Origin of the sequence: Arthrobacter sp. NPDC056493 (assembly GCF_042795115.1) — a bacterium.
In the GTDB taxonomy this organism is placed as follows: Bacteria; Actinomycetota; Actinomycetes; order Actinomycetales; family Micrococcaceae; genus Arthrobacter.
Map to the genome: position 1 here is coordinate 1 of NZ_JBHTSL010000043.1, position 47,431 is coordinate 47,431.

The 47,431-nt window shown below is 67.4% G+C and carries 41 protein-coding genes; 19 read left to right on the forward strand and 22 right to left on the reverse strand.

What is annotated here, in order from left to right; translation table 11 throughout:
• The first annotated feature begins 84 nt into the window (after positions 1-84).
• Positions 85-825 (forward strand): dienelactone hydrolase family protein, encoded by a 741-nt coding sequence (locus ACFQ50_RS16550; RefSeq protein ID WP_377996737.1) that lies wholly within the window; start codon positions 85-87, stop codon positions 823-825.
• Between the two features lie 114 nt (positions 826-939).
• Here the strand turns inward: ACFQ50_RS16550 and ACFQ50_RS16555 are convergent, their stop codons facing one another.
• Complete coding sequence (locus ACFQ50_RS16555; RefSeq protein ID WP_377996738.1) at positions 940-2,403, reverse strand: amino acid permease; 1,464 nt, start codon at positions 2,401-2,403, stop codon at positions 940-942.
• Positions 2,404-2,826: 423 nt separating this feature from the next.
• Here ACFQ50_RS16555 and ACFQ50_RS16560 point away from each other — a divergent pair, with 423 nt between their 5' ends.
• Positions 2,827-3,294, forward strand: a complete 468-nt coding sequence (locus ACFQ50_RS16560) for a hypothetical protein (protein WP_377996739.1) — start codon at positions 2,827-2,829, stop codon at positions 3,292-3,294.
• Positions 3,291-5,303 (forward strand): hypothetical protein, encoded by a 2,013-nt coding sequence (locus ACFQ50_RS16565; RefSeq protein ID WP_377996740.1) that lies wholly within the window; start codon positions 3,291-3,293, stop codon positions 5,301-5,303. The genes ACFQ50_RS16560 and ACFQ50_RS16565 overlap by 4 nt, the downstream gene beginning before the upstream one ends.
• 166 nt (positions 5,304-5,469) lie before the next feature.
• Here ACFQ50_RS16565 and ACFQ50_RS16570 read toward each other — a convergent pair whose 3' ends face one another.
• Positions 5,470-7,254, reverse strand: coding sequence for an ABC-F family ATP-binding cassette domain-containing protein (locus ACFQ50_RS16570; RefSeq protein ID WP_377996741.1), 1,785 nt, complete (start codon positions 7,252-7,254; stop codon positions 5,470-5,472).
• Positions 7,255-7,544: 290 nt separating this feature from the next.
• On the opposite strand from ACFQ50_RS16570, the gene ACFQ50_RS16575 reads away from it, so the two are divergent.
• The 5 genes from ACFQ50_RS16575 to ACFQ50_RS16595 all read left to right on the forward strand — a co-directional run bounded on the left by ACFQ50_RS16575 (position 7,545) and on the right by ACFQ50_RS16595 (position 12,052).
• Complete coding sequence (locus tag ACFQ50_RS16575; RefSeq protein WP_377996742.1) at positions 7,545-8,309, forward strand: CPBP family intramembrane glutamic endopeptidase; 765 nt, start codon at positions 7,545-7,547, stop codon at positions 8,307-8,309.
• Positions 8,310-8,440: 131 nt separating this feature from the next.
• On the forward strand, positions 8,441-8,881 hold the full coding sequence (locus ACFQ50_RS16580) for a VOC family protein (RefSeq protein WP_377996743.1): 441 nt from the start codon (positions 8,441-8,443) through the stop codon (positions 8,879-8,881).
• A gap of 21 nt (positions 8,882-8,902) precedes the next feature.
• Complete coding sequence (locus ACFQ50_RS16585) at positions 8,903-9,856, forward strand: 1,4-dihydroxy-2-naphthoyl-CoA synthase (protein ID WP_377996744.1); 954 nt, start codon at positions 8,903-8,905, stop codon at positions 9,854-9,856.
• A gap of 60 nt (positions 9,857-9,916) precedes the next feature.
• Positions 9,917-11,080 carry an AMP-binding protein gene (locus tag ACFQ50_RS16590; protein WP_377996745.1) on the forward strand — a complete coding sequence of 388 codons (1,164 nt, stop codon included), beginning with the start codon at positions 9,917-9,919 and terminating at the stop codon, positions 11,078-11,080.
• Between the two features lie 90 nt (positions 11,081-11,170).
• On the forward strand, positions 11,171-12,052 hold the full coding sequence (locus ACFQ50_RS16595; RefSeq protein WP_377996746.1) for a 1,4-dihydroxy-2-naphthoate polyprenyltransferase: 882 nt from the start codon (positions 11,171-11,173) through the stop codon (positions 12,050-12,052).
• A 16-nt stretch (positions 12,053-12,068) separates the two neighbouring features.
• Here ACFQ50_RS16595 and ACFQ50_RS16600 read toward each other — a convergent pair whose 3' ends face one another.
• Positions 12,069-12,392, reverse strand: coding sequence for a DUF4229 domain-containing protein (locus ACFQ50_RS16600; protein WP_377996747.1), 324 nt, complete (start codon positions 12,390-12,392; stop codon positions 12,069-12,071).
• 231 nt (positions 12,393-12,623) lie between these two features.
• On the opposite strand from ACFQ50_RS16600, the gene ACFQ50_RS16605 reads away from it, so the two are divergent.
• Complete coding sequence (locus ACFQ50_RS16605) at positions 12,624-13,139, forward strand: PLD nuclease N-terminal domain-containing protein (RefSeq protein ID WP_377996748.1); 516 nt, start codon at positions 12,624-12,626, stop codon at positions 13,137-13,139.
• 233 nt (positions 13,140-13,372) lie between these two features.
• Positions 13,373-14,362: a hypothetical protein gene (locus tag ACFQ50_RS16610; protein WP_377996749.1), complete on the forward strand. Its 990-nt coding sequence runs from the start codon at positions 13,373-13,375 to the stop codon at positions 14,360-14,362.
• Between the two features lie 99 nt (positions 14,363-14,461).
• Here ACFQ50_RS16610 and ccsB read toward each other — a convergent pair whose 3' ends face one another.
• The 5 genes from ccsB to ACFQ50_RS16635 are packed head-to-tail and all read right to left on the reverse strand — an operon-like array spanning position 14,462 to position 19,373.
• The gene (gene ccsB, locus ACFQ50_RS16615) at positions 14,462-15,559 is read right to left on the reverse strand and encodes a c-type cytochrome biogenesis protein CcsB (protein ID WP_377996750.1); all 1,098 of its coding nucleotides are present in this window, start codon (positions 15,557-15,559) and stop codon (positions 14,462-14,464) included.
• Positions 15,559-17,331: a cytochrome c biogenesis protein ResB gene (locus ACFQ50_RS16620; protein ID WP_377996751.1), complete on the reverse strand. Its 1,773-nt coding sequence runs from the start codon at positions 17,329-17,331 to the stop codon at positions 15,559-15,561. The genes ccsB and ACFQ50_RS16620 overlap by 1 nt, the downstream gene beginning before the upstream one ends.
• The gene (locus tag ACFQ50_RS16625; protein WP_377996752.1) at positions 17,331-18,086 is read right to left on the reverse strand and encodes a cytochrome c biogenesis CcdA family protein; all 756 of its coding nucleotides are present in this window, start codon (positions 18,084-18,086) and stop codon (positions 17,331-17,333) included. Before ACFQ50_RS16625 ends, ACFQ50_RS16620 begins: the two co-directional genes overlap by 1 nt.
• 6 nt (positions 18,087-18,092) lie before the next feature.
• The gene (locus ACFQ50_RS16630; RefSeq protein ID WP_377996753.1) at positions 18,093-18,704 is read right to left on the reverse strand and encodes a TlpA family protein disulfide reductase; all 612 of its coding nucleotides are present in this window, start codon (positions 18,702-18,704) and stop codon (positions 18,093-18,095) included.
• A 3-nt stretch (positions 18,705-18,707) separates the two neighbouring features.
• The gene (locus ACFQ50_RS16635; protein WP_377996754.1) at positions 18,708-19,373 is read right to left on the reverse strand and encodes a histidine phosphatase family protein; all 666 of its coding nucleotides are present in this window, start codon (positions 19,371-19,373) and stop codon (positions 18,708-18,710) included.
• Positions 19,374-19,570: 197 nt separating this feature from the next.
• On the opposite strand from ACFQ50_RS16635, the gene ACFQ50_RS16640 reads away from it, so the two are divergent.
• From ACFQ50_RS16640 to ACFQ50_RS16650, 3 genes are all read left to right on the forward strand, one after another.
• Complete coding sequence (locus ACFQ50_RS16640; protein WP_377996755.1) at positions 19,571-20,119, forward strand: YceI family protein; 549 nt, start codon at positions 19,571-19,573, stop codon at positions 20,117-20,119.
• A 129-nt stretch (positions 20,120-20,248) separates the two neighbouring features.
• Positions 20,249-20,896 (forward strand): hypothetical protein, encoded by a 648-nt coding sequence (locus ACFQ50_RS16645; RefSeq protein WP_377996756.1) that lies wholly within the window; start codon positions 20,249-20,251, stop codon positions 20,894-20,896.
• Positions 20,897-21,100: 204 nt separating this feature from the next.
• Positions 21,101-22,027 (forward strand): hypothetical protein, encoded by a 927-nt coding sequence (locus ACFQ50_RS16650; RefSeq protein ID WP_377996757.1) that lies wholly within the window; start codon positions 21,101-21,103, stop codon positions 22,025-22,027.
• 53 nt (positions 22,028-22,080) lie between these two features.
• Here the strand turns inward: ACFQ50_RS16650 and ACFQ50_RS16655 are convergent, their stop codons facing one another.
• Both ACFQ50_RS16655 and ACFQ50_RS16660 read right to left on the reverse strand, forming a co-directional pair.
• Positions 22,081-22,776, reverse strand: a complete 696-nt coding sequence (locus ACFQ50_RS16655) for a redox-sensing transcriptional repressor Rex (protein ID WP_377996758.1) — start codon at positions 22,774-22,776, stop codon at positions 22,081-22,083.
• Between the two features lie 86 nt (positions 22,777-22,862).
• The gene (locus ACFQ50_RS16660) at positions 22,863-23,120 is read right to left on the reverse strand and encodes a glutaredoxin family protein (protein WP_377996759.1); all 258 of its coding nucleotides are present in this window, start codon (positions 23,118-23,120) and stop codon (positions 22,863-22,865) included.
• Positions 23,121-23,202: 82 nt separating this feature from the next.
• Here ACFQ50_RS16660 and ACFQ50_RS16665 point away from each other — a divergent pair, with 82 nt between their 5' ends.
• Entirely contained in the window at positions 23,203-24,021 is an 819-nt protein-coding gene (locus ACFQ50_RS16665; RefSeq protein WP_377996760.1) for an HAD family hydrolase, read from the forward strand.
• Positions 24,022-24,214: 193 nt separating this feature from the next.
• Here the strand turns inward: ACFQ50_RS16665 and ACFQ50_RS16670 are convergent, their stop codons facing one another.
• The 8 genes from ACFQ50_RS16670 to ACFQ50_RS16705 form a co-directional block, all read right to left on the reverse strand.
• Complete coding sequence (locus ACFQ50_RS16670; protein WP_003792170.1) at positions 24,215-24,313, reverse strand: 30S ribosomal protein bS22; 99 nt, start codon at positions 24,311-24,313, stop codon at positions 24,215-24,217.
• 220 nt (positions 24,314-24,533) lie between these two features.
• Positions 24,534-24,746 carry a helix-turn-helix domain-containing protein gene (locus tag ACFQ50_RS16675; RefSeq protein WP_003797758.1) on the reverse strand — a complete coding sequence of 71 codons (213 nt, stop codon included), beginning with the start codon at positions 24,744-24,746 and terminating at the stop codon, positions 24,534-24,536.
• A gap of 95 nt (positions 24,747-24,841) precedes the next feature.
• Entirely contained in the window at positions 24,842-25,978 is a 1,137-nt protein-coding gene (locus ACFQ50_RS16680; protein WP_377996761.1) for a 3-deoxy-7-phosphoheptulonate synthase, read from the reverse strand.
• 338 nt (positions 25,979-26,316) lie between these two features.
• Entirely contained in the window at positions 26,317-27,624 is a 1,308-nt protein-coding gene (locus ACFQ50_RS16685; RefSeq protein ID WP_377996762.1) for an MFS transporter, read from the reverse strand.
• A gap of 90 nt (positions 27,625-27,714) precedes the next feature.
• Entirely contained in the window at positions 27,715-29,211 is a 1,497-nt protein-coding gene (locus ACFQ50_RS16690) for a rhamnulokinase family protein (RefSeq protein WP_377996763.1), read from the reverse strand.
• Complete coding sequence (locus tag ACFQ50_RS16695) at positions 29,208-31,247, reverse strand: bifunctional aldolase/short-chain dehydrogenase (RefSeq protein WP_377996764.1); 2,040 nt, start codon at positions 31,245-31,247, stop codon at positions 29,208-29,210. Before ACFQ50_RS16695 ends, ACFQ50_RS16690 begins: the two co-directional genes overlap by 4 nt.
• Before the next feature lie 5 nt (positions 31,248-31,252).
• Entirely contained in the window at positions 31,253-32,419 is a 1,167-nt protein-coding gene (gene rhaI / locus ACFQ50_RS16700) for an L-rhamnose isomerase (protein WP_377996765.1), read from the reverse strand.
• A 62-nt stretch (positions 32,420-32,481) separates the two neighbouring features.
• On the reverse strand, positions 32,482-32,847 hold the full coding sequence (locus ACFQ50_RS16705) for an L-rhamnose mutarotase (protein ID WP_377996766.1): 366 nt from the start codon (positions 32,845-32,847) through the stop codon (positions 32,482-32,484).
• A 180-nt stretch (positions 32,848-33,027) separates the two neighbouring features.
• Between ACFQ50_RS16705 and ACFQ50_RS16710 the strand changes: the two genes are divergently transcribed.
• Complete coding sequence (locus ACFQ50_RS16710) at positions 33,028-34,053, forward strand: LacI family DNA-binding transcriptional regulator (RefSeq protein WP_377996767.1); 1,026 nt, start codon at positions 33,028-33,030, stop codon at positions 34,051-34,053.
• Positions 34,054-34,108: 55 nt separating this feature from the next.
• Here ACFQ50_RS16710 and ACFQ50_RS16715 read toward each other — a convergent pair whose 3' ends face one another.
• Positions 34,109-34,771 (reverse strand): rhamnogalacturonan acetylesterase, encoded by a 663-nt coding sequence (locus ACFQ50_RS16715; RefSeq protein ID WP_377996768.1) that lies wholly within the window; start codon positions 34,769-34,771, stop codon positions 34,109-34,111.
• 221 nt (positions 34,772-34,992) lie between these two features.
• Between ACFQ50_RS16715 and ACFQ50_RS16720 the strand changes: the two genes are divergently transcribed.
• Both ACFQ50_RS16720 and ACFQ50_RS16725 read left to right on the forward strand, forming a co-directional pair.
• Complete coding sequence (locus ACFQ50_RS16720) at positions 34,993-37,038, forward strand: DUF6807 family protein (RefSeq protein WP_377996769.1); 2,046 nt, start codon at positions 34,993-34,995, stop codon at positions 37,036-37,038.
• A 29-nt stretch (positions 37,039-37,067) separates the two neighbouring features.
• A complete protein-coding gene (locus ACFQ50_RS16725; RefSeq protein ID WP_377996770.1) occupies positions 37,068-39,083 on the forward strand; it encodes a beta-galactosidase in 2,016 nt (671 codons plus the stop codon).
• Positions 39,084-39,251: 168 nt separating this feature from the next.
• Here ACFQ50_RS16725 and ACFQ50_RS16730 read toward each other — a convergent pair whose 3' ends face one another.
• From ACFQ50_RS16730 to ACFQ50_RS16740, 3 genes are all read right to left on the reverse strand, one after another.
• Positions 39,252-40,598, reverse strand: a complete 1,347-nt coding sequence (locus ACFQ50_RS16730) for an ABC transporter substrate-binding protein (RefSeq protein WP_377996771.1) — start codon at positions 40,596-40,598, stop codon at positions 39,252-39,254.
• A gap of 138 nt (positions 40,599-40,736) precedes the next feature.
• Entirely contained in the window at positions 40,737-41,708 is a 972-nt protein-coding gene (locus ACFQ50_RS16735; RefSeq protein ID WP_377996772.1) for a carbohydrate ABC transporter permease, read from the reverse strand.
• A complete protein-coding gene (locus tag ACFQ50_RS16740) occupies positions 41,701-42,645 on the reverse strand; it encodes a carbohydrate ABC transporter permease (protein WP_377996773.1) in 945 nt (314 codons plus the stop codon). The genes ACFQ50_RS16735 and ACFQ50_RS16740 overlap by 8 nt, the downstream gene beginning before the upstream one ends.
• 1,423 nt (positions 42,646-44,068) lie before the next feature.
• On the opposite strand from ACFQ50_RS16740, the gene ACFQ50_RS16745 reads away from it, so the two are divergent.
• Positions 44,069-46,237: a DUF6807 family protein gene (locus ACFQ50_RS16745; RefSeq protein WP_377996775.1), complete on the forward strand. Its 2,169-nt coding sequence runs from the start codon at positions 44,069-44,071 to the stop codon at positions 46,235-46,237.
• Positions 46,234-47,370: a M24 family metallopeptidase gene (locus ACFQ50_RS16750; protein WP_377996774.1), complete on the forward strand. Its 1,137-nt coding sequence runs from the start codon at positions 46,234-46,236 to the stop codon at positions 47,368-47,370. The genes ACFQ50_RS16745 and ACFQ50_RS16750 overlap by 4 nt, the downstream gene beginning before the upstream one ends.
• The last annotated feature ends 61 nt before the right edge of the window (positions 47,371-47,431 follow it).

Consider the following 47,431-nt stretch of genomic DNA (forward strand, 5'->3'; position numbering starts at 1 on the left):
CCCTTGGGGGGAGCCCGGCGTCGCCGTTTTTGCGTCAAGCTCGGGCCTGCCACCCCGCACGGCGGACCGTGCAAGACTGTGCCCATGACGTACGCAGATCTGGGCGGCCCAGGCGAGTCAGCCGGCGGCTCCAAGAACCTTCGCGGCTACCTCGCCACACCGGCCGGGCCGGGCCCCTTTCCCGGCGTCGTGATGATCCACGAGGCGTTCGGCCTTAACGACCAGATCCGCCGCCACGCCGACCGGCTGGCGGCGGCCGGTTATCTCACCCTCGCCGTCGATCTCTACAGCGACGGCGGCCCGCGCCGCTGCCTCGTTGGAACCATGAAATCCATGATCACCGGCGAAGGGCGGGTCTTCGCCGACATCGCCGCGGCGCGGTCCTGGCTGCAGGCATCGCCCGTTTGCACCGGCAGGACGGGTGTCATCGGCTTCTGCATGGGCGGCGGGTTCGCGCTGCTGGCAGCCAACGATGGCTTCGACGCCGCCTCCGTGAACTACGGCCGCCTCCCCCGCGACCTCGAGCCGGCGCTGCGCGGCGCCTGCCCGCTCGTCGCGAATTACGGCGCCAGGGACCGCACCCTGCGGGGCGCCGCCGCCAGGCTGGAAGCCGCCCTGGATGCGGTGGACGTTGAACACGACGTCAGGGAGTTCCCGACGGCGGGGCACTCCTTCCTGAACGACCAGGAGGAAGGCCCGCGGGCCCTTCGCCCGCTGACGCGCGTGATGGGGATCGGCCCGGATCCGGCCGCCGCCCCGGAGGCGTGGCGCCGGATCGAGGAGCACTTCGCGAAACACCTGAGATCCCCATCGATTGCTCCATAATCGCCCTTTTGGGCGCTCAAAAGGGCGTCTGCGGAGCAATCGATGGAAAGAACGACGGCGGCGGGCCGCCTTTCGCAAAAGGTGACCCGCCGCCGTCGTGATCAAAACTGGAACCTAGTTGAAGAGATGGCTCTTCGGCTCGTTGTTCTTGACCTTCTGCCAGCCCAGCCACAGCACCACGGCGAAGAACGGGATGCTGGCCAGGGTCCAGAGGCCCAGCAGGAAGACGTCGCCCGTGGCCTTGTCCGTCATGGTGTCGAAGCCGATCAGCACGGTGATGGCCAGCAGCGCCACGAGTCCGGCCCAGCTGGTCCACGGCGAACCCGGCATGGGCAGGCTGGAGACGGTGCCCTTCTTCTTGCGCAGCGCGATCTGGCTGGCAAAGATGGAGCCCCAGGTGAAGATGACGCCGATCGAGGCGGTGTTCAGCGCGAGATCGAAGGCGTGCGAACCGCCCAGCCAGATGTTGAGCAGGATGCCCACGAGGTAGACGGCGGCGATGGCCAGGATGGCGGCGTACGGCACGTGGCGGCTGGACATCCTGGTCAGCCACTGCGGGGCGTGGCCGTTGTTGGCCATGGTGCGGAAGATCCGGCCAATCGAGTACAAGCCGGAGTTGCAGGAGGACAGCGCGGCGGTGATGACGATCATGTTCATGACGTCGCCCATCCACGGCAGCCCCATCTGGCCGAACACGGTGACGAACGGCGAGATGCCGGCCTTGTACTGGTCCGAGGGCAGCAGCATGGCCAGCAGGGTCACGGAACCCACGTAGAACACCACGATGCGGATCACGACGGCGCGGATCGCCTTGGGCACTTCACGTTCCGGGTTTTCCATCTCGCCGGCGGTGATGCCCACGAGTTCGATGGCGTTGTAGGCGAAGATGACGGCGTTGAGCACCAGGATCATCACCAGGGCGCCCTTGGGGAACATGCCGCCGTCGCCGGCGAAGAGGTTGACCGGCGACGCATGGCCGGCGCCCACCTTGGCGTTGGTGACCACCATGAAGGTGCCCACGGCCAGGAAGATCAGGATGGCGGCTACCTTGAGGCAGGACGCCCAGAATTCGAATTCGCCGAACGCCTTGACGCTGAGCAGGTTAACGGCCACCAGCAGCACCAGCGCTGCGATGGCGGAGAGCTCCACGGGGACATTGGGGAAGAAGAACTGGAAGTAGAGGCCGATCGCGATCAGCTCGGCGATGCCGGTCATGGCCCAGTTGATGAAGTACATCCAGCCGGACAGGTAGGCGCCCTTCTTGCCGAACAGCTCGCCGGCGTAGCTCACGAAGGAGCCGGAGGTCTGGCGGTACATGATGAGCTCGCCGAGCGCGCGCATCAGCAGGTAGGCGACGACGCCGGCGATGGCGTAGGAGAAGATCAGGGCGGGGCCCGTGGAAGCCAGCCGGCCGCCGGCTCCCATGAAGAGGCCCACGCCGATGGCGCCGCCCATCGCGATCATGGTGACGTGGCGCCGGCTCAGGGTCTTCTTGTAGCCCTCGGCGCTGAGGGTCGAGTCGACGGCGGCGGATGGAGCCGTCGGGCTCATAAGTTCTGTGGGGGTACTTTGAGGCACAACTGTTCCTTGCAGGTCGGGGGTTGCCTTTGGGTAGGGCACTGCCGGTTCCGGAACCTGGAGTTTTTGTACAGATAATTCGGCTTTTAGCCCCTTTTGAGGACGGTATCTGTACAAAAACTCGTAGAGCATCGAAGGTTCGCACGGCCCATCCATCGTACAAGATTTCCGGGCTGCCCCGTGACGCGGGCAACATTCCGCCGCGTCCGGCCCTGTCTTTCCCGGCGTCCGGCAGCGTCCGGAGACCGGCCTGATACGGCCCTCACCTGCGGCAACGAAACAGTAATCGAATGGAGAAAAGGCTCCCTCAAGAGCCCGGATTGCGGCTACTCTGAGCACCATGGCCGGGGATCCGTTTCCGGCCATGGTGTCCGCAACGTCTCATGCGGAGGCCGGCACTCGCGCCATTCTTCAGGGGGGACTATGAGAAAGAGAGTTCTACTGCTGCCCGCGGCTTTGCTGCTGGCAGCCTCGGGGTGTTCCGGCGGGGGCACAGCCCCTCCCGGACCCGGCGCGTCACCATCGGCAACCAGTACGACGGCGGTGTCCCAGCCGCCGTCGGATTCCCCACCACCCACGACGGCCCCATCCCTGCCCACCGATGTGTCCACATCGCTGAACGCGATCGACGCCCTGCAGGAGCACACCTGCGCGGCCGGTCCGGACGGCCAGTGGACGTTCAAGGGAACCCTGGTCAACTCCTCGGATAAAGCCAAGACCTACACAGTGGCCATTGCAGTCACCGTCGGCGCGGCTGTCCAGGGGCACACCCTGATCACCCAAACGGTCCAGGCAGGGAAATCGGCTGAAGTTTCTGCAAAGAACTTCGCCAAAACCACGGGCCAGGCCGGCACGTGCGAACCGGTTGTGTCGGTGGAGGATGCTTCGTGAAAAAACCAATACTTGCGGCTGCCCTGCTCCTGAGCCTGGCGGCCGGACCACTCGCGTCTTCTCCTGCCCTCGCCGTCGGCTCCGGGACGCCGCCCAGCCAGGCAACTGACTCTTCCTCCCCCGCAGCCGAAACCACAGGCGCCACTGCGGACACCACCGGCCCGGCCACTACCCCCGCTGCTGACCCGGTACCCGATCCCGTTACTGACCCAGGCACCGATCCGGCAGCCGGCCCGGCAACGGGAGCGGTGACTGACCCGGCCACCGCTCCGGTGACGGACCCCGCGGCCCCGGAGCCGCCGTCGGACCCGTCTGTAACTGGTCCCGCTGTCACAGACCCGTCTGTAACTGGTCCCGCTGTCACAGATCCTGCCCTCACGGATCCGGCGCCTGGCCCCGACCCCGAATTTGTCACCGCCGGCGGCATCGGCGCCAAATGGCGGAGCCTTGGCGGGGCGAGCGGCGTGCTCGGCGAGCCGACGGCAAACGAGCAGTGCTCGGCCGGCCTCTGCGTGCAGACCTTCACCGGCGGCTCGATCTACTGGACGTCCAAGTCGGGCGCCCATCCGGTCCTGCTGTCCTCCGGGCGCACCGGTCCGCAGTGGACAGCGGGCGGCGGCCTCGCGGCCTTCGGCTACCCCATCGGCGACGAAATCGCCCTGGGGGTACGGTCCCTGCAGAAGTTCTCCACCGGCAAGGTGATCATCTGGACCGGCACCCGGTTCCTCAACTTCTCCACCGGGACGGGCATCGGCAGCCGCTGGGCAGCGTCGGGCGCCGAGTCCGTGCTGGGCCTGCCGTCGGCCGGTGAAACCTGCGGCCTGAAAAACGGGGGCTGCTCGCAGGCATTCGACAACGGCACCATCTACTGGTCGCCGCAGACCGGAGGCCAGGTGATCCGGGGCGGCGTGGGCTCCCGCTGGCGCGCCGCCGGTGCGCAGAACGGCGTCTTGGGCTACCCCACCACCACAGAAGCCTGCGGCCAGGTTGCAGGCGGCTGCCTCCAGCGGTTCCAGGGCGGCAGCATCTACTGGTCGCCCGCCACAGGCGCCTGGATCACGCGCGGCGGCATCGGCACCAGGTACATCCTGACCGGCGGCAACCGGAGTTCCCTGGGCTATCCCGTGGCCAACGAGGCCTGCGGGCAGGCGGCCGGCGGGTGCATCCAGCGGTTCCAGGGCGGCGCCATCTACTGGTCTCCGCTGACCCCGGCCTGGATTGTCCGGGCAGGCATCGCCCAGCGGTACGCCACCAACGGCGGCGCCGGCGGCTGGCTGGGCTACCCGACGGCGAACGAACGGTGCGCCGGCGACCAGTGCATCCAGTCATTCCAGCGCGGCTTCATCGGCTACACCAAAGCTGGTGGCACCCGGCCATACGGAATCACCGAGTGCCAGAAGCTGAACAACGGGCGGTCCCGGTACTCCACCTACGGCGCCAACCGGGTGCTGCTCACATTCACCCAGGGCTACGGCCAGTCGTATGCCACAAACGTCTACTGCGTCCGGATGGCCGGAACGTACGTCCAGGACTGGCGGACGGACGGTTATGTGGGCGCCTCCGGTTTCAAGGCGCCGGGTGTCCCGTCGGGGCCCACCCGCTACCTGTACTCACCCACGGGCTCGTACTCGGTGACGGAGGCCTTCGGCCTGGGCAACCCCGGAACGGTGCTCCCCTACCGCACCCTCAACCCCCGCTCCCGCTGGGGCGGCAACCCCTGGACCGCGACGTACAACAAGTACTTCGAGTCCTCCTCGTGGGTGGGCTGGGACGAGAACATGTGGTACTTCGCCACCCGCGCCACGCATGACTACCGCCAGGGCGTGGTGGTCAACTACAACCGTCCCAACATCGTGCAGGACGCCGGCTTCGCCATCTTCCTGCACATGAACAAGGTCCCGACGGCGGGCTGCATCTCGCTGGACGACTGGGCCGTGGTGGATTACATCAGGAAGTCCAGGCCCGGCGACCGGATCATCATGGGAACGTACAGCGCCCTGTTCCGGTAGGTCCTGGGTTCCCCGTTCCGCCTGCGGCGCACACGGCGGACGCGAAAACCCAGGCCCGGCAACCCGCCGGGCCTGGGTTTTCTCTTTGCTTGCACAGGCCTGGGGACGGCGCATGCTTGTCCGCCGCGGGGGCTCAGCCGGGCCCGCTGGGGCTGCTTCGCGAGGCTCAGGCGGGCAGCGCCACCTCCTCCAGCGTGCCGTCCGCCATCGTGTACCTGAGCCATGTCCCCGAAGCGCCTTCGTGGGCCCGGACCCGTGACCGGCCCGCGCAGCCGTCGAACCACTCGCCCAGGGCCCGGTCGTGGCTGACCATCACGACTGTTCCGCCGAACTCCGCGAGCGCCGATTCCAGCTCCTCCACCAACGCGGGAGCCAGATGGTTGCTGGGTTCGTCGAGGAGCATGATGTCCTTGTGGCCGAGCAGCAGCCGCGCGAGTGCCAGCCTGCGCTGCTGGCCTGCCGACAGGGCACCCACGGGAACATGGAATTCGCTGGTGCGGAAGAGGCCCAGCCGCAGCAGCGCCTCGGCGTGGTCGTCGATGTTCCCGCCAAGCCCTGCGGCGAAGGCCGGCAGCAGCCCCATGGACGGGTGCTCGGGCAGCTCCAGCTCCTGCTGCAGGTAGCCTGTCCGGCCGTGGCGCACCACCTGTCCCGCGGCCGGCTCGAGAGTTCCCGCCAGAACAGAGAGCAGCGTGGACTTCCCGGCACCGTTGGGCCCGGTGATGAGGATTTTCTGCCCTCGGTCCACGCGGAACTCGGGAACGTCCAGCCGGCCGGGCACCCGGGTGTTGCGGGCGAGCAGGACCCCATCGGCGGCCTCCTCGCGTCCGCTCCCGGTACCCCCGCCAGCGCTCCCGCCGGATCCTAGGGCGGCCCCTCGCCCGGCGTCGAACCCGCCGTCGAGCTTGCCGTTCGCGCCGCCGTCGAACCCGCCGTCGAGCTTCAGCCGTTCTGGCGGGCGCTCCACGGGGTTGTCCTCCAGGCGGCGCAGCCGCTCCTGTGCATTCCGAATCTTGCTGGCAGCGGCGCGCTCCCAGGTTCCGGTCTTGAAGTCGAAGGCCGCCTTGTCGTTGTCCCGCCGGCGGGCATAGCCCATCCGGCCGGCCACGGTGTCCGCCTGCCGCCGCTCGGCCGCCATGGCGTCGATCCAGCCGTGGTACTGCTGCACCCAGCGCTGGCGTTCTGCCCGCTTCTCCTTCAGGTAGCCGTCATAGCCATTGCCGTAGCGGTTCACCGTGCGGCGCTCGGCGTCGACCTCGATGACGGCGGCTGCGACCTTCCGCAGCAGCACGCGATCGTGCGAGACCACCACCACGGCTCCCCGGTGCGCTGCGAGGCGGCCTTCCAGCCATGCTGTGCCGCTGGCGTCCAGGTGGTTCGTGGGCTCATCCAGGAGCAGGATGTCCGCGGGATCGGCCAGCAGACAGGCCAGCGCGACGCGCTCCTGCTCCCCGCCGGACAGCGACCCCAGCGTCCGGCCGCGGTCCACGCCACCCAGGCCGAGCCGGTCCAGCGCCGCCTCCACGCGGGACTCCGCGGCGTAGCCCTCCCGCAGCTGGTACTGGGTCTGCAGGTTCCCGTAGGCCTCCAGCTCGGCCGGCCCGGCCGATGCCAGGCCGGCCTCAAGCCGTTCCAGCTCAGCTTCCATTTCCCGCAGTGCCCGGAGCGCATCATCGATGGCGTCGGCCACGGTCAGCCGGGCGGAAAGTCCGGACGTCTGCGCCAGGTAGCCCACCCGGCCATGCCGCTGGGCCGTGCCTTCGGCGGGCGGCTCGATACCCGCGAGGATCCGCAGCAGGGTGGATTTGCCCGCACCGTTCTCACCCACGACGGCGGCGTGTTCCCCCGCGGCGATCACCAGTTCGACGCCGGTAAAGAGTTCGCGGTCCCCGTAGCCGTGGGATACACCGGACAGATACAGCTGTTCGGTACGGAAATGTGGGTCAGTCATGGGAAGTCCTCGCAGTCCAATGGGCGGCCCCGGAGACCGGTGCACACGTCCCGGTGCATTCCTCTACAGGGCCTTGTCTGTGGCCAGGTCAACACCGAATGCCTTGGCGCGAAGCTGCGGGCGGGCAAAAGGCGGGTCGACAGATCCAGGTAACGGATACAGGCCGGAACATGGTCGACGCCGGACAATGCCGGCATCGTGGTTAGGACTTCATGGGTCAAGCCTGCCCGCGGGCGGCCGGCCCCGTCAAGCTTCGCACCGCCGTTGGGCAAGCGCACTACGCTGGAGGCATGGTGAATACCAGACGCATGCTCCCTGCTCCGCGGCCGGATCTCTACCGGTTTTCGCCGCTGGACCTCACCGCCGTGGGGCTTTATGTGGCCGTGGCCGCGTTCTTCGCGCTGGCCGGGGAACTGATCCCGCCGCTACTCCGGGCACTGGCCCCGACGCCGGCCGTCGCCTCCTACGGCGTGAACCTCCTGTTCTACGGCTGCGTCGGCGTCTTGGCACTGTTTGCCGCCCGCGCGGTGGTGTCCCGGGACCTCAAGGTGCTTGCCACCCGGCCCTGGTTTACGCTCGCGATGGTGCCGCTGGCCGTTGTCGCCATGATGATTGTCACCGCCGTCCTGGTGGCCGCGGGTGGCACCACGCAGACATCCGTAAACCAGGCCGAGCTGCAGGCGCTCATGCGGCAGGTGCCGGCCTGGCTGATGGTGCCGCTGATTGTCGTGGTGGGCCCGTTCGTCGAGGAGTATGTGTTCCGGCACCTGCTGATCGGCAAACTGAGCCGGCGGGTCAACATCTGGGTCTGTTGCGGGCTGTCCGTGGTCCTCTTCGCCGCCCTGCATATCGTGGGCCAGGAAGCGCTCACGCTCCCCGCGCTCATGCCGTACCTGGCGATGGGCGGCACGCTGGTGTTTGTCTACATGTGGACGGGGCGGAACCTGATGTTCTCCTACTTCGTCCATGCCGCCAAGAACCTGCTGGCCGCGGTCTTCCTGTACACCATCCCGCCGGAGCTCCTGGACCAGCTGCAGCGGGCGGCGCAAGGCTAGCCCGGCCCGCCGTCCGGCCCATCGAGATGACAGATCGCGGCAGTGTTGGCCAGTGGCACTGCCGCGAACTGCCACCTCGTCGCCAGTCCGGCCCCTATCCTGAGGCGGCGCCGCCGTCGTAGCTTGGTGCCATGGGACTCAACATTCAGATCGCCATCGACTGCACGCACCCGCACGACCTCGCCGATTGGTGGGCCGAAACACTGGACTGGTCCGTGGAGCCGCAGGACGAGGGCTTCATCCGGTCCATGATCAGCCAGGGCTTCGCCACGGAAGACCAAACCATGACGCACAACGGCAAGCTCGTGTGGAAGGACGGCGCGGCGATCCGGCCCACCGAGGAAATCGACGCCAAGGCACCGGAACGGCGGCTGCTGTTCCAGACCGTGCCGGAGCAGAAGACCATCAAGAACCGGGTGCACTGGGACGTCCGCCTCGATGACCGGGACAAGGACGATGTCCGGGCCGAACTGGAAGCCCGCGGCGCCACCTTCCTCTGGACGGCCAGCCAGGGGCCCCACGAATGGCACACCATGGCGGACCCCGAAGGCAACGAGTTCTGCATCAGCTGAGCCGATTACTAGACTTGGACGGTGAGCAACGAATTCCCCGCCAAGGTGTCCGACGTCTTTGACCCGTCCCGCTGGCGCACTGTGTCCGGCTTCGACGACTTTCAGGACCTGACCTACCACCGGCAGGTGGAGCGGGCCGACGACGGCACTGTGACACGGGACCTGCCCACCGTCCGCATCGCGTTCAACCGCCCGGAGGTCCGCAACGCCTTCCGCCCGGGAACCGTGGACGAGCTGTACCGCGCCATGGACCACGCCCGGATGACGCCGGACGTGGCCACCGTGCTGCTCACCGGAAACGGCCCTTCCCCCAAGGACGGCGGCCACTCGTTCTGCTCCGGCGGGGACCAGCGGATCCGCGGGCGGGACGGCTACCGCTATGCCGACGGCGAGACTCAGGAGACCATCGATCCCGCCCGTGCTGGGCGGCTGCACATCCTGGAAGTCCAGCGGCTCATGCGGACCATGCCCAAGGTGGTCATCGCCGTCGTCAACGGCTGGGCGGCCGGCGGCGGGCACTCCCTGCACGTAGTCTCGGACCTCACCATCGCCTCGCGCCAGTTTGGGAAGTTCAAGCAGACGGATGCCACCGTGGGCAGTTTCGACGCCGGCTACGGTTCGGCGCTGCTGGCCCGGCAGATCGGCCAGAAGGCCGCCCGGGAAATCTTCTTCCTCGCGCGTGAATATTCCGCTGAGGACATGGTTCGGATGGGGGCCGTGAACGAAGCCGTTGACCACGAGCGCCTCGAGGAGGTGGCCCTGGAGTACGCCGCGGACATCGCCCGGCAGTCCCCGCAGGCCATCCGGATGCTCAAGTTCGCCTTCAACCTCGCCGACGACGGCCTGGCCGGCCAGCAGGTGTTCGCCGGCGAAGCCACCCGGCTGGCATATATGACGGACGAGGCCGTGGAGGGCAAGGAAGCCTTCCTGCAAAAGCGCGACCCCGACTGGTCCCGGTTCCCTTACTACTTCTAAGCCCGCACTCGTCGGAAGGCACCCCATGCTCCCCAGACCCGCGCAACCCAGGCGCACTCAGTGAACATCGAGCCCGCCCTCAAGGCGCTGGCGGCCGCCCTCCACGGTGAGGGTCCCGCCGTCGAACTCTCCGCCGGCCCCGACGGCGATCCGGTGGTGACGCCCGTCCGGACCCCCGGGTTCGAGGACGCCGTCGTGGTGGTCCGCACGTCCGGGTCCACCGGGGCGCCCAAGGCGACCGTCCTGACGGTGGACGCGCTGGCGGCGTCGTCGATGGCCACCGCATTCGCGCTCAAGGGCGAGGGGCAGTGGCTCCTGGCGCTGCCGCTGCAGTACGTGGCCGGTGTCCAGGTGCTGGTCCGGTCGCTGTTTGCGGGCACCCGGCCCTGGGCGATGGACCTGTCCGCGGGATTCACCGCCGACGCCTTCACCGCGGCCGCGCTGGAGCTGACCGACAAGATCCGTTTCACGTCGCTGGTGCCCACGCAGCTGCAGCGGCTGCTCGCTGAACCGTCGGCGGACACGCTGGCCGTGCTGCGCCGCTTCAACGGCATCCTGCTCGGCGGCGCCCCGGCCTCGGCCGAGCTCCTCGAGTCCGCGCGCGACGCCGGCCTCCGGGTGGTCACCACGTACGGCGCGGCGGAAACCTGTGGCGGCTGCGTGTATGACGGCTATCCGCTCGAGGGCGTGGCCCTGCGGCTCGCCGAAGACGGCAGGATCCACCTGGGCGGTTCCACCCTCGCGGCGGGATACCTGGACGCGCCGGGGCCGACGGCCGAGGCCTTCGTCGAGGAGGACGGCGGCCGCTGGTACCGGACCAACGACCTCGGCACCCTGGACGCCGACGGCCGGCTCACCGTGCTGGGCCGCGCCGACGACGTCATCATCACCGGCGGCGTCAAGGTCTCCGCCGCGCATGTGCAGGCGGAGCTGGAAAAGTCCGACGGCGTGACGGCGGCTTTCGTGGCCGGCGTCGAGTCCGCGAAATGGGGCCAGGCCGTGGCGGCCTATGTGGCAGTGTCCGGGACCTCGTCCGGAACGTCCGGCGGCGCCGGTGGTGCTGCACGGGACGGGGCGGCGTGGGCCGAGGAATGGCACCGCACGCTGGGGCTGCTGGCCCCCAAAACCGTCCTTCCGGCCGGCGAGCTGATCATGCTGCCCAACGGCAAGCCGGACAGGCTGGCCATGATTGAACGCCTCAACGCGCTCCATCAGGGAAAATAGAGTGTCCTGCCGCGCCGCTGCGGCTTCCGCGTGCCCAGCGCACGCCACGCATTTTTGAACGTATCACCGACCCAACACGAGGTACTCACCGTGGCAACAGCCGCACAATGGATCCAAGGCGCCCGGCTCCGCACCCTGCCGGCCGCGATCGCCCCTGTCCTGATCGGCTCGGCGGCGGCCTATGAGATGGGCTCCTTCCGCCCGCTCAATGCAGTCCTGGCGGCCCTCGTGGCGCTGCTGCTGCAGGTCGGCGTCAACTACGCGAACGACTACTCCGACGGGATCCGCGGGACGGACGAGAACCGCGTCGGGCCGCTGCGGCTGGTCGGCTCCGGTGCCGCCCGCCCCGAACACGTGAAGTATGCCGCGTTCGGCGCCTTCGGCCTGGCCATGCTCGTGGGACTGGGGCTGGTCCTCATCACCCAGACGTGGTGGCTGCTGCTGGTGGGCGTGGGCTGCGTGATGGCGGCCTGGGGCTACACCGGCGGAAAGAACCCATATGGCTACATGGGCCTTGGCGACGTCTTCGTGTTCGTGTTCTTCGGGCTCGTGGCCACGCTCGGCACCACCTACACGCAGGCGGGGCAGATCGGCCTGCCTGCCGTGATTGGCGCGATCGGCACGGGCCTCATCGCGTGCGCCCTGCTCATGGCCAACAACGTCCGGGACATCCCGTCGGACATCCAGGCCGGGAAGAAGACCCTGGCGGTGCGGCTGGGCGACAAGCACGCCCGCGAGAGCTACGTCCTGATGCTGGCCGTTGCCATCCTGCTCGTGGTGATTTTGGCTCCCACACGGCCGTGGATGCTGATTGTGCTGCTGCTGATCCCGGCCTGCCTCATGCCGGCCTGGCTCATGATCAACGGGCGGAAGCGCAAGAGCCTCATCCCGGTTCTGAAGCAGACAGGCCTCATCAACCTCGGCTATGCCGTGCTGTTCTCCCTGGGACTCGTTCTGAGCGCCGGATTGTAGGCAGCGGGCCGTAAGCCTAGGCGTCCCCGGCGCGGGGTTCGCGCTTCTTGACGTCGTTGCGGATGGTGACGTCCGGATGCGTGTCGACCAGGTGGTCCTCGGCCCGGGCATCATCGATCTCCCCGGCGCTGCGGATCGGCTTGGCACGGCCGGAGAAACGGGCGTGCAGTGACGCGGTCGCGGCATCGCGCTGCCTCTGGAAGAAGAGGTAGCTGATGGCGAAGGAAATCAGCCCCGCACAGACGACGGCCAGAAACCACCCCAGCTGCAGGAGGACGAACAGCACAAACAGGGGCAGGAAGATCGCGAACCGGATCAGGGAGTATTTCAGAAAAGCCACTATCCAAGTTTAGCCGTCCTGCCTGAACGTATCCTGCCGGTGCCATGGACCCTCCGCGCCCTTGGCCTTCCGGCCGTTTCGGGGCACCTTGCCTGGCGCGTTAACCGGGGCAGCGCCTGTTGCCTGGGGCAGCTCCGGCGACATCTGCGGCTCGGGTTCGGCGTTTTGCTGGCGCCTGACTGTGGGCATACTGTAATCTCCGCCGGGGCGCACGGCGGCTAGACTGATTGCATGCCTCGTGTTGCCATCGCAGTCGCCATTCTCGCCATCTACGTCTACGGACTGGTGGACGTGATCCGGACTGACAGGCATCTCACCCGTGGGTTTTCCAAGACAACCTGGATCATCATGGTTGCCCTCCTCCCGCTCATTGGCGCCGCGCTGTGGTTCCTGATCGGCCGCCCCCGCGCATCGGCAGTGGCCCAGCCTGTCTACCAGCACCACCCCACCGCCCCCGACGACGACCCCGACTTCCTGCGCAACCTCGAGCAGCGCCGCCGCCAGGCCGAGGCGGAACGCCTCCGCAAGCTGAGGGACGACGCCGCCCGGAAGAACCAGTCCGACGGCGGTCCCCACCGCACGGGCGCTGCGGGCACGAGTAGCACTGGCACGGGCGGCACGGGCGCAGCTCCCGGCACCGGCAGCGGCAGTTCAAGCGCCAGCGGCCCGGCCGCGGGTGAGCCGGGTCCACGCAAGCCGGGCACCGCAGGCGAGGCCAACGCCGAAGGCAATCCCGAGGCGAAGTAGCCCCCAAGCCACTCACCCGTCGACTTACCAAAAACGGCCGCTTCGGGTCCCCGTTCGGCGTCGAGTTGCCAAAAACGGCCGCTTCGAACCACCACTGAGCGGCCCTTTTTGACCAAACGCCCGAGCAACACGATGCCAACACGGCGAAGCGGACACCGCCCACTATTCCTCCACATCGGACCTAAATTGTGGACAACGGAATGCATGCCCGCTCCGGGCAGCAGAATGCTCCTATGCCGCGTCCACGCCCTCTTCCTCCCGCCCTGCAGGCACAGCCGTTCACCATCCGCCAGGCCACTGCTGCCGGCCTGACCCGGAGGCGTGCCCGCGCCCTCGACCTGGCAAGTCCGTGCCACGGCGTACGCGCGCCAGCGGCCGTGGAGATCACGCTCCTTGTTCGCGCACGGGGTCTTGCACTCGCGACCGGAGCCGTCGTCAGCCACCTCTCCGCCGCTGCGCTCTGGGGTTTCCCTCTGCCTCTGCGTTTCGAGGATCATGCCGTGATCCATCTGACCAGCCGAGACGGCGCCAGGGCCGTGCGGCGGAAGAACGTCTGCGGCCACCGGCTTCCGCTCCCGGACGAGGAAATCTTCGATGGCCGTTACGTGGCCTGCACGTCACCGCCCCGGACGTGGTTCGATCTGGCCGGAATCCTCTCTCTGCAGGACCTCATCATTGCCGGCGATTTCCTTTTGCAACGCAGGGCTCCCGTCGCCACGCCGGGGGCATTGGATGCTTTCCTCGCTGGTAAGCAGGGCAGGGCTGGGTACGCCAAGGCAATGAAGGCCCGGGCTCTCATCCGTGCGAACACCGATTCACCGAAGGAGAGCGAGCTGCGGCTTCTGCTGACCGGTGCAGGGCTACCCGAGCCAGCCATCAACGTACCCATGTTCGACGAGACAGGCGGCTGGGTGCAGGACCCCGACATGTCCTACGAAGAGTTCAAGATTGCCATCCAGTACGACGGCGGCCACCACGCCACCCCGGCCCAGCGGAGGAGCGACATCTACCGGGACGAAAACGCCAGGGGACTCGGCTGGCTCGTCCTGGTTCTGACGCAGTTGGACTTGAACCCCTTGGTACCGGGCATGGAGCCCAGCGCCATCACCACGGTGCGCAGGGCCTTAACGAGCCGTGGCTGGAAGCCTGCACGCCAGTCCACGTTCCGTCCCACCGCGCCACGTCACGCGAGACCCGACGACGGCCGCGCGTTCACCGTTTAACCAGAAAGGGCCGCCCAGCAAGCGTGCCAGGCGGCCCTTTTTGGTCAATCAACGAACCCGCAGGTAAGCGACTGCGCCTCCGAGGAACGCCCCAGAACCCTACAGCCCCGAGTAGGAGTGCAATCCGTTGAAGAACTGGTTCACGATGGTGAAGTTGAAGACCACGCAGAGGTAGCCCACGATCGACAGCCAGGCCGCCCGGGTTCCCGTCCAGCCGCGGGTGGCCCGGGCGTGCAGGTAGCCGGCGTACACCACCCAGATCACGAAGGTCCAGACTTCTTTGGTGTCCCAGCCCCAGAACCGCCCCCAGGCTTTCTCAGCCCAGATGGCGCCGAACATGAGGGTGAAGGTCCAGCCGATGAAAGCGATCGCATTGATGCGGTAGGACAGGTTCTCGAGGCTCAGCGCGGACGGCACCAGGCGCATGAAGCCCAGCTTGTCGGCACCTCCGGCGGCGATGGTCCTCTGCCGGTGCGACTGCACCAGCTGCAGCGCGGACATGGCAAACGTCAGGGTGAACAGAGCCGAGGACAGCACCGCGATGGAGACATGGATGACCAGCCAGTAGCTCTGCAGCGCGGGCACCAGGTGGCCGACGGGCGTCCAGAACGCAACGGAGGCGGCCACCAGCATGATGATCACCAGGCCCACCACAAACGTGCCGAGGAAGCGCAGATCGCGGCGGACCAGCACCAGCAGGAACACCGCCGCGACCAGGAATGCTCCGGTGGTGAGGAACTCGTACATGTTGCCCCACGGCACGCGCCCTGCGCCCACCGCGCGGGTCAGCACGGCGGCGGCGTGGATCGAGGCGCCCAGGACGGTCAGTGCCACAGCCACACGTGCCGGTGCGCGGCGCTCACCGTAGCGCATGCTGTCGTCGGCGGTCTGCCCGGCGGCACCGGCGCCGGAAGAGTACGACGACGGCCGCTCGGCACGGTCTGCCGGTCCGGACAGGCGGTCCCCGCCGCTGCCCGCGGTCCGCGACGGGGCTGCCGACGCTCCCGCCGCCACCGGCACCTTGGCCGGCGCGGCCGGCGTAACGGAGGCAGCCGCCTTGAGGTCGATCGCCTTAAGGGCCTTGCTGCTCTTGGCCAGATCCCACGCGAACGCGATGAAGGCGACGGTGTAGGTGCCGGCCGCAAGCAGCATGAAGAGCTCGCTGTACTGGCCCATGGTCTCGTTGATGGGAAACATTACTGGTCCTTCTTCGGCTCAGGTGAGCCTGCTGGTGAGGAGTTGGAAGGTGCTGTTTCGGGATCGTCGGCGTCCAGGTTCCACGTGCGCGACAGGAGGCTGCGCAGCGTTGCCGCCTCGCCGGCCAGCCGGTGGTCCTCGCCGCGGGCCAGGAGGCCGTACTCCACCATGGTCCTGCCGTCCTCGTGGGTGCCTGTGCGGACCCAGGCGCGGCGCCGATTCACGTACAGCGAGACGATGAGTCCGGCCACCGCAAGCAGCGCGAAGATCAGCGCGGAGAGCTGCCCGGGGTTGTGGTGGATGTCCACACCCACGTACTTCTTCACGCCGTCGAACGTGATGGAACCCTTGCTCTCAGGCAGCGTGTAGGTGTTGCCCGGCGCGAGGGTGATGCCGCCGGCCTTGAGGTTCCGGCTGTTGAGTTCCTTGAGGTTCTTGACGTCGAGCTCAAAGACGTTCTGCGGGGCGCCCTTGTCCAGGCCAAGGTCGCCGTAGAAGGAGTTCAGGCTCAGCTGCGGGTTGATGAGGTCGGGGTCGCCGCTGAAGGAGATGCCCTTATCGGTCACCAGCGCCGTGGGCAGGAAGAAGCCGACGAACCCCAGCTGGTCGGGCTTCGCGTCGGGCACCTTGATCACCACGGACGAGTAGTAGTTCTGCCCCTGCAGCTTGGCCACCACAGGACCCTGGAAGGCCACGTTGCCCTTGCCATCGCGTACCGTGACCACCGGGGCGTAGCCGTTGCCCGTCAGGTAGATGCTGGTGCCGCCGAGGTTGACCGGGTCATTGACCTTGAGGACTTCTTTCTTGGCCGGAGCCGAGGGGTTTTCCTTGGTGGTGACGTCCGCCGTGAAGTCGATGGGCTGGCCGTACTTGCCCTGCGATTCGCGGTCGAACGTGGCCTGGAACTTATCCAGCTGGATCGAGTAGGGCTGGAGCTGGCTGCTCTGGAAGTTGGTGCCGGGGTTGAACTGGTCGTAGCCCACCAGGGTGTTCACGAAGGTGTCACCCTCCACCAGGATGCGCTGGCCGCTGTACCCGAACAGCCCGCCGATGGCCACGGACACCAGCACGCCGATCAGCGAGGTGTGGAAGACAAGGTTTCCCACTTCCTTCAGGAAGCCGCGCTCGGCCCCCAAAGAAGGCCGCGCGCCGTCGTCGTGCCTTACCTCAACGCGGTATCCGCGTTTCTTCAGCAGCGCCGCTGCGTCCTCAATGGCGTCCGACGCCGGGATGCCGGCGTCCGCGGGCAGCACCAGGGTGCCGTACTCGGGCAGGCGGGACAGGCGCTTCGGGGTGCGCGGCGGCTGCGACCGCATGGCCTTGTAGTGGGCGATGGCGCGGGGCACCACGCAGCCGATCAGCGAGATGAACAGCAGGATGTAGATGGCCGAGAACCAGGCCGAGGAGTAGACGTCGTACAGCTGAAGCGAGTCCAGCAGCTTTCCGTAGTCCGGGTGGTCCTTGATGTACTGCGTGACCACTGAAGGGTTCGCGGGCCGTTGCGGGAACAGCGACCCGGGGACTGCGGCCACCGCGAGGAGCAGCAACAGAAACAGTGCCGTTCGCATGCTGGTCAGCTGGGTCCAGGCCCAGCGGAACATGCCGACGAAACCCAGGGACGGGAGGGCGGCCCCGGCCTTGGCGGCCTTCACGGCGTCCTTGGCCTTCTGCCCCTCAGGCGCCGCGGCGTCCTTGGCGTCGGTCTGGGCAGGCCCGGGCTGCGGGACGTCCTCTGCCGGGGAATTCTCGGTTGACTTCACACGCTCGCTCATCAGATCGGCAACTTCACATCGGTTTGGAACCAGTACTGCAATTCGGTGACCCAGGTTCCCCACAGACCCGTGGCCATCAGGATGCCGAGGGCAATCAGGACACCCCCGCCGGTGCGCTGGATGGCCAGCCGGTGCTTCCGGAAGAAGGACATCACGCCCGCGCCGCGGCGCACCGCGAGGGCGATCAGCAGGAACGGGATGCCCAGCCCAAGGCTATAGACGAAGGCCAGGAACGCGCCCTTCGCGGCGGACGACCCGCCGGAGAGGCTCAGCAGCTGGACGGCGGAATAGGTGGGGCCGATGCAGGGCGCCCAGCCGAGGCCGAACGTGATGCCCAGCAGCGGCGCGCCCCAGAGGCCCGCCGGCGGTTTCGCGTGGATCTTCGCGTCGCGCTGGAACCAGGATAATCCGCCCATGAACACCACGCCCATCAGGATCACCAGGACGCCCAGGACCTGCGTGATCCAGGCGTTCTGACCGCCCGAAATCAGAGAGCCCAGCTGCCCGAACGCACCGCCGAGCAGCACGAAGATCACGGAGAAACCGAGAACGAACAGGCCAATGCCCGCCAGCATCCGGCCGCGTTTCTGCTTCTGCAGGTCCACGCCGGTGAGTCCTGTGACGTAGCCCAGGTAGCCAGGAACCAGGGGCAGCACGCAGGGCGAAAGGAAGGACACGAGACCTGCCAGCAGCGCCACGGGAATGGCGAGCAGCAGCGAACCGTTCAGGATGGCTTCGGCGAAGGGGCTGTTCACGGGAAGTTACTCTGCCACGGCAGACTGGATGAGAGCTTTGAGCGTGCCCTTCTCGATCTCCCCCAGCACACGCGACGCCACCCGGCCCTGTTTGTCCACCACGAGCGTCGTAGGGACGGCGCCCGGGGGCACCAGGCCGGACACGGCCAGCAGCACGCTGCCGTCCTTGTCGTCGAAGCTCGGGTACGTCAGGCCGAAAGTCTTGTCGAAGGCACCAGCCGTGGCCTTCTCATCCCGCAGGTTCACTCCGAAGAACTGCACGCCCTTGCCCTTGAACTCCTGGTGCAGGGCTTCCAGGGACGGCGCCTCCACCCGGCAGGGTGCGCAGGCGGCGAACCAGAAGTTCAGCACGGTGACCTTGCCCAGGAAGTCCTTGGGGGTCACGGCGGTGCCGTCAAAAAGCTTGCCCTGGATTTGGATGGCGGACTTGCGGTCCGCTGCGGTGAATTCGGTCACCGAGCCGTCGCCGGCCACGTAGTTCTTGTTGTCCCCGGCCTTGGCCTGCTTGGCCAGGGCGTCCTCCTGGGCGCAGGCGGACAGGCCCAGCGTGATCGCCGTGAGGGCCAGGCCGCCGGCGGCGAGGACGCTGCGGCGGGAACTCTTGGGTGTTTCAGTCATGACTTAGGCTCCGGGGGTACTCGAGGCACCGGGAAGAAGGGCGGCGGCGGGTTCGCTGTACTCCACGCGCAGCAGGGCGCCGTCGTCGCCGAAAACCAGCGAGGTGAGGGAGGTCAGGGTGCATTCGCGTTTCCGCGGATCGTGCCACAGGGGCTTGCCTTCGGCGCTGAGCCGGGTGGCCCAGATGGGCAGCTGGTGGCAGACCAGGATGGCCTCGGCTCCGTCGCCGCCCAGTTCGATGGCCTTGGCACGGGCCTCCCGGACGGCCTCGGTCACGCGGGCTGCCTGCTGTTTGTAGGGTTCACCCCAGGACGGCCGGAACGGGTTGACCAGGTGCGGCCAATGTTTAGGCTTCCGCAGTTCCGCCTTGGTGACCTTAAGGCCCTCAAAGTAGTTCTCGGCCTCGATGATGCGGGCATCCGTGTGGATGTCCAGCCCCAGCGCTTCCGAGGTGGGCTGCGCGGTTTCCTGGGCACGGGTGAGCGGCGACGCCACCAGATACACGATGTTGGCGCCCTGGGAGACGCGTTCGCGGAAGTGCTCGGCGAGCGTCTGAGCCATCTGCCGGCCAAGTTCGGAGAGGTGGAATTCAGGCAGCCTGCCGTACAGGACACCTTCGGGGTTGTGGACCTCGCCGTGGCGGAGCAAATGGACAGTGGCTTGGGGCATGTCTACCAGTTTCTCAAAGGGCAGGGGTAATGACGAAATCTTCTACATCAAGTAGAACTCAAAAATTTTTCAGAAAGTTCCCGACCGGTGGAATAAAAGATGCAAATGCATGTTTATACTGGATGCAGCAGTTAGTTGAGACTTCAACAAAAGCTTCAACGATCACCCGGTACACCACTGATACAAGGAGAAGCACCATGGCACTTTCCACCGAGCTCACCCGCGGCACCTGGACCCTCGACAACTCCCACAGCGAAATCGCGTTCACCGTCCGCCACGCCGGCATCAGCAAGGTCCGCGGCCAGTTCAAGGACGCCGCCGCCACCCTGAACCTCGCCGACGACGTCACGGCCAGCAAGATCCAGGCCACCATCCAGACCGCCAGCTTCGACTCCGGAGACGCCAACCGCGACGGCCACGTCCGCGGCGAAGACTTCTTCGACGTCGAGAAGTTCCCGGAGATCTCCTTCGTCTCCAACGGCCTCGTTGCCAGCGGCGACGGCTACGAACTCCAGGGCGACCTGACCATCAAGGGAGTCACCCGGCCTGTCTCCCTCGAGACCGAGTTCAACGGCGTCGCCGTGGACCCGTTCGGCAACACCCGCGCCGGTGTTTCCGCCGAGACCACCATCAGCCGCAAGGACTTCGGCCTGACCTGGAACGCCGTGCTGGAAGCCGGCGGCGTCCTGGTCAGCGACAAGGTTGCCATCAACCTCGAACTGGCGTTCATCGCACCTTCAGCCTAGGTTTCAGCGCAGTTCCCGCAGCCACAGTGAGTGGCAGCGAAACGCCCCGTCCGCGGACTTTCCGCAGGCGGGGCGTTCGGCGTTCCGGGCCTCTGGAATTGGCAGAATCCCGGGCTTAAAGTGAGTGCCATGAGCACCCCCAGCGATGAACCGGACCCCCGTGATCCCGGGGCCGAGCGGCCGTCCGGCCAGTTCCCGGCCCAACCGGGCAGTCCGACGCCGGGACCGCAGTTCCCGGGGCAGGAACCGGCCCAGCAGTACCCCGGTCAGCAGCCGCCCGCCGGTGGCGGCCGGTTCGCTTTCGAGATGCCGGCGGACCGTCCCCGGACCTTTGGCGAGGTGTTGCCTCGGGGCGGCTTGTCCGGCCTCTTCGACGTGACGGGCCTGCCCACGGAGCTCAAGGTGTCCTACTGGATCTGGGTGATCGGCGGCCTGCTGGGGCTGCTTGGCGGCGTGATCGGTCTTTTCGGTGTGCTGGTGCTCTTTGCGATCCTTCCCGGCGTGGCCATCCTGGTGTTCCTGCTCGTGCTGGTGGCTCTGGCGGTGGCGGCCGCGGAGATCGTGCTGGCCCTGAAGCTAAAGGAAGGCAAGGAGTGGGCGCGACTGGCCCTGACCATTGTGGCAGGGGTGTCGCTGCTGCTGGCCATCGTCAGCTCGAGTTTTCCCGCGGGCCAGGACGGGAACTGGCTGGGCTTCCTGGTCAGTCTCGTGGCCACCGCGCTGATGTGGGTGCCCAATTCGCAGAACTGGTTCGCTGCGGCACGGGGCCGCCCCTGATCGGCGTCCGGCAGGGCCGCTGGTTACTGGCCGGACCATCCCCTGCCGGGCAACGTTTCCGCAGGTTGGCGCGGCTTTGGAATACCTCTCCGGAATGATCCACGGCACACGGGCTGAGGGGTACGGTGGGAAGTGAACCATGCTGGGGAGGGCAGGCGTCTGAACCGGTAGCCGATTCAGACGTCACTACGCAAAGGACCGCTCATGAGCAATCCTCCAGTCCCGCACTCCAATGACCCCGGCTCCAACGAGCCGGGCTCTAACGAACCGGGCAACGGTTCCCAGCCGAGCAACGGGCAGCCCCGCTACGGCCAGGAAGCGCCCCAGTACGGGCAGAACACTCCCCAATTCGGCCAGAACGCACCGCAGTACGGCCAGAACGCACCCCAGTACGGCCAGGGCGAACAGGGGGCACCGCAGTACGGCCAGAACGCACCCCGGGGCGGCCAGGGCGGCGCACCGCAGTACGGGCAGGCCCCGTACGGCCAGAACCCGCCCCAGTATGGACAGGGAACATCGTCCGCACCCCAGTACGGCCAGAACCCGCCCCAGTACGGACAGGGCGGACAGGGCGGCGCGCCTCAGTACGGACAGGCCCCGTATGGCCAGTCCCCCTATGGCCAGTCCCCCTACGGGCAGTACCCGTCCGAACAGGCTCAGGCATCAACGGGCGCGGGCGTTCCGAAGCTCGTGAACTATTCCTTCTGGCTGATCATCGCCGCAGGCGTCCTGTCCATCCTGAACCTCCTGGTCACGATTCCCACCCTGGATGACCCGGCCATGCGGAGCACGTTCGAGGAACAACTGCGCGGCAGCGGCCAGAACATCGCGTTCGAGGACGTCAAGGGCTTCATCATCGGAACCATGGTGGTCATTGCCCTGATCGGTGCCGGCCTCTACGCCCTGGTGGCCTTCAACGTCCGGAAGGGCAAGAACTGGGCCCGCATCCTGGGCACGGTCTTTGCGGCGCTTTCCGTATTCAGCCTCTTCCCGCTTGGCCTGAATACCCTTGTGGGAATCCTCGGCATCGCCGCGATCGTGATGCTGTACGTGCCGGGGGCGGCACAGTACTTCCAGAAGCCGCAGCCGTTCGCCAACCCGTACTCCCAGCCGGGCCCCTACGGCCGCTAGCCACAGGCCGAGCACCAAACCGCCAACGGGCGCGGATTCCTGGAACGCCGGAGTTACTCCGGCTGACCGGGGGTCTGCGCCCGTTGCGCGTGGTACGCCAGGATCTGCAGCTCGGTGGCCATGTCCACCTTTCTCAGCGTCACGCCGTCGGGCACCTGGAGCATCACCGGAGCAAAGCTGAGGATGCTCCGCACGCCGACGTTCACCACCCGGTCGCACACGCTTTGGGCCACGGCGGCCGGCAGGGCCAGCACCACCATGTTGGTCCCGGTCCGCTCCAGGACGGTTTCCAGGTCGGCAACGTCGCTGACCCGCAGCCAGCCCACCTCGTTGCCCACCACCATCTGGTCGGCGTCGAAGATGGCAACCACGTCAAAGCCCCTGGATTCGAAACCGCCGTAGCGGGCCAACGCCTTGCCCAGGTTACCGGCGCCCACAATCGCGACTTTCCAGTCATGCGTCAGCCCGAGTGCGGCGGCGATGTGGCGGCTCAGGTACTGCACCTCGTAGCCCACCCCGCGGGTGCCGTACGAACCCACATGGGACAGGTCCTTGCGGAGAGTCGAGGAGCTGACCCCGGAAAGCTCAGCCAGTGACTCGGAGGACACCCGTTCGGTGCCTTCGGACAGCAACGAGTTCAGGGCGCGCAGATAGATCGTCAGCCGGGCCACGGCTGCCGGCGGAATCTGCTTTCCGGCGGCCCCGGTAGGCCCGGGCAGGGACTGGGGTGGTGAATCGAGCGAAGTCACTATCTGCTCCGTTGCGTCGCGTTGTGAGTCCACTCTAGATCCCCATCAGTTATGTCAACAAAGCCACTGCCATTGTTCGAAATTGGCTAATCCCCCGCGATGGCACGGCGCAGGACACGCTCCAGGCGCGCCTCGTCGATCTTCCAGAAGTCGCGCTGGATCCCGTCCACCAGCACCACGGGGATCTCCTCGGCGTAGCGGTCGCGCAGCTCGTCGTCGGCGTCCAGCTGCCGCTCCGACCACGAAAGCCCCAGCCCGGCAGTCACCCGCCCGACGGCGTCGCGCGCCGCGGCGCACAGGTGACAGTCAGCTTTGGTGAGGAGAACGACGTCGGGGTTTGCCATGCTTCAACCGTATCGCCGTTCCCGGCGCCGGGCGACGGGCGGCCGTCAGGCGTGGGGTACGGCATTGACTAGACTCAGTGGCATGCCCGAGGAGAAGTACGTCGCTGTGGCCCACCGTCCGGTTGCGAAGCAGCAACACGGCGAGGCAGCATTCTTCGACGTCGACAACACCCTCATGCGCGGCGCCAGCCTGTTCCACGTGGCCAGGAAAATGCACCAGCGCGGAGCCTTCACAATTGCCCAGGCGGCGGGCATGGCGTGGAAGCAGCTCAAGTTCGTGCTCCGGGGTGAGAACCTCAATGACGTCCACGCCGTCCGGGACTCCGCGCTGAGGCTCGCCGCCGGCATCACGGAAGAGGACATCAAGGCGCTGGGCGAAGAGGTCTACGACGAGATGATCGCCTCGCGGATCTGGCCCGGCGCAAAGGCCCTGGCCGAGCAGCACCTGCGGGTGGGCCGGAAGGTCTGGCTCGTCACGGCGACGCCGATCGAGGTGGCCACGGTGATTTCCACGCGGCTGGGACTCACCGGCGCCCTGGGAACCGTCGGCGAGACCAAGGACGGCTTCTACACGGGCAGGCTCGTCGGGGACATCCTGCACGGCGCCGCCAAGGCCGTGGCGGTCCAGGGCATCGCGGACGGGCACGGGCTGGATCTGAAGCGGTGCTGGGCGTACAGCGACTCCTACAACGACATCCCGCTGCTGACGATGGTGGGCCATCCCGTGGCGATCAACCCGGACGCCCGCCTGCGCAAGCACGCGAGGGAACACAACTGGCCGGTCTACGACTTCCGCTCAGGCCGCCGGGCAGCCACGCTGGGCCTCAAGGCAGCCACAGCCGGAGGAGCGGTCTACGGTCTCTGGCGGGGCTACACCCGCTTCCGGGGCCCCCGCGCCTGACGCGCTTCTTGCCGCGCGACGCGCAGATTGCCCCACGATCCGGTAATTCCCGGTGCGCCAGGCCTTTTGCGCGTCGTCAGTCAGCTTGCGCGTCGCGGGGCAGCTTGCGCGTCGTGGGTCAGCTTGCGCGTCGCGGGACGCAAAAATGCCCGCACCCTCGAAAGGGAACGGGCATTGACGCGTAGAGCGGACTCTACTTCTTATTGCGGCGCTGGTGGCGGGTCTTACGAAGCAACTTGCGGTGCTTCTTCTTGGCCATACGCTTGCGACGCTTCTTAATAACTGAACCCACGAAAGTTCCTTACAAACTAGATGCAGTACCTGTCTGATGGAAAAGGTCCGTGGACTGAGCAACAGACTGAACAACTGACAGATTCTTACAATGACGTAAAACGTTCCTTAACAGCGTACCGCTTATCCGGAGCATCCCCTGACCAGCACAGCCCCGTGGCGTGCAGCGGCCCCCAAGGCGGCTGCAGCAACCACGGATCGGTGCGGTCAGTCGGGTCCCGTCAGGCGGTGCCCGTGTGACCGTCAACGACAGCACCCTTGAGGTACTGTTCGACGGCGGTCTCCGGGACGCGGTAGGAGCGGCCGAACCTGACGGCGGGCATCTCCCCCGAATGGACAAGGCGGTACACGGTCATTTTGGAGACACGCATTACCTCAGCCACCTCGGCCACGGTCAAGAACTTGGCGTTCGAGAAGTTCGACTCTGCGGACATACCCATATTCCTTTGCTCTCAGCAACGACGCCGGTCTATCAGCGGTGCGCCGACGCTGAGCCATCGAACAACCGTGTTCTAGTTACTCTAGATGCTCACGTGGCCATTGTGAAAGCCCGCCGTTTCCGCGACGACGCCGCCAGTTGCTCGAGGACAGACGCCGTCACATCCCACTCCATGCACGCATCCGTGACGCTCTGGCCGTAGACCAGGTCCGAGCGTCCGGCGGCGTGTTCGGCCACGTCGAGGTTCTGCGCGCCGCCCACGAGGAAGCTCTCCAGCATGACGCCGGCGATCGCTCCCGCGGCCGTTTCCGCGTCCTCGAGCTGGGCGCCGATCTCGAGGGCCACCTCGGCCTGGCGGTGGTGGCTCTTGCCGCTGTTGGCGTGGCTGGCGTCCACGATCAGCCTCGGGTTGAGGTTCTTGGCGGCGAGCTTGGCGGAGGCCGCCTCGACGTCGGCGGCGGAGTAGTTGGGGCCCTTCCGGCCGCCGCGGAGGATCACGTGGGTGTCGGGGTTGCCTGCGGTGGACACCAGCGCGGCCCGGCCGTCGCTGTCGATGCCGAGGAAAGCCTGTGCTGCGGCGGCGGCGCTGCAGGCGTCGACCGCCACCTGGAGGTCGCCGTCGGTCCCGTTCTTGAAGCCGATGGGCATGGAGAGCCCCGAGGCCAACTGGCGGTGGATCTGGCTTTCCGTGGTTCGCGCGCCGATGGCGCCCCAGGAAATCAGGTCGGCCATGTACTGCGGGCTGATGGGCTCGAGGAACTCGGTGGCGGTGGGGAGACCCAGGGCGGTGACCTGCTGCAGGAAGCTGCGGGCCGCGCGAAGGCCGCCGGCGATGTCGTGGCTGCCGTCCAGGTGCGGGTCGTTGATGAGGCCCTTCCAGCCCACGGTGGTCCGCGGCTTTTCGAAGTAGGCGCGCAGGACGATGAGCAGGTCTTCCTTGTGCTTCTCTGCCTGGCTTACCAGCCGGCGGGCGTATTCCAGGCCGGCCTTGGGGTCGTGGATGGAGCACGGGCCGACTATCACCAGCAGGCGGTCGTCCACGCCGTCCATGATGGCCCGGACTTCATCGCGGCCACGTTCGACGACGTCGGCCGCCTTCGCGTCCAGCGGCAGTTCCGCCATCATTTCCTGCGGTGTGGGCAGGGCGGTGATCTCGCTGACCCTCAGGTTCGACGTCGACGGGCGTTTCGACGTCGGCTGCTGGGTTTCGGTGGCTGTTGCGCTCATTTTCGGGGTCCTGTTCCGGGTGGGAGCGGGCCCCTGATCAGAACCCGCCGTAGAAATGGCGAAGGGCAGAGAATGATCTCTGCCCTGTTGGCTCTGAAGGAAAGTTGGATGCGTGTCAGTTAGACGCGGGCCCCTCCAGAGCCAACGAAAAATACGCATACCAACGGTTAGTCATGGAAACGACCATAAACCCGCCCTGACGGATCGCCAAATCTGCCGCGTCACATTCGGACCGCGCGTCAACCCACCCCGGCGGAAACGCGAACGTACACTTGTGTCCCTTGGGAAGCGTTTCCCATGGGCCGCAAGTGTACGTTCGCGCTTGTCTGGCGCCGGGGTTAAGCCGTGGTTTGTTCCACAGGCTGCTTGGCCGGTTCGCCGTAGCGTTCCTGCTCGATGTGCTCCAGGCTCTTGCCCCGGGTGTCCGGCGCCCAGACAATGCCGATAATCATGGCAGCCACCAAAGCCCCGATCATGATGGCACCGACAAAGGGCACGCCCTGCTCGGCGAGCAGCGTCGGGAACCAGTAGCTCAGCAGGCCGACAACGATGCGGGCAACGAAAAAGAGCACCCCCTGCGCACTGGCCCTGTAGCGGGTCGCGAACATTTCGGCTGCCCACAGGGCGTAGAAGGCCTGGGCGCCGATGCCGGCCGAGATGCCCCAGAGTGCCGCGAAAAGAATCAACACCGGCATCGTCACGTGGACAAAGACCAGCAGGACCCAGGCGGCAAGGCCCAGCACTGCGCCGATCCCGTACAGCAGGCGGCGGTCAACGCGGTCGCCGTACTTCATGAAGCCGAAGTACGTCGCCACCACCGTAAGTGTCCACAGCAGTACCTGCAGCAGGTTCTGCTCAGCGGACGATCCAACCCCGGAGGACTCGTAGACCCGCGGCATGAAGATGCCCATCTGCCCGGCAACAAGGTTCCAGAGGGCGTAGACGCCCACAAGGAAAAGGATGGCTTTCAGGTTGGTGGCGTTGGTCAGCAGCTCACGGTAGTTGCGGCGTTTGACGCCGGATGCCTCCTCCAGCAGGCGCGCTTCATTCGACTTCTTCCAGGTGTGGGACTCGGAAAGCCGGCGCCGGATCCACCAGGTGATGAGGGCAATGACGAACAGGTGCGCGAAGACCAGGCGGCTACCCAGCAGCCCCAGCGGAACGACGACGGTGGCAAGGAGGAAGACCAGGGCCGGAGCCAGCGACCACGCAAACTGCGCGGTGCCCACGTGCCGTGCCCGCTGTTCAGAGGGCGCCTCCTCCGCGATGTAGGTCCAGGCGACGGGCACGCCGGCTCCCACTGCGATCCCGGTGAGGATCACGCCCACGACGAGCATCCACGGGGCCACGGCAAAAATCACCAGCACCGTGCCGATCATGTACAGGATGAGGTCGTAGGTGTAGATGAACTTGCGGCCGTAGCGGTCACCCAAAGGGCCGCCGATCATCGCGCCGACGGCGGCGCCGAAGGCGTTGGCGCTGAGGGCCGCGATGAGCCCGACGACAAGGTTGCTGAAGCCGAAATACTCCTGCCACAGCGTCAGGCTCGTCGCCAGGGCGATAATGGATCCGGCCTCGATGTAGTTGGACATGGACACAGCAACAGTGGCTTTCCAGCCGCCGATCTGCGGGGTGTTGTTGGTCATACTGAATCTTTCTCTGGCGACGCCGTCGGCGCCGGGCAGCCGCGTTGGGGACGCCCTGTTTTGATACGTTTCAAGAACTCCGCAGCATCGTCAACTCGCCGGGGCGTGTGAGGTGAGGTCGAGGGGTTCGTAGCGGCGCAGGCTCGTTCCGGCACCGACAATCCTGCGAAGTTGCGGCAAACCACCGCCCGCCACACCGGCTGCCCGGGCCTGGACCAGCACGTTGCCGAGGGCTGTCGCCTCGACCGGGCCGGCGATGACGCGCTTGCCGGTGGCTTGCGCGGTGAGCTGGCACAGCAGCGCATTCTGCGAGCCGCCGCCGACGATGTGCACCACGTGGGCGGCAACACCGGCGAGGCGTTCGGCGTCGGCAATGGTCCGGGCGTACGCGGCGGCGAGGCTGTCCAGGATGCAGCGGACGATCGCTGCCGGATCGTCCGGGAGGACTGCTCCGGTGTTGCGGGCTGCGGCGCGGATCCGGTCCGGCATGTTGTCCGGGGCGATGAAAGCGGGATCGTCGGGATTGATCCGGGGCCCGCCAGGCGGGAGCGCCGCGGCCGCGTCGAGAAGGTCCCCGATCGCAGGCCGGAAGCCGTCTTCGGCCCAGGTGCGCTGGCATTCGCTGAGCAGCCAGAGGCCACCGACGTTGCGCAGGTACCGGGTGGTGCCGTCCACGCCGCGCTCATTGGTGAAGTTCGCCGCGCGGCTGGCTTCGGTGAGCACAGGATGCTGCAGCTCCAGCCCCACGAGGGACCAGGTGCCGGAGGAAATGTACGCGAAGTTTTCCTGCGCCGCGGGCACGGCAGCGACGGCCGAGGCGGTGTCGTGCGAGCCGACGGCCACCACCTTCGTTGCTGCGGGCAGCCCGGTCCGTTCCGCGATTCCGGGCAGCAGGGTTCCCAGCGTTTCGCCCGGCCGGATCAGCGGCGGGAACAGATCCCCGGGCAGGCCCAGGGGCCCGAACAGTTCGCTGGCCCACTCCCCCGCGACGGCGTCGAACAGCCCGGTGGTGGAGGCATTGGTGGCCTCGGTGCGGCGCTGGCCGGTGAGCAGGAACGCGATCAGGTCCGGGATCAGCAGGGCCTGCAGCCCGTTCAGGTCCGGTTCGGTGGCGAGCTGGTAAAGGGTGTTGAACTGCAGGAACTGCAGACCCGTGGTGGCGTAAAGCCGTTTCGGGTCCAGTTTCGCGTGCACCCGGGCGACGGCGGCGCGGCTGCGCTCGTCCCGGTAGCTGTACGGCTGCGCGGCCAGTTCGCCGGCACTGGTGACCAGGCCGTAGTCCACCGCCCACGTGTCGATGCCGATGCTCGTAATGCTCTCCCCCCGCTCCGCTGCCGCTTTACCGGCGGCAGCCAGGCCGGTGAGCACCTCGGCGAACAGGGCGCCGAAGTCCCAGCGGAGGCCGCCGTCGGACTCCACAACACCATTGGGGAAACGGTGCACGACGTCGAGCGTGACCCGCGCCGGTCCGCCGTCGCCGTGTATCCGTCCCAGGATCACACGCCCCGAGGAGGCGCCGATGTCGACGGCGGCGAACAGGCCGCCGTCGGCATCAGCTTGTGCACCGGGTGCAGGTGCGTTGCTCACCGGAGGAACGCTGCCGCGACGCCGGCGTCCACGGGGATGTGCAGGCCGGTGGTGTGCGAGAGTTCGTTGCTGGTGAGCACGGCCGCGGCGTTGGCGACGTGTTCGGGCAGGACCTCGCGCTTGAGCAGGGTGCGCTGGGCGTAGTACTCGCCCAGTTTTTCCTCGTCCACGCCGTAAACCGCGGCGCGCTTGGCGCCCCAGCCGCCGGCGAAGATCCCGGAGCCGCGGACCACGCCGTCGGGGTTGATGCCGTTGACCCGGATCCCGTGCTCGCCCAGCTCGGCGGCGAGCAGCCGGACCTGGTGGGCCTGGTCGGCCTTGGTGGCGGAGTAGGCGATGTTGTTCGGGCCGGCGAACACGGAGTTCTTGGAGGAGATGTAGATGATGTCCCCGCCCAGGCCCTGGCCGATCATGACCTTCGCGGCAGCCTTGGCCACCAGGAAGGAGCCCTTCGCCATGACGTTGTGCTGCAGGTCCCAGTCCTTCTCGGTGGTCTCCAGCAGCGGCTTGGAGATGGACAGGCCGGCATTGTTGACCACCAGGTCCACGCCGCCGAAGGCCAGCACGGCTTCGTCGATCGCGGCCGCGACCTGGGCCTCGTTGGTGACGTCGGCCTGGACGCCGACGGCGACATCCGGCCCGCCAAGCTCTTCGGCGACCTTCCGGGCGTTTTCCAGGTTCAGGTCCGCGATGACCACGCAGGCGCCCTCCGCGGCGAGGCGGGTGGCGATGGCCTTGCCGATGCCCGAGGCGGCGCCGGTGACCAGCGCGATGCGGGTCGCGTGGGACTTGGGCCTGGGCATCCGGGCGAGCTTGGCTTCCTCCAGGGCCCAGTACTCGATCCGGAACTTCTCGGCCTCATCGATCGGGGCGTAAGTGGAGATCGCCTCGGCGCCGCGCATCACGTTGATCGCGTTCAGGTAGAACTCCCCGGCCACACGGGCGGTCTGCTTGTTGGCGCCGTAGGAGAACATGCCCACGCCCGGGACCAGCACGATCGCCGGGTCGGCGCCCCGCAGGGCGGGTGAGTCGGCGTCCGCGTGGCGGTCGTAGTAGGCCTGGTAGTCCTCCCGGTACGCGGCGTGGAGTTCCTTGAGCCGGGCCACGGAGTCCTCGGTGGAGGCGTCCGCGGGCAGGTCCAGGATCAGCGGCTTGACCTTGGTGCGCAGGAAGTGGTCCGGGCAGGACGTGCCCAGCGCACCCAGGCGGGGGTGCTCGGCGGCTTCGAGGAATTCCAGCACGGCGGGGTCGTCGCTGAAGTGGCCCACCTGCGGCCTGTCCGCCGAGGCCAGGCCGCGGATCACCGGCGCCAGCGCGGCCGCCTTCGCCTTGCGCTCGGCCTCGGCCAGCGGTCCGTAGCCGGGGAGTTTCGCGCCGGACGGTTCGGCCCGGCCGTTCTCGGCGATGTACTTCTCCGCTTCGGCGATGATCCAGAGCGAGTTGGCTTCTGCTTCCTCGGACGTGGCGCCCCAGGCGGTGATGCCGTGCCCGCCCAGGATGGTGCCGATGGCCTGCGGGTTGGCGTCCTTGATCGCGGCGATGTCCAGGCCCAGCTGAAAACCCGGCCGGCGCCACGGCACCCAGACCACCTTGTCGCCGAAGATCTTCGTGGTGAGCGCCTCTCCGTCGGCGGCGGTGGCGATGGCGATGCCCGAATCCGGGTGCAGGTGGTCCACGTGCGCGGCGTCCACCAGGCCGTGCATGGCCGTGTCGATCGACGGGGCCGCGCCGCCCTTGCCATGCAGGCAGTAATCGAACGCCGCGACCATCTCGTCCTCGCGCTCCACGCCCGGGTACATTTTCTTCAAAGCCTGCAGCCGGTCCAGCCGCAACACCGCGAGGTTCTGCGCCTGCAGCGTGCCCAGGTCACCGCCGGAGCCCTTCACCCAGAGCAGCTGGACGTCCTCGCCCGTGACCGGGTCCTTCTCCGTGCCCTTGGCGGAGGTGTTGCCGCCGGCGAAGTTCGTGTTCCGCTTGTCCGCACCCAGGCGGTTGGAACGCGCGATCAGGTCTTCAACAGTCTTGTTCTGTGCCATTTTCCTTATGCGCCCCATCCGGATTGCTGACCGCCCACGCGGTCCTCGTTGATCTGTTTCTGGTAGCCACTGGCCTTGTACGCGGCCATCGGGTCCGCGGGCAGCCCGCGGGATTCGCGCCACTCGGCCAGGACCGGCCGGACGTCGGTGTAGAACGCGTCGTTGAACACGGCATTCGCGGCCAACACGTCACCGGCGCACTGCGCCTCGCCCAAAGCAGCCGTGTCAATCAGCAGGGCCCGCGCCGTCATCTCCTGCACGTTCAGCACCGAACGGATCTGGCCCGGAATCTTCTCCTCCAGGTTGTGGCACTGGTCCAGCATCAAGGCCACACCGGAGTCCGCGCCGAGGCCGCCGCCGCGGATCACCTCGTGCATGATCCGGAACAGCTGGAACGGGTCCGCGGCGCCCACGATCAGGTCATCGTCCGCGTAGAAGCGCGAGTTGAAGTCGAACGAGCCCAGTTTGCCCAGGCGCAGCAGCTGCATGACGATGAACTCGATGTTGGTGCCGGGCGCGTGGTGGCCGGTGTCCAGGCAGACGAACGCCTTCTCGCCCAGCGCCAGGGTCTGCGCGTACGAAGTGCCCCAGTCCGGAACGTCCGTGTGGTAGAAGGCCGGCTCGAAGAACTTGTACTCCAGCACCAGGCGCTGGTCCTCACCCAGGGCCGCGTAGATCTCCTGCAGCGACTCGGCCAGGCGGTCCTGGCGGCCGCGCATGTCATCCTGGCCCGGGTAGTTGGTGCCGTCCGCGAGCCAGATCTTCAGGTCCTTCGACCCGGTGGCGTGCATGATGTCAATGCACTCGAAGTGGTGGTCGATCGCGCGGCGCCGGACGGCGTCGTCCGAGGACGTCAGCGAGCCGAACCTGTACTCATCATCCTGGAACGTGTTCGAGTTGATCGTGCCCAGCCCCACACCCAGGCCGGCCGCGTACTCCTTCAGCGCAGCGTAGTCATCCACCTTGTCCCACGGGATGTGCAGCGCCACCGTGGGTGCCAGGCCGGTGAGCTCGTGGACCTTGGCGGCGTCCGCCAGTTTCTCCTGGACGGTGCGCGGGGTACCGGGCGTGCCGAAGACCTTGAACCGGGTGCCCGAGTTGCCGTAGGCCCACGACGGGACCTCAATCGCAAGCTCCGAAAGCCGGCCCAGTGCCGATGCTGTGTTGTTCATGATCTTTCTTTCGTCAGTGTTTGGCAGTGAAAGTTTTTGGAAAGACTCAGTGCTCGGAAGATCTAGTGCCCGACGGCGGCGGCGCCAGCGCTGCTGCCGGCGGCCGCCAGCTGCTCCTCGAGGTTGAACACCTCATCGAGGACCCGGAAGCCCTCGTCGGGCGGAACATCGCTGTCCCTGAAAAGCGTGGCCATTTCGGCCTGCCAGCGGGCGTTGACGTCGGTGAGTGCCATCCGGGCCCGCACCGCGTCAAAGTCGTCGCATTCGAGGTAACCGATCAGCAGTCCGTCGCCGTCCAGGAAGAGCGAGTAGTTGTTCCAGCCCGCGTCCTTGAGCGCGGCCAGCATCTCCGGCCAGACGGCGGCGTGACGCCGCCGGTACTCCCCCAGCAGCTCCGGCTGGACGGAGGATCGGAAGCAAACCCTCATGTTGTACTCCTGTGGACGTGTCGGGTGCGGCGGAAGCAGCGGAAACCAATTCGTTCGGCATTTAAACATTCCTACCGTTGAATCGTTTCATTGGTACGATTCAAAGTACTCTGGGAGCAAGAAGGGTGTCAAGCGTTTTCACCCGAACGGGCAAATCGATCTTTCGGAGGATCAGCAGAAATGTCGCGGGCAGCCAGCATCAAGGACGTCGCCAACCACGCGCAGGTTGCGGTGGGAACGGTCTCCAACGTCCTCAACAATCCCGACCGCGTCTCCAAGCGCACCAAGGACAGGGTGCTGCAGGCCATCGACGAGCTCGGTTTTGTCCGCAACGACGCCGCCCGGCAGCTGCGGGCAGGGCACAGCCGGACCATCGGCGTCGTGGTCCTGGATGTCGGCAACCCGTTCTTCACCTCGCTGGTCCGGGCCGCCGAGGATGCGGCGGCAGTGAACGGCAGCGCCGTGCTGCTGGGCGACAGCGGCCACGACGCGAACCGGGAATCCCACTACATCGACCTCTTCCAGGAACAGCGGGTCCAGGGCCTGCTGATCTCGCCGGTGGGGGACGTGGCCGACCGGCTGGATGCGCTGCGGCAGCGCGGCGTTCCCACGGTCCTGGTGGACCGGCTGGCCGACGAGGACCGCTTCAGTTCCGTCTCGGTGGATGACGACGCCGGCGGTTACCTTGCCGCCCGGCACCTCCTCGACCTCGGGCGGAGGAAGTTGGCCTTCGTGGGCGGGCCGCTGTCCATCCGCCAGGTGTCTGACCGCCTCCTCGGCGCCCGCCGCGCCGTGGACGGGGTGGACGGCGCAACGCTGGAGGTGCTCGACTCCGACGGCCAGTCCGTGCTCGCCGGACGCGGCGTGGGCAACGGCCTCGTCGGCCGGGGCGCCGGGGACATGCCTGACGGCGTCTTCTGTGCCAATGATCTGCTGGCGCTCGGCGTGATGCAGTCGCTGACCATGATGAACGGTGTCCACATTCCGGATGACGTGGCCCTGATCGGCTACGACGACATCGACTTCGCGGCGTCCGCCGTCGTGCCGCTCTCCTCCATCCGCCAGCCCACCGGCGCGATCGGCAGGACCGCCATTGAGCTACTGACGGAGGAACTGGACGCGCAGCACCCCCGGCACCGCGCCGTCGTCTTCACACCCGAGCTGGTGGTCCGGCAAAGCACTGCGGGCGCCGAGGCGCCCCACTGACCCGGCACTCGGCACCCGGCATCGGGCTAAACGGCCGCCCCGCTGGCGGCCCGATTTAGAAGACGGCCAGGTCCGGTTCCGGCTTGAAGCCCAGCACTTCGACGCGGGCGGCCACAAACGCGGCGATGCGCCGGGCACCCCGCTCATGGAAGTGGGTGTCGTCCAGCAACCCGCCAGCCCAGTGCGCATGCTCGCCGGGACCAAAGTGGAAGAACAGCTCCCTGGACCCCTCCTCGCCAAGCTCGGCATACAGGGCGCGGGTCCAGGAGTTGAGGTCCACCACATCGAGGCCCAGTTCGGCGCCCAGCTCACGGACCACGGCGGGGTACTCCCCCAGGGTCTCCTCGAGGCGGCCATCACTGAAGTGCCGGCGTTCCACCGAGGTGCACAGGATGGGCGTGGCCCCCTTGGCCCGGATCTCCGCCACCATCCGGCGGAGATTGTCCGCATAGCCGCTCCGGGCGGACAGGTGCCCGCGCTTCTGGTCGTTGTGGCCGAACTGGATGAGCACCACGTCGCCGCTGACCGCCTGGTGCAGCAGTTCAGACCACAGCCCCTCCTCCCGGAAGGACTCGGTGGTGGCCCCTCCCTTGGCGAAGTTGTGGACGGCAGCCCATGAGAAGACCTCCGGGGCAAGGTGGGCTCCCCAGCCGCTCATCGGATACTCATAGGTGGGGCAGTTGGCCACGGTCGAATCTCCGGCCAGCAAAATCTTCATCGCTTTCCTTCCGCATCGGTTCCTGATGATGATCATCCGACAGCAGCCCGCCGGTCAAGCAATTTTTGAAACGTTACAGGCATTCATCCATGGAGTACACTAGGCAGCAGAATAGGGCGGGAAAGCGCTTGCCGCGCTGGGTGAACAGCTCGGCGCGGACATGCTCCCGGCAACGGTTGACGATGGCGTCGCACAGCACCGCAGCGCCGGACAGGAGCACCATGGGCACCCAGCGCACGTCAGATGAGGGACCCGCGGACGCAGCAACCCGTCACCACGGGGCTCCGGCCCGGATCGCCCTGATCGGCGTCCACGGCTTCGGTGCCCACCATCTGAAGAACCTCGAACGGCTGACCAAGGCCGGCATGGTGGAACTCGTGGCCGTCGCGGACCCGAATCCGCCGTCCCCGGGGGCGTTGCCGGATACGACGGCGGTCCACCCCGACCTGCAGTCCCTCCTGGCCGGCAACCACAGTCCTGACGTGGTCATCGTGGCCACCCCCATCCAGACCCACGCGCCGCTGGCCCTGGCCACGCTGGCCGCCGGCGCCGACCTCTACCTGGAAAAACCGCCGGTGGCGTCGCTGGCCGACTTCCGGCAACTGCAGGAGGCCGCCGAGGCATCCGGCCGCAGCGTGCAGATCGGGTTCCAGAGCCTCGGATCACAGGCGCTGGCGGCCGTTGACAGGCTCCTCAAGGACGGCACCATCGGCACGCTGCAGGGCGTCGGCGCCACCGGGCGCTGGGTGCGGGACCGCGCCTACTACAAGCGCTCCCGGTGGGCGGGCAAGCGCAGCATGGACGGTGTGGACGTGGTGGACGGTGTGGCCACCAATCCCCTGGCCCATGCCATCGCCACCGCCCTGCGGATCGCGGGCGCCCGCACGGTGAACGATGTGGCCTCCGTGGAGACGGACCTCTACCGCGCGAACGACATCGAGTCCGACGATACGTCAGTCATTCGGATCCGCACCGCCGCCGGGCTGCCGATCACCTGCGCGCTGACGCTCTGCGCCGCGGAGTCGGCGGAGCCGTACATCACCCTGCAGGGCACGGAGGGTACGGCTGTTTTCCACTACACGGAGGACCGGCTGCACGTCAGCAACGCGGACGGAGAATACTCGCAGGAGTTCGGCCGCGACGACCTGACCGAAAACCTGCTGGACCACCTGGCCGCGGGCACCGAACTCACCAGCGCCCTCAACGACTCCGGCGCATTCATGCTGGTGCTGGAGGCTGTCCGCACGGCCGAGCCGCCGGCGCCGGTCAGCCCCGCCCACATCGTCTGGGAGGGCGACGGCGATGCCGCCCATGCCGTCATCCCGGGCATTGAGGATGCCCTGGAGCGGGCCATCGGCGCGCACGCCACCTTCAGCGAACTGGCCTTGCCGTGGGCGCGGCCGGCCGATCCCGCCGAGGCCCGGAACCTGTTCGACGGCGGCAGGCCGCTGGCGGTGCAGCGGACCGGCGCCCGTCTCAACGCGGCGTTGTCACCGCGCCCCTACCTGCACCCCGTCGCCACCCTCGGCGGAACCGTGGTGACGGACCATCTGCCCGCCGACCATCCGTGGCATCTCGGCGCCGGCTTCGCGCTCCAGGATGTCAACGGCACCAACTTCTGGGGCGGCAGGACGTACACGCGCGACGCTGGCGCGTACGTGTCCCGGCCGGACCACGGCCGGATCGAACTGCTCCCCGCCACGGCAGACGAACCGGACACCCGGCAGCTCCGCTGGCTGGGCACGGACGGACAGCCCCTCCTGGCCGAACGGCGGACCCTGACCGGCGAAACTGTCGGCGGGCGGGTATGGCGCCTGGACCTGGGCACGGAACTGACCGCCGTCGTCGACGTTTCACTGGGCAGCCCCGGCTCCAACGGCGCCGCGGGCAGCGGCTACGGCGGCTTCTTCTGGCGCCTCCCGGCCTGCAGCGGCGCCCGCATCTTCACGTCCGACGCCGAGGGGGAACCGGCCGTTCACGGTTGCGTTGCGCCGTGGCTGGCGTGGACTGCCTCCTTCGGCGAGGTCCCCGGCATCCGGTCCGGGCAACCCGCGACCCTCGTGTTCAGGGCGCCGGCCGAGGCGGCCGACCCGTGGTTTGTCCGCTGCTCCGGCTACCCCGCCGTCGGGTCGGCCCTGGCCTGGGACAGGCCGGTGGCGCTGGCCGCCGGGGAATCGCTCCGGCGCAGCCTGAGCGTGTGGGTGTGCGACGGCGAACTGTCGCCGGCCGCCGTCGAATCCCTGGTGGCGTCCGGCACCACCGGCTAGGCTGACCAACGTCGCGAAAAGGAGCCCCTATGCCCGAGCCAGAAGCCTCTTCTCAACAGCCCGCCTGGAACAGCGGCCCCGGCCTGGCGTTCGGCGGTGACTACAACCCCGAACAGTGGCCGGCAGAGGTCCGGCTGGAGGACATCGGCCTCATGAAGGAGGCCGGGGTGACCCTCCTCAGCGTCGCCATCTTTTCCTGGGCACTCCTGGAGCCGCGCGAAGGGGAGTACGACTTTGCCTGGCTCGACGAGGTGCTGGACAACCTGGACGGCGCAGGCATCAAGGTGGCCCTCGCCACGGCCACGGCCGCTCCCCCGGCCTGGCTGGTCCGGAAATATCCGGAAATCCTGCCGGTGACGGCGGAGGGCACCGTCCTGGAGCGCGGCTCCCGTCGGCACTATTCGCCGTCGTCCGCTGTTTACCGGCGGTATGCCACGGGCATCACGCGGAAGCTGGCCGAACGGTACAGGAACCATCCGGCGCTGGCGCTGTGGCACGTGGACAACGAGCTGGGCTGCCACGTCTCGGAGTTTTATGGCGAGGAGGACGCCGCGGCGTTCCGGCGCTGGCTGGAGCGGCAGTACGGCAGCATCGCGGCGCTGAACGAAGCGTGGGGCACGGCCTTCTGGTCGCAGCACTATGCCACGTTCGAGGAGATCATTCCGCCGCGGGCCGCCCCCACCACCCTCAACCCGGCGCAGCGGCTGGACTTCCAGCGGTTCAGTTCCTGGGCACTGATGGACTATTACCGGAGCCTGCTGGCGGTGATCCGGGAAGTGACCCCCGAGGTTCCGGCCACCACCAACCTCATGGTTTCCAGCGCTACCAAGTCGATGGACTACTTTGACTGGGCGAAGGATCTGGACGTGGTGGCCAACGACCACTACCTGGCGGCAGCGGACCCGGAGCGGGAGATCGAACTGGCGTTCAGCGCCGATCTCACCCGCGGCGTCGCGGGCAACAGGCCGTGGATCCTGATGGAACACTCGACGTCGGCCGTGAACTGGCAGCCGCGCAACCAACCCAAGATGCCCGGCGAAATGCTCCGCAACTCCCTGGCGCACGTGGCCCGCGGCGCCGACGCCGTCATGTTCTTCCAGTGGCGGCAAAGCGTTGCCGGCGCCGAGAAGTTCCATTCGGCGATGGTGCCCCACGGCGGCCGCGAAACCCGGGTGTGGCGCGAGGTGGTGGCCCTGGGCGAAGCCCTCGGCAAACTCGGGGCAGTCAAGGGGTCCACGGTGGAATCCCGGGTGGCCGTCGTGTTCGACTACGAGGCATGGTGGGCCAGCGAACTGGACTCGCACCCGAGCGAGGATGTGAAGTATCTGGACCTGATCCGGGAATTCCACCGCTCGCTGTTCCTGCGGGGCGTCGGCGTGGACTTCGTCCATCCCACCTCGGACCTCTCAGGCTATGACCTGGTCCTGGTGTGCACGCTCTACTGCGTCACCGATTCCGCCGCGGCCAACATCGCTTCTGCGGCCGAAGCCGGCGCCACCGTGCTGGTCAGCTACTTCAGCGGCATCGTCGACGAACGCGACCACATCCGGCTGGGCGGCTATCCGGGCGCCTTCCGGGAACTGCTGGGCATCCGGACCGAGGAGTTCCACCCGCTGCTCGAGGGCGGGGAGGTGACTCTGAGCGACGGCACTGCCGGCCGGGTCTGGAGCGAGCACGTGCACCTTGCCGGGGCCGAGTCTGTGGCAACCTTCACCGGGTACCCGCTCTCCGGAGTGCCTGCGCTGACCCGAAGGACCGCGGGCCGCGGCGCCGCCTGGTACCTGGCCACGCTCCCTGACCGCGACGGCATCGAGCGCCTCCTGGACCGGCTCCTGGCCGAAGCGGGAGTGGCGGCGTCCGCGGAGGCCGCTGCCGGCGTCGAACTTACCCGGCGGGTGACGGCGGACGGGCGCCGCTTCCTCTTCGCCATCAACCACGGCCGGGATGACGCGGCTGTGGAGGCCGACGGCGAGGAGCTCTTGGGCGGCGGACGTTTCGGCGGGCTTGTCCCCGGCGGCGCAGTGGCCGTAATCGCCGAGGACTAACTTCACCGTGGGATTTTCGCCCCGGAGCGTGGAGTTTTTGTCCAGATAATGGCCGCAAAAGGCCCCCTAAATCACGATACGTGGACAAAAACTCCCCGCCCCGGGCGCCAAAAACCCCGGGCCCTCTCCCTTGGGAGACGGCCCGGGGTTTTCCTTTGCGCGGTGGAGCTAGCTGCTGATCGCGGACTTCATCTCGTCCACGGCCTTCGTGCCGGCATCCTGCGTGGAGAGCCTGTTGAACAGCACCTCGGAGGTGTAGCGCTTGATGATCTCCTGGATGGCGCCGGCGCCCTTCGGCGGCGGTGCCGGGGCCTCGCCGAGTTCGCCCTTGATCTGGTCAATGAACTTGACCACCTTGACGTCGGCGGGGGTCAGCTTGGACTGGATTGCTGCACGGACCTCCGAGTTGGGGTAGACGCCGCGGTCCGCCAGGAGGGCCTGGCCGGCCTTCTTGTCGTTGGCCAGGAAGTTGATGAACTTGGCCGTCTCTTCGGGGTGCTTGGTGCGGGATGATGCGGACCAGAACTGGGAAGCCTTGTACCAGAGCTGGGTGTCGGCCGCCTTGCCCGTCTTGGAGGGGAACCTGAGCACCTGCAGCTCACCCCCGGCCGCCTTCTCCAGCGCCGGGAGCTGGTTGGACCACCAGAAGGCCAGCCCGTTCTTGCCGGTGGCCAGGCCGCTCTGGTCGAGCGGGGCCGCCTCGGCCTCGACCACTTCGGAGGCCGAAGGGACGGCCTTCTTCTCGCTCAGCTGCTTGAGGAAGTCCCACCAGCCGGCGATGTCCGACGGTTCGAAACCGAGCTTGCCGTCGGAGGTGTAGAGGGATTTGCCGTTCTGCCGCAGCCACACGCCGAGGGAGGCCTCGTCGGTGCCGTAGGCGGCGGCGCCGTAGGTTCCCTTGGGGGACTTGGCGGTCACCTCGGCCGAGATGCGCTCGAAGTCCTCCCAGGTCCAGGTCTTGTCATCCGGCAGCGCCACACCGGCCGCCTTGAACACCGCCGGGTTGGCCAGGATGGTTGCTGCGTTGATGCCTGCCGCGATGCCGGTCAGGCCTTTTTCGTTCTTGCCGGCATTCAGGGCCGCCTCGTCCAGCTTGGAGGTGTCGACGCTGTACTTGGATAGGTCCAGCAGCGCCCCTCGCGAGGAGTACTCGGTGATGTATTTCTCGTCCATCTGGATGATGTCCGGCGCGTCATTCGCGGCAACCTGGGTGGCGAGCTTGTCCCAGTAGCCGCTCCAGTCGCCATACTCGGCCTTGATCTTGATGTTGGGGTTCTCCGCCTCAAACGCTGCGATGGCGGCCTGGGTGACCTGGGCGCGCTTGTCGCCGCCCCACCAGGAGAACCGCAGTTCAACCTTGCCGTCTGCGCTGGACTGGGCAGGTCCGCCGCAGGCGCTCAGGGCGAGGACGGCTGCGGCTGCGGCAGCCACGGCCGCGGTGGCACGGAGGCGGCGTTTTGGTTTTGCGGGGGCGCCGGATGCGGCTGCCGATGCGGGCCGGGGAAAGAGTGGCACTGGGAAACTCCGATCTTCTTTGATCCTGGAAGCGGATAGCGCTCTGGGAAACAGAACTTTGGGGATAAACAGCGGGAAAGCGCATTCCTTGGTGCTTAGCTTATAAGTACAAAGCTTGTATTACAAGAGCAATGTTGACTATTTGATGCCGGTGGTGGCGATGCCCTTGATGAGGAACCGCTGGCCGAAGAGGAACACCAGGAAGACGGGCAGCAGGGACACGATGGACATCGCGAACAGTGAGCCCCAACTGGTGGCCGACTGCGAATCGACGAAGGCGCGCAGCGCCACGGGCACGGTGAACATGTCCGGGTCCGTGAGGTAGATCAGGGCCCCGAAGAAGTCGTTCCAGGTCCAGATGAAGGTGAAGATCGTGGTGGTAGCCAGAGCCGGCACCATCAGGGGCAGGATGACCCGCAGGAAGATGCGGGGGTGGCCGGCGCCGTCGATCCGGGCGGCCTCATCGAGTTCCTTGGGGATGCCGCGGATGAACTGGACCATGAGGAACACGAAGAACGCGTCCGTGGCCAGGAGCTTGGGCACAATCAGCGGCCAGAAGGTGTTAACCCAGCCGATCTGGGAGAACAGGATGTACTGCGGCACGATGATCACGTGGAACGGCAGCATGATGGTCAGGAGCATGATGCCGAAGAACAGCTTCTTGCCGCTGAACTGCAGCCGGGCGAAGGCGTAGGCGGCCATGGAGCACGAGATCAGGTTGCCCAGGATGGAGCCGATCACCACGACGGCCGAGTTGAGCATGTAGTGGCCGAACGGATGGCTCAGGGCGGACCAGCCGTCCGTGTAGTTGCTCATGTCCAGGCTGTTCAGCCACAAACCGGGCTCACGGAAGATGAGGTCGTTGGGCCGCAGCGAGGACACCACCATCCACAGCAGCGGATAGATCATGATCCCGCCGGTGATGATCAGCAGCGCGTGCTTGGCGAGCGCCTTGAGGCGCGCGCTGCGGCTGAAGGCCAGGGTGCCGCGTGATTCCCGCGGCCGGCGGACGTTCCCGCGGATCCTGATTCCACCGGTCCTCTTGCCGGGAAGTTTTCCGCTCTTGCCCGGACCCTGCTCCGGGGCCGGCAGCGTCTGAAGTTTAGTCATCGTAGAACACCCAATACTTTGAAGCGATGAAATTGACGGCGGTGAAGGCACCGATGATCACGAGGAGGAACCAGGCCATGGCCGAGGCGTACCCCATGTCGAACTGGCCGAAGCCTTTTTGGTAGAGGTACAGCGTGAAGAACATGGTGGAATCCGAGGGTCCGCCGTTGCCGCCCGAAACGATGAAGGCCTGCGTGAAGGACTGGAAGGAGCCGATGATCTGCAGCACCAGGTTGAAGAAGATGATGGGGCTGAGCATGGGGAGCGTGATCCGCCAGAACTTCTGGAGCGTAGTCGCACCGTCCACCTCCGCCGCCTCGTAGTACATGTTGGGAATCTGGCGCAGCCCGGCGAGGAAGATGATCATGGGGCTGCCGAAGGTCCAGACGTGCAGCAGGATGATGGTGCCGAGCGACGTGCTGGGATCCGAGATCCAGCCGGGTCCGGTGATGCCGAACATCGCCAGCACCTGGTTGACCAGGCCGGTGGTGCCAAAGATCTGCTTCCACAGGATGGCCACGGCGACCGACCCGCCAAGGAGGGAGGGGAGGTAGAACACCGAGCGGTAGAAGGGCAGTCCGCGCAGCCCCTTGTCGAGCACCAGCGCGATCAGCAGTGCGACTGCCAGCTGAAGCGGAACACCCACCAGTACATAGGTGAAGGTCACGCGCAGCGAGTTGTGCAGCCGGGCGTCGCCGAGCATCCGCGTGAAGTTGTCCAGCCCCGTCCATTCCGGCGGCTGCAGGAGGTTGTAGTCGGTGAATGCCAGGTAGAGCGACATGAGCATGGGGCCCGCCGTGATGACCACGAGCCCAATGAGCCACGGCAGGAGAAAGATGTACGCCGCCTTGTTGTCGCGCCGGTTGGCCCGCTTTTCCTCCGCGGTCATCGGCCCCTTGCGCCGGGACATCGACGACAGTTCGCTGATGGCGCTCACTGGCTCCTCCCGACGTCGCCGGGGGCGCCGGGCGTCCCCGCGTGCTGCTGTGCGGCCATGTGGTCTCCTTTGGTCATCGTGGCCTTCCACGGATTGGTACTTGCCTAAGGGTTTCTGGAGGCAACGGGTGCCGCCAAATCATGTTCCCCATGCGGCCTGAAGGTGACTCAGGCAACGGCGTCTCCGTACCAAAGTAAACGGTTTCTTGACCGGTGTACACCCCTTTGCTAATTTTTGAGAAAGCGTTTTCTGACTAGGTAGCGCTGGGTAGCGCCGCTGGGCGCGAACTGCGAAAGGCAGGACAAGGATGTTTGCAGATGCCCGGACCAGCGATGGCCGGACCAGCGATGGCCGGCCGAGCGATGCGCGGCCGAGCGCCATCGGTGGATATGAGGACTGGCCCGGCGTCATGGCTGCGGCGCCGCGCTTCCGCGCTGCAGACAGCCGGAGCCAGGAGCTGGCCGATGTCCTGGGCGTTCCCCAGGTCCCGGCCGGGCCCGCCGTCACCGTTGATTGGGAGGAAACGCACGACGGCGTGACCACCTCCCGTGTGAGCTGGCAGCTGGGCTTTGGCCCGCGCACCACGGCCTGGTTCATCCGCCCGGCGCACGCCGCCGGTCCACTGCCGGGCGTCCTGGCGCTGCACTGCCACGCCGGCGTCAAGTCCACCGGCGCCGCAAGGCTGGTGGACGGCCCGGCGGCGGAAAGCGGCCCGGACCCGCTCCGGAACCTGCTGTATGAGGGGCGGGCCTTCGCCACCTGGCTGGCCTCGCAGGGTTTCGCCGTGCTCGCACACGACACGTTCTCCTGGGGCAGCCGAGGCTTCGACCTGGGCACGCCTCCCGTCCGGACGGCCGCAGCGGTCGCCGGCCGGAGGGCACTGTGGCGGGAGGCCGGCGTCGAACCCTCCGCGTCGGAACTGTACGACGCCGCGGCCGCTGCGCACGAGGAGACTGTAGCCAAGGCCGCCGGACTCCTCGGCACCAGCTTCGCCGGCATGGTGGCGCACGACGACCTCGCGGCGCTGGACGTGCTCGCCCGGCTTCCCGGGGTGGACGCCGGGAGGCTCGGCTGCGCCGGTTTCTCCGGCGGGGGCGGCAGGTCCCTGATCCTGGCGGCCCTCAGCCCGCTGATCCGCAGCCATGTCGTGACCTGCATGATGACCACCTTCGGCTCCCTTTTTCCCGCGCACCTCGACGCCCATTCGTGGCTGCTCCAGACGCCCGGGCTCCCCCGGCTGGGAGACTGGCCCGATCTCTCCGCGCGCTCGATGGCCGACAGCCTGCTGGTCCAGTACGCGTCGGCCGATGAGCTGTTCCCCGACCAGGGAATGTACGACGCCGATGCCCGGCTGAGTGACCTCCATCCGGCCGGGCGGTACACCGGGAGCTTTTGGCCGGGCGGGCATGTGTTCACCCGGGGAATGCAGGAGGAGGCGGCCGCCTTCCTCGCGGCTGGCCTTCAGGCTGCGCCTGCAGTTCAGGCCGCGCCGGCACTTCAGTCCGCCCCGGCGGCCGCTGCCCTTCCCCGCATCGCGCTGGTGGGGGTGCACGGCTACGGTGCCCGTCATCTGGACAATCTCCGGCGACTGGAGGAGCGTCAGCTGGCCCGGCTTGTCGCCGTCGCCGATCCGCGTCCCCCGGCCGACGGGACGCTGGATTGCTCGGTGCAGGCCTTCGGCACCCTGGAGGAACTGCTGGCGGCGGGCACCGCGCCAGATGTCGTCATCCTGGCGACGCCCATCCAGACCCACGCCCCGCTGGCCCTGGCCGCCATTGCCGCCGGTGCCGACGTCTACGTGGAGAAGCCGCCCATGGCCTCCCTCGCCCAGTTCGACGAGGTGCTGGCGGCGGCCGGGGCGGCGGGCCGGCTGGTGCAGGTGGGGTTCCAGAGCCTCGGCTCGGAAGCGCTGCCGGAGATCGCCGCACTGGTGGAGTCGGGCGTACTCGGCCGCATCCGCGGGATCGGCGCAACAGGGGCGTGGGTGCGGAGCGTCGGCTACTTCAAGCGCTCACGCTGGGCCGGACGACGGAGCCTGGACGGCACCGACGTCGTGGACGGGGTGGCCACGAACGCCCTGGCCCACGCCGTTGCGACCGGGCTTCGGATCGCCGGCGCGGCGCTATCTGACGACGTTGTGTCGGTGGAAACCGACCTGTACCGGGCCCACACCACGGAGAGCGACGACACGTCGGTGATCCGGGTCCGCACGTCGGCCGGACGGGTTCTGCTGTGTGCCCTGACCCTGTGCGCGGCCGAACAGTTCCCGCCGTCCATCACGGTCTTGGGCACGCTCGGCAAGGCAGAGTTCTTCTACACCGAGGACAGGCTGGTCCTGGAAACCGCCGATGGCATCACCACGCGGACGTTCGGGCGGACGGACCTGCTGGAGAATCTCCTGGCCGCCCGCGCGGCCGGCAACGGTACGGCAGACAGGACCCACGACGGCGGGGCAGCCGGTCTGCTCAGCCCGCTCTCCGCCGCCGGCGCCTACATGACCGTCCTCGAGGCGGTCCGCACCGCGGAGCCGCCGCGGGAGATTCCCGCAGGCAACATTGCCTGGGAAGGCGAGGGCGACGACGCCCATCCCGTGGTGCACGGCATCGAGGCAGCCCTGCAACGGGCAGTTCTCTCGCAGTCCACGTTCGCCGAGCTCGGGCTGCCCTGGGCCAGATCTGACAAGGCCTGGTCTGACAAGGCCGGCCCTGACACGGCCCGGCCGGAACCGGCCTGCGCCTCACTGGCAGTGGACGGCCGCCCCGTCGCGTGGTTGCAGGACGGAAGCCGCATCATGCCGACGTCGTCGCCCCGCCCCTACCTGCATCCCGTGACCACTCTCGCGGGCACGGTTGTCAGCGATCACCTGCCCGCGGACCATGTCTGGCATTTGGGGGCCGGCGTCGCTATTCAGGACGTGGCAGGCGTGAACTTCTGGGGCGGCCGCACCTACACGCGCCAGGCCGGTGGTTACGTGTGGCGGGACGACCATGGCCGCATTGACATCACGGACATGGCCGGGTCCCCGGGCGCCCTGGACCAGACACTGCGCTGGGTTGGCCCCGACGGCACCCCGGTGCTGTCCGAGCAGCGGCGCTGGCGGTATGACGCCGTCGGCCCGTCCTTGTGGAAGCTGAGCCTCGACTTTGAGCTTTCGCCAACGGGACCGGAACCGGTGGCACTGGGCAGCCCTGGCTCCAACGGCCGGGAAAACGGCGGCTACGGCGGCTTCTTCTGGCGGCTGCCGCCCACAAATCGCGCGCTGATCCGGACGGCCGAGGCCGAAGGCGAGGACGCCGTGCACGGCACCGTTGCCCCGTGGCTGGCCTGGAGCGGACTGTTCGGGGCCGGCGAATCGTCCGAAGCAGGTGCAGAGGCCACCCTGGTGTTCCTCGCTTCCCCGCAGGCACCGGATCCGTGGTTCGTGCGTCTATCCGGCTACCCGGGGGTCGGGCTCTCGCTCGCCTGGGGCAGGCCGCTCCTCGCATCCCGGGACAACCCGGTCCGGCGCACCGTCACGGTACTGGTTGCCGACGGAATCCTGAGCACAGCAGACATTGAACAACTCACCGAATCTTTGGGGGAAACCACATGAACGTTCCAGCACCCGCAACCGCCCTGGCCGGATTCGCAACCCCTGCAACCGGACAGCCCGCAGGCGCACAGCCCGGCAACCCGGACGACAGGGCCACCAAACGGCAACGGGTCCTGGAGATTCTGGACGCCAAGGGACATGACTCCCTGCTCCTGACCAGCCACACCGCCCTCACGTGGTACCTGGACGGCAGCCGCATGCACATCAGCCTGGCCGGCGATCCGATCGCCGCGCTCCTCGTGGACCGTTCGGGGGAACATCTGATCACCTTCAATAACGAGGCGGAACGCCTCGCCGCCGAGGAGCTGCCGCCCGGCGTCGAACTTCACGCGGTTCCCTGGCACGGACAGCTCACCGACGCTGTTGGTGCCCTCGCCGGACCCGGCGAGCCGCTGGCGGAGAAGGCCGTGGCCGCGGAACTGCGGGCGGCGCGGCAGCCGATGCTGCCCGGTGAGAGCGCCCGGTACGCACGGCTGTGCGCGGACGCAGCACGCGCCATGACCGACGTCCTTTCGCGGGCGACGCCGGAGACCACCGAGTTCGAGGTCGCGTCCGCCCTGGCAGCGCGGATTGTCGCGGCCGGCGCAGAGCCCCTGGTCCTGCTCTGCAGCGGCAGTTCGCGCAGCGCGTTCCGGCACCCGCTCGCCACCCACGCACCGCTGGGCCGCCGCGCCATGGCCGTGGTCTGCGCCCGGCGGCACGGCCTGGTGGCCAACGTCACCAGGTGGGTGCGGTTCGACGTCGGCACCCCCGAAGAACTGGACGCTGAGGAGCGCATCGCGGCGGTTGAGGCGGATATTTTCGCCGCCACCGTTCCGGGCGCCACGCTCGGCGGCATCTTTGCGGAAATCCAGGCAGCGTACGCCCGGCATGGCTTCGGCGCCGACCAGTGGACCTTGCACCATCAGGGCGGACCCGCCGGCTACGCGGGCCGCGATCCCCGCGCCACCGCCGCCACGGGCGACGTCGTGGTGCCCAACCAGACCTTCACGTGGAATCCGTCCGGGCCCGGCGTCAAGATCGAGGACACCGTGCAGCTGACGGCGGCGGGAACCACCGTCCTCACGCTCGACCCGAGGTGGCCAGCGTCGGACGTCAACGGACTCCCCCGCCCGCTGACGCTGCAGCTGTAGCCCGGCCTGACCCAACTAGGTAGCAGCACAGGGCGTTCCCAGACCTGGGAACGCCCTGTGC

Excerpts from the sequence above, each read along its gene's own strand:
- ACFQ50_RS16550 (WP_377996737.1), top strand. The coding sequence starts at position 85 with ATGACGTACGCAGATCTGGGCGGCCCAGGCGAGTCAGCCGGCGGCTCC.
- ACFQ50_RS16560 (WP_377996739.1), top strand. The coding sequence starts at position 2,827 with ATGAGAAAGAGAGTTCTACTGCTGCCCGCGGCTTTGCTGCTGGCAGCC.
- ACFQ50_RS16570 (WP_377996741.1), bottom strand. The coding sequence starts at position 7,254 with ATGACTGACCCACATTTCCGTACCGAACAGCTGTATCTGTCCGGTGTA.
- ACFQ50_RS16575 (WP_377996742.1), top strand. The coding sequence starts at position 7,545 with ATGGTGAATACCAGACGCATGCTCCCTGCTCCGCGGCCGGATCTCTAC.
- ACFQ50_RS16580 (WP_377996743.1), top strand. The coding sequence starts at position 8,441 with ATGGGACTCAACATTCAGATCGCCATCGACTGCACGCACCCGCACGAC.
- ACFQ50_RS16605 (WP_377996748.1), top strand. The coding sequence starts at position 12,624 with ATGCCTCGTGTTGCCATCGCAGTCGCCATTCTCGCCATCTACGTCTAC.
- ACFQ50_RS16610 (WP_377996749.1), top strand. The coding sequence starts at position 13,373 with ATGCCGCGTCCACGCCCTCTTCCTCCCGCCCTGCAGGCACAGCCGTTC.
- ccsB (WP_377996750.1), bottom strand. The coding sequence starts at position 15,559 with ATGTTTCCCATCAACGAGACCATGGGCCAGTACAGCGAGCTCTTCATG.
- ACFQ50_RS16620 (WP_377996751.1), bottom strand. The coding sequence starts at position 17,331 with ATGAGCGAGCGTGTGAAGTCAACCGAGAATTCCCCGGCAGAGGACGTC.
- ACFQ50_RS16630 (WP_377996753.1), bottom strand. The coding sequence starts at position 18,704 with ATGACTGAAACACCCAAGAGTTCCCGCCGCAGCGTCCTCGCCGCCGGC.
- ACFQ50_RS16635 (WP_377996754.1), bottom strand. The coding sequence starts at position 19,373 with ATGCCCCAAGCCACTGTCCATTTGCTCCGCCACGGCGAGGTCCACAAC.
- ACFQ50_RS16640 (WP_377996755.1), top strand. The coding sequence starts at position 19,571 with ATGGCACTTTCCACCGAGCTCACCCGCGGCACCTGGACCCTCGACAAC.
- ACFQ50_RS16645 (WP_377996756.1), top strand. The coding sequence starts at position 20,249 with ATGAGCACCCCCAGCGATGAACCGGACCCCCGTGATCCCGGGGCCGAG.
- ACFQ50_RS16650 (WP_377996757.1), top strand. The coding sequence starts at position 21,101 with ATGAGCAATCCTCCAGTCCCGCACTCCAATGACCCCGGCTCCAACGAG.
- ACFQ50_RS16660 (WP_377996759.1), bottom strand. The coding sequence starts at position 23,120 with ATGGCAAACCCCGACGTCGTTCTCCTCACCAAAGCTGACTGTCACCTG.
- ACFQ50_RS16665 (WP_377996760.1), top strand. The coding sequence starts at position 23,203 with ATGCCCGAGGAGAAGTACGTCGCTGTGGCCCACCGTCCGGTTGCGAAG.
- ACFQ50_RS16675 (WP_003797758.1), bottom strand. The coding sequence starts at position 24,746 with ATGTCCGCAGAGTCGAACTTCTCGAACGCCAAGTTCTTGACCGTGGCC.
- ACFQ50_RS16680 (WP_377996761.1), bottom strand. The coding sequence starts at position 25,978 with ATGAGCGCAACAGCCACCGAAACCCAGCAGCCGACGTCGAAACGCCCG.
- ACFQ50_RS16685 (WP_377996762.1), bottom strand. The coding sequence starts at position 27,624 with ATGACCAACAACACCCCGCAGATCGGCGGCTGGAAAGCCACTGTTGCT.
- ACFQ50_RS16695 (WP_377996764.1), bottom strand. The coding sequence starts at position 31,247 with ATGGCACAGAACAAGACTGTTGAAGACCTGATCGCGCGTTCCAACCGC.
- rhaI (WP_377996765.1), bottom strand. The coding sequence starts at position 32,419 with ATGAACAACACAGCATCGGCACTGGGCCGGCTTTCGGAGCTTGCGATT.
- ACFQ50_RS16705 (WP_377996766.1), bottom strand. The coding sequence starts at position 32,847 with ATGAGGGTTTGCTTCCGATCCTCCGTCCAGCCGGAGCTGCTGGGGGAG.
- ACFQ50_RS16710 (WP_377996767.1), top strand. The coding sequence starts at position 33,028 with ATGTCGCGGGCAGCCAGCATCAAGGACGTCGCCAACCACGCGCAGGTT.
- ACFQ50_RS16715 (WP_377996768.1), bottom strand. The coding sequence starts at position 34,771 with ATGAAGATTTTGCTGGCCGGAGATTCGACCGTGGCCAACTGCCCCACC.
- ACFQ50_RS16720 (WP_377996769.1), top strand. The coding sequence starts at position 34,993 with ATGGGCACCCAGCGCACGTCAGATGAGGGACCCGCGGACGCAGCAACC.
- ACFQ50_RS16725 (WP_377996770.1), top strand. The coding sequence starts at position 37,068 with ATGCCCGAGCCAGAAGCCTCTTCTCAACAGCCCGCCTGGAACAGCGGC.
- ACFQ50_RS16735 (WP_377996772.1), bottom strand. The coding sequence starts at position 41,708 with ATGACTAAACTTCAGACGCTGCCGGCCCCGGAGCAGGGTCCGGGCAAG.
- ACFQ50_RS16745 (WP_377996775.1), top strand. The coding sequence starts at position 44,069 with ATGCAGGAGGAGGCGGCCGCCTTCCTCGCGGCTGGCCTTCAGGCTGCG.
- ACFQ50_RS16750 (WP_377996774.1), top strand. The coding sequence starts at position 46,234 with ATGAACGTTCCAGCACCCGCAACCGCCCTGGCCGGATTCGCAACCCCT.